This is a genomic window from Bacillus taeanensis (assembly GCF_003318295.1).
GTDB lineage: Bacteria > Bacillota > Bacilli > Bacillales > UBA6769 > Maribacillus > Maribacillus taeanensis.
Genome location: NZ_QOCW01000025.1, coordinates 1 through 57671, shown reverse-complemented (window position 1 = coordinate 57671; position 57671 = coordinate 1). Strand labels below are relative to the sequence as shown.

Annotated in this window: 45 protein-coding genes and 10 pseudogenes (1 of these 55 running past the window's edge); 34 read left to right on the top strand and 21 right to left on the bottom strand. The window is 37.2% G+C overall.

The window, feature by feature from the left end; genetic code table 11:
* The 9 genes and pseudogenes from DS031_RS18690 to iolB all read left to right on the top strand — a co-directional run.
* Nucleotides 1-308: the final stretch of a uracil/xanthine transporter gene (locus DS031_RS18690; protein ID WP_113807578.1), read on the top strand. 1003 nt of this gene lie to the left of the window's left edge; 308 of the gene's 1311 nt are visible here — the last part of the coding sequence; its start codon lies beyond the left edge, outside the window; it ends in the stop codon at nt 306-308.
* A gap of 80 nt (nt 309-388) precedes the next feature.
* Nucleotides 389-1567 (top strand): amidase, encoded by a 1179-nt coding sequence (locus tag DS031_RS18685; protein WP_113807577.1) that lies wholly within the window; start codon nt 389-391, stop codon nt 1565-1567.
* 50 nt (nt 1568-1617) lie between these two features.
* The gene (locus DS031_RS18680; protein WP_113807576.1) at nt 1618-2484 is read left to right on the top strand and encodes a fumarylacetoacetate hydrolase family protein; all 867 of its coding nucleotides are present in this window, start codon (nt 1618-1620) and stop codon (nt 2482-2484) included.
* 322 nt (nt 2485-2806) lie between these two features.
* Nucleotides 2807-4186, top strand: a complete 1380-nt coding sequence (locus DS031_RS18675; RefSeq protein ID WP_113807575.1) for an NCS1 family transporter — start codon at nt 2807-2809, stop codon at nt 4184-4186.
* 152 nt (nt 4187-4338) lie between these two features.
* Entirely contained in the window at nt 4339-5715 is a 1377-nt protein-coding gene (locus tag DS031_RS18670) for an allantoinase (RefSeq protein ID WP_113807574.1), read from the top strand.
* A gap of 91 nt (nt 5716-5806) precedes the next feature.
* Nucleotides 5807-6052, top strand: a pseudogene (locus DS031_RS18665) (recombinase family protein); the annotation flags it as partial.
* Between the two features lie 83 nt (nt 6053-6135).
* A pseudogene (locus DS031_RS18660) lies at nt 6136-7173 on the top strand (transposase); the annotation flags it as partial.
* Nucleotides 7174-7187: 14 nt separating this feature from the next.
* Nucleotides 7188-8149, top strand: a pseudogene (locus DS031_RS18655) (aldehyde dehydrogenase family protein); the annotation flags it as partial.
* A 437-nt stretch (nt 8150-8586) separates the two neighbouring features.
* Nucleotides 8587-9395 (top strand): annotated as a pseudogene (iolB, locus tag DS031_RS18650) (5-deoxy-glucuronate isomerase).
* Between the two features lie 720 nt (nt 9396-10115).
* On the opposite strand, the gene DS031_RS18640 reads toward iolB, so the two are convergent.
* Nucleotides 10116-11210, bottom strand: coding sequence for a GerAB/ArcD/ProY family transporter (locus DS031_RS18640; protein WP_113807572.1), 1095 nt, complete (start codon nt 11208-11210; stop codon nt 10116-10118).
* 1871 nt (nt 11211-13081) lie between these two features.
* On the opposite strand from DS031_RS18640, the gene DS031_RS23860 reads away from it, so the two are divergent.
* The 4 genes and pseudogenes from DS031_RS23860 to phaP all read left to right on the top strand — a co-directional run bounded on the left by DS031_RS23860 (nt 13082) and on the right by phaP (nt 16169).
* Entirely contained in the window at nt 13082-13225 is a 144-nt protein-coding gene (locus DS031_RS23860) for a hypothetical protein (RefSeq protein ID WP_181833244.1), read from the top strand.
* A 1033-nt stretch (nt 13226-14258) separates the two neighbouring features.
* Nucleotides 14259-14555, top strand: coding sequence for a JAB domain-containing protein (locus DS031_RS18620; RefSeq protein ID WP_113807568.1), 297 nt, complete (start codon nt 14259-14261; stop codon nt 14553-14555).
* Between the two features lie 534 nt (nt 14556-15089).
* Nucleotides 15090-15515: pseudogene (gene phaQ, locus DS031_RS24745) on the top strand (poly-beta-hydroxybutyrate-responsive repressor).
* Nucleotides 15516-15599: 84 nt separating this feature from the next.
* Nucleotides 15600-16169: a polyhydroxyalkanoic acid inclusion protein PhaP gene (gene phaP, locus DS031_RS18605; RefSeq protein ID WP_113807566.1), complete on the top strand. Its 570-nt coding sequence runs from the start codon at nt 15600-15602 to the stop codon at nt 16167-16169.
* Nucleotides 16170-16363: 194 nt separating this feature from the next.
* On the opposite strand, the gene DS031_RS18600 is transcribed toward phaP, so the two are convergent.
* On the bottom strand, nt 16364-16516 hold the full coding sequence (locus tag DS031_RS18600; RefSeq protein WP_181833243.1) for an aspartyl-phosphate phosphatase Spo0E family protein: 153 nt from the start codon (nt 16514-16516) through the stop codon (nt 16364-16366).
* 230 nt (nt 16517-16746) lie between these two features.
* Between DS031_RS18600 and DS031_RS18595 the strand changes: the two genes are divergently transcribed.
* The gene (locus tag DS031_RS18595) at nt 16747-17151 is read left to right on the top strand and encodes a hypothetical protein (protein WP_181833242.1); all 405 of its coding nucleotides are present in this window, start codon (nt 16747-16749) and stop codon (nt 17149-17151) included.
* Nucleotides 17152-17350: 199 nt separating this feature from the next.
* Here the strand turns inward: DS031_RS18595 and DS031_RS18590 are convergent, their stop codons facing one another.
* From DS031_RS18590 to DS031_RS18580, 3 genes are all read right to left on the bottom strand, one after another.
* A complete protein-coding gene (locus tag DS031_RS18590) occupies nt 17351-17902 on the bottom strand; it encodes a CBO0543 family protein (RefSeq protein WP_113807563.1) in 552 nt (183 codons plus the stop codon).
* Between the two features lie 568 nt (nt 17903-18470).
* Nucleotides 18471-18671: a hypothetical protein gene (locus DS031_RS18585; protein WP_113807562.1), complete on the bottom strand. Its 201-nt coding sequence runs from the start codon at nt 18669-18671 to the stop codon at nt 18471-18473.
* A gap of 154 nt (nt 18672-18825) precedes the next feature.
* Nucleotides 18826-19119 carry an HPr family phosphocarrier protein gene (locus DS031_RS18580; RefSeq protein WP_181833241.1) on the bottom strand — a complete coding sequence of 98 codons (294 nt, stop codon included), beginning with the start codon at nt 19117-19119 and terminating at the stop codon, nt 18826-18828.
* A gap of 528 nt (nt 19120-19647) precedes the next feature.
* On the opposite strand from DS031_RS18580, the pseudogene DS031_RS18575 reads away from it, so the two are divergent.
* From DS031_RS18575 to DS031_RS18560, 4 genes and pseudogenes are all read left to right on the top strand, one after another.
* A pseudogene (locus tag DS031_RS18575) lies at nt 19648-20091 on the top strand (recombinase family protein); the annotation flags it as partial.
* A gap of 782 nt (nt 20092-20873) precedes the next feature.
* Nucleotides 20874-22523: a spore germination protein gene (locus DS031_RS18570; protein ID WP_113807560.1), complete on the top strand. Its 1650-nt coding sequence runs from the start codon at nt 20874-20876 to the stop codon at nt 22521-22523.
* Nucleotides 22513-23721, top strand: coding sequence for a Ger(x)C family spore germination protein (locus DS031_RS18565; RefSeq protein ID WP_181833240.1), 1209 nt, complete (start codon nt 22513-22515; stop codon nt 23719-23721). The genes DS031_RS18570 and DS031_RS18565 overlap by 11 nt, the downstream gene beginning before the upstream one ends.
* A 148-nt stretch (nt 23722-23869) precedes the next feature.
* Entirely contained in the window at nt 23870-24166 is a 297-nt protein-coding gene (locus DS031_RS18560; protein WP_281269145.1) for a GerAB/ArcD/ProY family transporter, read from the top strand.
* Here DS031_RS18560 and DS031_RS24740 read toward each other — a convergent pair.
* Complete coding sequence (locus DS031_RS24740) at nt 24145-24282, bottom strand: ATP-dependent DNA ligase (RefSeq protein WP_113807557.1); 138 nt, start codon at nt 24280-24282, stop codon at nt 24145-24147. The genes DS031_RS18560 and DS031_RS24740 overlap by 22 nt on opposite strands.
* A gap of 198 nt (nt 24283-24480) precedes the next feature.
* Between DS031_RS24740 and DS031_RS18550 the strand changes: the two genes are divergently transcribed.
* The 3 genes and pseudogenes from DS031_RS18550 to DS031_RS24735 form a co-directional block, all read left to right on the top strand.
* Nucleotides 24481-24627: a hypothetical protein gene (locus DS031_RS18550; RefSeq protein ID WP_181833239.1), complete on the top strand. Its 147-nt coding sequence runs from the start codon at nt 24481-24483 to the stop codon at nt 24625-24627.
* Between the two features lie 135 nt (nt 24628-24762).
* On the top strand, nt 24763-25569 hold the full coding sequence (locus tag DS031_RS18545) for a YitT family protein (RefSeq protein ID WP_113807555.1): 807 nt from the start codon (nt 24763-24765) through the stop codon (nt 25567-25569).
* Between the two features lie 95 nt (nt 25570-25664).
* Nucleotides 25665-25985, top strand: a pseudogene (locus DS031_RS24735) (branched-chain amino acid transport system II carrier protein); the annotation flags it as partial.
* Between the two features lie 650 nt (nt 25986-26635).
* On the opposite strand, the gene DS031_RS18535 reads toward DS031_RS24735, so the two are convergent.
* The 3 genes from DS031_RS18535 to DS031_RS18525 all read right to left on the bottom strand — a co-directional run bounded on the left by DS031_RS18535 (nt 26636) and on the right by DS031_RS18525 (nt 28176).
* Nucleotides 26636-26947, bottom strand: a complete 312-nt coding sequence (locus DS031_RS18535) for a PepSY domain-containing protein (protein WP_113807553.1) — start codon at nt 26945-26947, stop codon at nt 26636-26638.
* A 227-nt stretch (nt 26948-27174) separates the two neighbouring features.
* On the bottom strand, nt 27175-27741 hold the full coding sequence (locus DS031_RS18530) for a DUF4256 domain-containing protein (protein ID WP_113807552.1): 567 nt from the start codon (nt 27739-27741) through the stop codon (nt 27175-27177).
* A 153-nt stretch (nt 27742-27894) separates the two neighbouring features.
* On the bottom strand, nt 27895-28176 hold the full coding sequence (locus DS031_RS18525; protein WP_113807551.1) for a hypothetical protein: 282 nt from the start codon (nt 28174-28176) through the stop codon (nt 27895-27897).
* Between the two features lie 106 nt (nt 28177-28282).
* On the opposite strand from DS031_RS18525, the gene DS031_RS18520 reads away from it, so the two are divergent.
* From DS031_RS18520 to ptsP, 12 genes are all read left to right on the top strand, one after another.
* Entirely contained in the window at nt 28283-29527 is a 1245-nt protein-coding gene (locus DS031_RS18520) for an ABC transporter substrate-binding protein (RefSeq protein WP_113807550.1), read from the top strand.
* Nucleotides 29528-29535: 8 nt separating this feature from the next.
* Nucleotides 29536-31287 carry a sensor histidine kinase gene (locus DS031_RS18515; protein ID WP_113807549.1) on the top strand — a complete coding sequence of 584 codons (1752 nt, stop codon included), beginning with the start codon at nt 29536-29538 and terminating at the stop codon, nt 31285-31287.
* Between the two features lies 1 nt (nt 31288).
* On the top strand, nt 31289-32461 hold the full coding sequence (locus DS031_RS18510) for a response regulator (RefSeq protein WP_181833238.1): 1173 nt from the start codon (nt 31289-31291) through the stop codon (nt 32459-32461).
* A 310-nt stretch (nt 32462-32771) separates the two neighbouring features.
* Nucleotides 32772-34151, top strand: a complete 1380-nt coding sequence (locus DS031_RS18505; RefSeq protein ID WP_113807547.1) for an ABC transporter substrate-binding protein — start codon at nt 32772-32774, stop codon at nt 34149-34151.
* A gap of 65 nt (nt 34152-34216) precedes the next feature.
* Nucleotides 34217-35161 carry a carbohydrate ABC transporter permease gene (locus tag DS031_RS18500; RefSeq protein WP_113807546.1) on the top strand — a complete coding sequence of 315 codons (945 nt, stop codon included), beginning with the start codon at nt 34217-34219 and terminating at the stop codon, nt 35159-35161.
* Nucleotides 35158-35991 carry a carbohydrate ABC transporter permease gene (locus DS031_RS18495; protein ID WP_113807545.1) on the top strand — a complete coding sequence of 278 codons (834 nt, stop codon included), beginning with the start codon at nt 35158-35160 and terminating at the stop codon, nt 35989-35991. The genes DS031_RS18500 and DS031_RS18495 overlap by 4 nt, the downstream gene beginning before the upstream one ends.
* A 12-nt stretch (nt 35992-36003) precedes the next feature.
* On the top strand, nt 36004-37449 hold the full coding sequence (locus tag DS031_RS18490) for a glycoside hydrolase family 32 protein (protein ID WP_113807544.1): 1446 nt from the start codon (nt 36004-36006) through the stop codon (nt 37447-37449).
* Nucleotides 37450-37742: 293 nt separating this feature from the next.
* Nucleotides 37743-38681, top strand: a complete 939-nt coding sequence (locus tag DS031_RS18485; protein WP_181833237.1) for a sugar ABC transporter substrate-binding protein — start codon at nt 37743-37745, stop codon at nt 38679-38681.
* 190 nt (nt 38682-38871) lie between these two features.
* Nucleotides 38872-40659, top strand: coding sequence for a PTS mannitol transporter subunit IIBC (locus tag DS031_RS18480; protein WP_113807542.1), 1788 nt, complete (start codon nt 38872-38874; stop codon nt 40657-40659).
* A 50-nt stretch (nt 40660-40709) separates the two neighbouring features.
* Nucleotides 40710-41144, top strand: coding sequence for a PTS mannitol transporter subunit IIA (locus tag DS031_RS18475; RefSeq protein WP_113807541.1), 435 nt, complete (start codon nt 40710-40712; stop codon nt 41142-41144).
* Nucleotide 41145: 1 nt separating this feature from the next.
* The gene (locus tag DS031_RS18470) at nt 41146-42309 is read left to right on the top strand and encodes a mannitol-1-phosphate 5-dehydrogenase (RefSeq protein ID WP_113807540.1); all 1164 of its coding nucleotides are present in this window, start codon (nt 41146-41148) and stop codon (nt 42307-42309) included.
* A 72-nt stretch (nt 42310-42381) separates the two neighbouring features.
* Nucleotides 42382-44124 carry a phosphoenolpyruvate--protein phosphotransferase gene (ptsP, locus tag DS031_RS18465; protein ID WP_113807539.1) on the top strand — a complete coding sequence of 581 codons (1743 nt, stop codon included), beginning with the start codon at nt 42382-42384 and terminating at the stop codon, nt 44122-44124.
* Between the two features lie 385 nt (nt 44125-44509).
* Here the strand turns inward: ptsP and DS031_RS18460 are convergent.
* The 11 genes and pseudogenes from DS031_RS18460 to DS031_RS18415 form a co-directional block, all read right to left on the bottom strand.
* Nucleotides 44510-44668 (bottom strand): annotated as a pseudogene (locus DS031_RS18460) (NAD-dependent malic enzyme); the annotation flags it as partial.
* A 20-nt stretch (nt 44669-44688) separates the two neighbouring features.
* Nucleotides 44689-46125, bottom strand: a complete 1437-nt coding sequence (gene aspA / locus DS031_RS18455) for an aspartate ammonia-lyase (protein WP_113807537.1) — start codon at nt 46123-46125, stop codon at nt 44689-44691.
* Between the two features lie 29 nt (nt 46126-46154).
* Nucleotides 46155-47171, bottom strand: coding sequence for an asparaginase (locus DS031_RS18450; protein WP_113807536.1), 1017 nt, complete (start codon nt 47169-47171; stop codon nt 46155-46157).
* A 146-nt stretch (nt 47172-47317) separates the two neighbouring features.
* Nucleotides 47318-48736 (bottom strand): Na+/H+ antiporter NhaC, encoded by a 1419-nt coding sequence (gene nhaC / locus DS031_RS18445; RefSeq protein WP_113807535.1) that lies wholly within the window; start codon nt 48734-48736, stop codon nt 47318-47320.
* A gap of 674 nt (nt 48737-49410) precedes the next feature.
* Complete coding sequence (locus tag DS031_RS18440) at nt 49411-49758, bottom strand: helix-turn-helix domain-containing protein (RefSeq protein ID WP_113807534.1); 348 nt, start codon at nt 49756-49758, stop codon at nt 49411-49413.
* A 34-nt stretch (nt 49759-49792) separates the two neighbouring features.
* The gene (locus tag DS031_RS18435) at nt 49793-50062 is read right to left on the bottom strand and encodes a hypothetical protein (RefSeq protein ID WP_113807533.1); all 270 of its coding nucleotides are present in this window, start codon (nt 50060-50062) and stop codon (nt 49793-49795) included.
* 104 nt (nt 50063-50166) lie between these two features.
* A pseudogene (locus tag DS031_RS18430) lies at nt 50167-51090 on the bottom strand (response regulator).
* 4 nt (nt 51091-51094) lie between these two features.
* Nucleotides 51095-51253, bottom strand: a complete 159-nt coding sequence (locus tag DS031_RS23855; protein WP_181833236.1) for a hypothetical protein — start codon at nt 51251-51253, stop codon at nt 51095-51097.
* Between the two features lie 1262 nt (nt 51254-52515).
* Entirely contained in the window at nt 52516-53691 is a 1176-nt protein-coding gene (locus tag DS031_RS18425) for a Ger(x)C family spore germination protein (protein WP_113807532.1), read from the bottom strand.
* Nucleotides 53675-54778 (bottom strand): spore germination protein, encoded by a 1104-nt coding sequence (locus tag DS031_RS18420; protein WP_113807531.1) that lies wholly within the window; start codon nt 54776-54778, stop codon nt 53675-53677. The genes DS031_RS18425 and DS031_RS18420 overlap by 17 nt, the downstream gene beginning before the upstream one ends.
* A 27-nt stretch (nt 54779-54805) precedes the next feature.
* On the bottom strand, nt 54806-56362 hold the full coding sequence (locus DS031_RS18415) for a spore germination protein (protein WP_113807530.1): 1557 nt from the start codon (nt 56360-56362) through the stop codon (nt 54806-54808).
* A 370-nt stretch (nt 56363-56732) separates the two neighbouring features.
* Here DS031_RS18415 and DS031_RS24285 point away from each other — a divergent pair.
* Nucleotides 56733-56968, top strand: a pseudogene (locus tag DS031_RS24285) (transposase); the annotation flags it as partial.
* Nucleotides 56969-57327: 359 nt separating this feature from the next.
* Here the strand turns inward: DS031_RS24285 and DS031_RS18410 are convergent.
* The coding region (locus DS031_RS18410) for a sensor histidine kinase (RefSeq protein ID WP_142675798.1) at nt 57328-57671 on the bottom strand (344 nt) is incomplete at its 5' end.

Genomic DNA, 57671 nt, shown 5'->3' with positions numbered 1-57671 from the left:
TTAGTCGTTTGATGGCTAACCTTCCGTTAAGCATTGGGAGTGCCGTATTGCTTGTTGCGTACTTACGGTTGTTGCAGTCTTCTCTTCAATATTTTGCTCAAATTGAGTTAACGACAGCGAATGTGTATCGTTTAGCCGTTCCTTTATTTGTTGGCATCATTGTGATGACCTTTCCTTTGTCGTATTTCGAAACTGTTCCGAGTATCTTGCGCCCGTTAGTCAGTAATGGGCTGTTAGTTGGCATTTTAGGTTCTCTTTTAGTCGAAAACATTCGTTTTAAAGAGGCAACTGAAAAGGAACAAAAGTAAATAAAGGAATTTTTCCAACAAGGAAAGTAAGTAACGATCTGTTAATCATAAAAAAGGTTAGTTGTTTGGAGGGTGCTATGATGAATGACAAGTGGAACGCATTCGTGGATCAGAATGTCATACTCGAACCTGCTGGATCAGGTTGGTTACATTCGTTCGCGTTTGCAGTGAAAGATGTGTTTATGATTGAAGGATATACGAGTGGAGCAGGGAACCCTGATTGGCTTCGAACGCATGGCCCGGCGGAACAACACGCGCCGGTTATTGATCGCCTTCTTCAGCATGGAGCGACATTAAAGGGAACGGCACATACCGATGAGCTCATGTACAGTTTGAACGGTGAGAATTTTCATTATGGTACACCTGTGAACCCGCAGGGGCCTGATCGCATTCCGGGAGGATCATCAAGTGGATCAGCGGTTGCGGTTTCTTCTGGCATGGTCGATTTTGCGTTAGGCACAGATACAGGAGGCTCTGTTCGAATTCCTTCTTCGTATTGTGGCATCTATGGATTTCGTCCGACACACGGTGCTGTTCCGATTGAAGGGGTGATTCCGTTAGCAAAAAGCTTTGATACCGTTGGTTGGATGACGAGAGATCCGAAGTTGTTGCTCGAAGTGGGTCGTCTTCTCATTAATGATCAACATACAGAAGGGCGTTTTGCTCGTCTGTTTTTAGGAAACGACGCATGGGAGTTGTTGGATGACGAGCACAAAGAAGCGCTGTTGACTTTTGTTCCTGAATTAGAAGAGTTGACAAAACATAGTGAGTGGATCGAAATTTCAAAAGAAGGATTAGCGGAATGGTCCAGTACGTTTCGCATCCTCCAAGGATTAGAAATTTGGAGCGAACATGGCGACTGGATCCAAAAAGAGAATCCGACGTTTGGACCTGGTATCGCTGAACGTTTTCGATGGACAAGTACATTGAAAGTGAGTGAAAACGGACAGGCGTATGAACGAAGGGAAAACATCCGTCACTCACTGTCAACACTTTTAGGAGAGGAAGGTTTATTGGTGGTCCCAACTGCTCCTGGAGCGGCGCCGTTATTAAACTTACATGGTGAAAAAGCGGATCAATACCGAGCGAAAACGATGCAACTCTCTTGTATTGCTGGTTTAGCGGGTTTACCTCAAATCACGCTTCCTTTAGCAGAAGTCAATGGACTTCCTATTGGCTTATCGCTTATCGCAAATCGTGGCCAAGATCTGAAGCTATTGAGTTGGGCAAATGAGTTTGTAGCAAAAATGAAGTCTTAAAAGCAGGTAAAATAGACCGTTTGTTAACGATAACGATAAGGAGAATGTATATGAAACTAGCAACAGTGAAAATAAAAGGTGAAGAAATTGCTGTTGTCATTTCGGATGATAAGATGATTTCGATTCAAACGATTAACGAGAAAGCGAACAAAAATTGGAGCACGGACCTTTTTAGTATTTTACAAAACGATGAGTTAGCTGAACTCACCCATTGGTATCAAGAAGAGGGGGAGAGCAGCTTAGCAAAATTTCCTTATATTCCAGAACACGAAGCAACCTACGCGCCTCTTTACCGTAATCCGGGAAAAATCTGGGGAGTTGGCATGAACTATATGGAAAAAGCACTAGAATTGTCTGGAAAACCTCCGGAAGAAGAACCGGTTATTTTTATGAAACCAGACACGAGTTTAATTGGTTCTGGGGAATCTATTTTGCTTCCTCCTCAGTCTAGTCAAGTCACAACAGAAGCGGAATTTGCCATTGTGATTGGAAAAACATGCAAAAATGTGAAAGAAGAGGATGCCTTAGGTGTTGTAGCTGGTTTTACGACGACGTTAGATACGACGGCGAAAGATATCCATGCGAAAAACCCACGTTATTTACAGCGTTCAAAAAGCTTTGATACCTTTTTCAGCTTTGGTCCACACTTCATAACGGTTGATGAGTTTTCTGACTTAAAGGATCTGGAGGTCGAAACGGTGTTAAACGGTGAAGTTCATCATCGCAATGTAATTGCCAATATGATGTATCAACCAGAGTGGATTGTTTCCTTCTTTTCACACATCATGACGTTACATCCAGGGGATGTTATTATGACTGGTACACCTGGATCTGTCGTGATTCGTGAGGGAGACGTTGTAGCGTGTCAGATTCGCGGCTTTAAATCGTTGCAAAACCCTGCAGCAATCAAAAATTAAGATTTTTCTTTATAAAGAACGATTAAAAGCAGTTGAGTTCAATTTATGAATCCAACTGCTTTTTTCGTTTTGTTTCGTCCTCTTTTTTGATGATGCCGTATGCTGATGTTAACTAAAGTGACATTGTTGATTCTCTCGTTTAAATTTTTTGGTTAAAAAGTACAAAGAAAAAAATGAAAATTCACAATTCTTCTAATGAATTCTGAAAGCAGATCATATAAAATATAAGTTATAAAAACAAATGTAATGTTTAATTACATATAATGTTACATTAACTAACATTAGATTCGGAAAAAACTTTTCACGATCAAAGGAGGATACTATGGAAAAGAATTATGATCTGGAACCGATTTTAAATGAAAAGAATCGTATTTTAGGGCCGAAAGCCTATGTGGCAATGTGGTGGGGAGATTCTGTTATGGTAGGGTCTTTTATGTTAGGATCGAGCTTAATTCCACCCTTTGGTAAACTGAATTTAACACAAGCGTTTGCTGCATTGATTTTGGCTAACATCCTTGCCGCCTTGTTGTTTGTTTTAAACGGCCGAGTCGGATGGAAGCATGGGATTCCGATGGTTGTTCAGCTCCGTTCTTCATTCGGACCGGTTGGAGCGAAAATCCCTTCCTTGATGCGTGCAGTACCAGCGCTCTTTTGGTATGGAGTTCAAACTTGGCTTGGGGCTATGGCATTAAACCAGATTTTCACTGACATTATCGGTTATAACAATGTGTGGGTATGGTTTTTCGCGTTCCAAGCGTTGCAAATCTATTTATCTGCTAAAGGGATCAAGTCGATTAAATGGATTGAAGTTGTTGGTTCTGTTGTCATTTTGCTTGGTGTTGTTTATTTAATTTTCTTATTTTTATCGACATTCGGTTTCGAAGTACAAAAAACAACTGCAATTGATGGTTCATGGGGAATTCCATTCTGGCTTGCGATGGCTGTCTTAATCGGTCAGTTCTCTGCTTTGTTATTGAATGTTTCAGATTATACAAGGTATTTTCCACGTAAAGCGTCAGCTGGAACGTTTGTTGGATCACACATTGTAGGGATTGTTCCTCCGATGATTTTGCTTCCGTTTGTTGGGATTCTTGGGGCAGCGGCAGTAGGCATTTGGAATCCGGTTGACATTATTTCAGGACACATTTCAAGTTTGTTTGCAAGTATTGTTATTTTATTGTTTATTGCTATCGCTCAAATCACGACAAATCTAGTTGCGAACATTATGCCGCCAGTCCTTGTGGCGATGGATATTTTTAAAATCTCTTGGGAAAAAGCGTGTGTCATTGTCGGTATTTTAGGCGTATTTACATGTCCTTGGTGGATTATGACGGATTCGACGTTCTTAACGTTTATCTCGATTGTTTCAGCCTTTTTAGGTCCAATTTTCGCCGTAATGGTAGCTGACTTCTACCTCGTTCATAAAGGGAACTATAACGTCGCTAAACTATATGATGTGAAAAAATTGTTTGCAGCATTTAAAGGGTGGAATCCAGCCGCATTGATTGCGATTGCAGTTGGAACAGGCTTTTCATTCATCAACGTTGATTTATCTTGGCTCCTTGGCATTATCCCAGCCGGCATTGTGTATACCGTACTTATGAAATCATGGATCATGAAACATGAAAAGTATGTCAGTGAAGGAGTAGAACAAAGCTTCCGAGAGACAGTGGATTTCGAAAAAGAGGAAGATGTTATTTAAAGAGAAACAATCGATAAACGGAAAAGATGAAAGGTGCTTAAGAGTAGGATTTAAAAATAGCAATAAAAGCTTATTAGATTATAAGATTAATACAATGGTACAGAGGTTAAATTTAACCGAAACCTAGGTCTGAAATTAAAGGAGAGACTCCCATGGAACAGTTAGATGTCATTATTAAAAATGGAAAAGTAGTGCTTCCAACAGGTGTATCCGAAACGGACATTGGGATCAAGGATGGAAAAATTGTCGTTCTTAAAAAGGGAATCACAACTAAAGCAAAAACGACATGGGATGCTGAAAATCAATATATTTTTCCAGGAATGATTGATGTGCATGTTCATTTTAGCGAACCGGGAAGAGAGCATTGGGAAGGATTTCATACAGGTTCAATGATGATGGCAGCAGGAGGCTGCACAACGTATTTCGATATGCCGTTAAACGGGATTCCTTCAACTGTTAACCAAGAGGCTCTTGATCAGAAAGCGAAGCTAGGAAATGAAAAATCATTTGTTGACTTTAGCTTATGGGGAGGTCTCGTACCTGGAAATGAAATCGATTTAGAAGCTCTTGCTAATTCGGGTGTGATCGGATTTAAAGCGTTTCTTTCAACAACAGGAAACAAAGAGTTCGAAGCAGTAGATGATATAACGTTGTTAAATGGCATGAAAATCATTGCTAAACTCAACAAAGTGTTAGCCCTTCATTCAGAAAGTGCCGCAATCACAAACTGGTTAAAAGAAGAGAAAGAAAAAGCAGGGAAATTTAGCGCAGACGATTATTTGAAAACACGTCCGATTATGGCTGAAGTGGAAGCGGTGCAACGTGCGATTTATTATGCAGAGCTCACAGGATGCCCACTTCATTTTGTACACATCAGCTCAGCAGAAGCAATGGAAAAAATCGCACAGGCTAAACAAAAAGGTATGAACATAACAGTTGAAACGTGCCCTCACTACTTATTGTTTACCCATGACCATTTAAGAGAATTAGGTACAGTTGCGAAATGCGCGCCACCTTTACGTGAAAAAGAAGAGCAGCAAAAACTCATTTCGTTATTAATTGAGGATCAATTTGATATGATTTCCTCTGATCATTCGCCATGCCCTTACGACTTAAAAGATCCTACCGTTTATAACCTGTTTCAAGCATGGGGCGGCATTAGCGGCGGACAGTTCTCATTGCTGTCAATGGTTGAACTTGCCGTAAAGCACAACATTCCGTTCGAAACGGTCGCAAAATGGACAGCATCAGTACCAGCTGAACGATTTGGACTTTCTGATCGAAAAGGTAAAATTGTTGAAGGAGCAGACGCCGATTTAGCAATTGTTACGTTAGAACAATCGTACACTGTTTCCGAAGAAAACTATTATGCCAAACATAAGCAAACCTTGTATATGGGCCACACGTTCCCATGCCAAGTCGTTGGGACGTTCATTAGAGGAGACGTTGTCGTGAAAGACGGAAAAATCGTAGCCGATCAGCCTGAGGGTAGTTGGGTGAAGCCAGAAGGGTACACAGTTGTTAACTAAGATGATTGATTATGTAAGAACGTCAAAAAAAACATTCTTCAAGATGAACTGAAGGATATTTTTTTGACGTTCTAATAAAAAATCAGTCCTATTAAAAGAAGGGGATATCGTTTACGTTACGGACCTTACTCGTATCCCAAGAAGTACAAAAGATTTATTCGAGCTGATTGAATACATAAAAGGAAAAGGAGCCAACCTCAATTCCCTAAAAGATAATTGGCTGGATCTTTCCGAAGAAAACCCTTATAGTCAGTTTCTGATTACAGTGATGTCCGGTGTTAACCAGTTAGAAAGAGACCTAATCCGAATGAGGCAGCGAGAAGGCATTGAATTGGCAAATTAGATAGTTTGTAAGTTAAAACCTTCTATATAAGTTGAATTTAATTTTTACAGTTGATCATCCTGATGGAATTATTCACGATACTTTATATCCAAAATAAATTTATTCATAAAGATCATTTGCGAAAAGCTAATGCGGAGGTTACGAATCAAATCATTTACCACCGCATGAAAGAAGTCTGGGGAGAATCCACTACTGCCTGCGCTTCCGATTCAAAACATTTTGGATCGTGGGATCAAAATCTTCTTACCGAATGGCATCCTCGTTATAAAAAACATGGAGTCATGATCTATTGGCATACAGATCGCAAGTCAGCATGTATCTACTCTCAGCTCAAAACCTGCCTCTCCTCTGAGGTTGCAGCTATGATGGAGGGAGTGCTTCGTCACTGTACAGACATGGAAATAGACCGAAATTATGTAGATACGCATGGACAAAGTGTGATCGCTTTTGCTTTTTGCCATTTGCTTGATTTTAAGCTGATGCCACGCTTCAAAAATATCGGCTTACAAAGATTGTATCGTCCTGAAGCCGGAATGAATGAGGAATACCCTCATTTGCAACCCGTCTTAAGTCGGCCCATTAACTGGGATCTCATCCGTCAACAGTATGAGCAAATTATTAAGTTCGCAACTGCTTTGCGATTAGGAACCGCATCAGCAGAAGCCATTTTAAAGCGATTTACGAGGAATACGCAGCACCCGACTTACCAAGCTTTATGTGAGTTAGGAAAAGCGATTAAAACCGTTTTCTTATGTGATTATTTACATTTCGAGGAAGTTCGTAGAGAAATCCATGAAGGACTAAATACCGTTGAACATTGGAATTCCGTTAACAACTACATTTTTTATGGAAAAAATAGTGAAATTCGTTTCAATTCTCAAGAAGACCAAGAAGTGTCTGCATTATCACTCCAATTACTTCAAAACTGCTTAGTTTATATGAATACTTTAATGGTTCAAGAGATTCTCTATAATAACAATCAGTATTGGCTCAAGAATATGACTCCTGAAGATTTTAGGGGATTAACTCCTTTATTTTATAACCATGTGAATCCATATGGAACATTTAAATTAGATATGAATAAGAGGATTCCAATCAATCTAAAAGTCTCATAAGCAAGCATTCATTACCAAAAACCATTGCTTGTGGTAATACCTTTGTTCTTAAATCTTCTGAACGAACACTGATATTGGCTAACCGTCTTGTTGAATTGTTCAAAGAAGCAGGATTAACAGATGGAGTTTTAAACGTTGTGCATGGCGCCCATGATGTCGTAAACGGACTGTTAGAGAATCCGGACATAACGGCTATCTCTTTTGTAGGCTCACAGCCTGTTGCGGAATATATTTATAAAACAGCAGCTGCTCATGGTAAACGTGTACAAGCATTAGCCGGTGCTAAAAACCATTCAATCGTGATGCCGGATGCCGATTTAGATTTAGCCGTCCAACAGATTATTGGTGCTGCCTATGGTTCTGCCGGGGAAAGATGTATGGCTGCTTCTGTCGTTGTTACGGTTGGAGATGTTGCTGATCGTTTTATTGAAAAATTAATGAAAGAAGCAGATAACATTAAAATAGGGAACGGTCTTGAAGAAGGGGTATTTCTAGGTCCTGTTATTCGTGATTCTAATAAAGAGAAAACCGAACAATATATCGAGATTGGTGAAAGTGAAGGGGCAAAATTATTAAGAGATGGCCGAAAAGATCCATCAGCTAATGAAAAAAGGTATTTTGTAGGTCCGGCGATCTTTGATAATGTAACAACCGAGATGAAAATTTGGAAAGAAGAAATTTTTGCACCTGTTTTATCAATTGTTCGCTTAAATACGTTAGAAGAGGCGATTGAATTAACGAATAAGTCCGACTTTGCAAACGGTGCTTGTATTTATACAAAAGATGGACGCAATGTGCGTCAGTTCCGTGATTATATTGATGCAGGAATGTTAGGGGTAAACCTTGGTGTTCCAGCTCCTATGGCTTTCTTCCCATTCTCTGGATGGAAAAAGTCCTTCTACGGAGATCTTCATGTCAATGGACCAGATGGAATTGAATTCTATACAAGAAAAAAATGGTTACAGCTCGTTGGTAGCCAGTTAAAAGGTTCTGTTCGAAAATAATTTAATAATAAAATAGAACCTATATTATCTGCGACAGTGCGAGTTATGATGATATTCCGAACAACTTACGTATGAATTGAACTTCATTTTGTTCAGACTTTATCTCTTTTTACCGTATAGCATAGCTGCTACACCACTCAGTGCGTAGGAGCTGTACGAAATGATTTCAATCATTTGTTTAAACCGCAGATCAAGACCAATTTTTCCGAATATATGCAAGAGTAGAATATGAAAGAGGCAATAAAATTGCTTACCTCATACCTCTCTAAATATTTCGGGAAAATTGGACATTTATTGGGATATACAGGCTGTATCTACTTTAGTAAACGTTTAGAAAGATATTCAGGCAAGCACCCTTCTCAGCTGAAGGTTCAATATCTCTAAGACGATGAAAAAAGGAGTGTCCAAGATGTCCGATTTAATCATTCCCAGCCGTTCGGAACCTGATCATGAAGGTAATGTTCTAATAATTACACCTGAATCAGCCAGATGGAAATATATTGGTTTTTAAGTGTATTCCTTGAAAACAGGACAAGTATTAATTAAAGACACAATGGATCAAGAAGTATGCATTGTTCTTTTAAGTGGAAAAGCAAATGTGAGTACGAAAAACGAAAGGTGGGAAGATATCGGGAAAAGGATGTCTGTATTTGAAAAAATCCCTCCATACTCTATATATGTTCCATTTGAAGACCAATATAAGGTAGAGGCCATAACGGACCTTGAAATCGCTGTCTGTTTAGCTCCCGGAAAGGGAACGTACCCAGCTCGATTAATTGCTCCTGAAGATGTTGCTGTTGAAATGAGAGGAGCAGGAAATATAGAAAGGAAAATTCATAACATTCTTCCAGAACAAAAACCAGCAGACAGCTTATTGGTGGTTGAAGTCTTTACACCGGAAGGGAACTGGTCCAGTTATCCTCCGCACAAACATGATCAAGACAATTTGCCTCATGAATCCTATTTAGAAGAGACGTATTATCACAAAGTCAATCCAGGACATGGGTTCGCAGTACAAAGAGTGTACACGGATGACCGTTCCTTAGATGAGACGCTGACCTTTAAAAACGGTGATGTGGTACTGGTTCCGCACCACCGGGGTATGAAGTCTACTATTTGAACGTGATAGCAGGATCGGTGCGTACTTGGAAATTTCATAATGATCCTGATCACCAATGGGTGATGGACAACAAAGTTGGAAGTGAAGTAAGTAGGTAAAGAAGGGATCTTTGGGAGAAAGGTCCTTTTTTGTTGTAAAAATAAAAAATGTGGCATTTGCGGGAGTGATAGTTTATGTAGACAATACCCAACTGGGGGAGGGGAGAGCTAAGCTGTTTTTTTGCATACAAAAACCGATTCTCTTTTTATTTTTAAGAATCGATTGGTGGATCACTTTGATATTCAATATAGATTTTCAATTAAAACCATCCTTACTTTTGAAGCATTTTTTATAACGTAAAATTCTCTTATTGCGTTTTTATTTTACTTTCTCTCCCATACTTTTATAAGTTCTCTTCCGTAGGATTCCATTGATTTCCCATAAGTTTCTACAGCAGTTGCTAGTAATTTAGAAAATTTCTTCATTTGAAATTTCCCCTTTCCAATTAGTATAGGTCTATTATCGTACATGAAGGTCTGTTTTGACAAAGTCGTTGAAAACGGGAACATTTGCTGTGAAAACGACAACATATCCATTGGAAGCGTATATCATAGGATTTTTTCTCATTATTTCTCTGTTTTTCTCTATCTTTTATAGATTTTCATTTTATTTAGACTTTTTCTAAACGACTCTTTGAAAGTAAATGAAACAAAGCAGGTGTTATGTTATATGGAAAAGCCCTTGAAGTTCATAGAATTCACGGGCTTTTTGATTTCTTCTAAGCAGCCATTTTGTTAAACTGAGAAGATTATTCAAAGATACTATCAACTAATAAGGGTCTAGTTAGACTTCTTCTTGAAATGATTACGAATCAAGGAGACAAGCAGCATTAGCAAAGGAATAACCATATGAAGAGGAATAGCAATGTAATGAGTAAAAATACCTTCTTCATAATGTTCTATTGTATCAGGGGCCATTAATGACCAAAAGATGAGAATCACTCCCGTTAGTAAAAGGATTTGTTGATGATTTTTTAACTTGAATAACTCGACCATTCCGATTACGGTACCATATAAATAGATCGATGCTTTGAAAAACACCGTTATTAGCATGGTTAAGACAACAATGGCATCAAGACGCTGCAAGAATTCCGCAATATTTACCATACCCATCGTAGATAACAAGGGGAAGGTTGATCGCTCAAATCGGTCAATTCCAAGAACAGCAATATTTAAACTTGCTGTCCAACTTAAGACGACACTAGATAAAATCAAGACAGACAACCACACTTTTTTAACTAATTTAGGTCGGTTTAAGTAAGGAAGAAGCATCGTAAAAACAAGCAATTCAGCAAAAGGGAAAACAAGAAGATTCGGAAAAGCTGTCGTTAAAATTGGTTTCCATCCATCTTCCAGAAACGGCCACAAATTATCAAGACTAACATTACCTGAAAGAAGGATCAAAAGATTTCCTGTTCCCCCAAGAAAGAACAGGATGACAATAAATACTTCTGCTGTTCTCCCTACTACTTCAATTCCTAAATAAAGAACATAACACATGATAAGAACAAATAAGGAATTAATTGCGAATAAGGGGGTTTGTGGTAATGTCGATGAAAGAAGCAGATCACCAAACTCACGCACATTTCTAGCAGAAATATACAAAAAGAACAGGATGTATAACAATCCAATGATCCATCCCAAGTATTTACCAAATGCTTTTCTAGCATACCCAATAAGTGATAGATTGGGATAGTGACGAAATAAAAAGTAGTAAATGAAAAATAAGACGATTCCCCCGCACATTGCTAAAAGAATGGCAAGCCAGGCGTCCTTTCTGGCCTCTGCTCCATAACTTATGACTACTGCAGTTCCCATCTCAAATATGAACATCATGACAAATAGTTGAATAGCACTAATTTTTGCTTTCTCCATAGTAAGAACAGAAGACCTCCTTTTTTCCTGTACTATGATTGGTCTTCTCATTTATTTTTTATATGATTTTGTCCGTATACCTACTTGATAGATAAACATCTAAACTTCTAATCTAGATTCTATTATCTCCTAAATTTCAAATTTTAACCCTTTTAAATTTAAAACAATCACAGCTTTTCCGTTGTATCCCTTAATAGACTTTAATATTGCAATCACTCCCTTTTCTTAAGCGACCTCCTTTTATGGCTGAATTAACCCGTTTACTTCGTCGATCTTAGTATGTAAAATAATACTAAGATCCCTTTGTAAAGGGGGCGTGCCGGGACCGTTCCAGGGTCACTCGCCAAAGTATCTCCCTGGTAGTGGTCTATCTATTATAAACAAGTGTCCTAGTCAAAGGATTTTGTTTATAAACTTATTAAAAATGTCCTTATGTAATAAGTTCACATAATTGCCATTGTGAGAACACAGCCTTGTAACCTTGTTAAAAGTTAATTATTTACTAAATCTAAATTTTACACATTTTTGGCTAATACTTACTTTTTTTGGAAATGAAATTCATTTTTACCGTGACTTATGATCCTATTTCACCTATCACTAATCCTATAGTAATTACATCAGATGTGGATGTCCATTATAACCCTGATAGCTTACGGTAGAATTCAGATTAAAAGTGTCCAATCTTGATCGCTTCCGATTATCAATGGTACTACGTTGGCGCTAGATTTATAATAAGTTGCAGATGAGTTTAACAAAAGTTCTACTTTGCTAAACTCATCAATTCCATCAAAAAGCAGCCAAACACTTATTAAACCAAGGATTTGGCTTTTTAATATTCCGAAATATAATTTTAAATTTAACATTTTGAACCTGATTGTTTTGTTTAGTTTGACATATTGAATGATGAATAACAAACAGCCTCCACTTTACATGGAGGCTGTTTGTCCGATAAAAGGAGAATTTTAAAATTGTTTGATGGATCTCCAATTAGTCCTTAGATACAGTGAAGGGATTTACGCTATAGTATTCGAGACAAATTCTTTGTTAATTGAGTGTGACATAAGGCTTAAATATCATATGATGTTGCAGCCTTAATCGTCGCTAGTCTATCCATTTATGGTTTCAGTAATTGCTTTTTTTATTTTCAAAACAAACAGGGAATTTCCCTCTCAAAGCTCCCCCTTGTTTGTATACTCTTATTGGTGTAGCTAAACTTGCAGCATAAGAAATAACTTTGACTATTTAGTGACCATTTAATCATAAAATATAATAAAGAGATTGTATAGGTTATTTACCGAAAATAAACAAAATCTTAACCTTCTTTACAATTGCAAAACGGATTGGCTTGAACAGCTGGATTTATCCAATTTTTTTGCCAAAAAAGAAGCCTACCTTTTTATGATAGGCTCTAAACAAGGAGTAGAGAAATTTAATACTTAAAGGAAAATTTTTCATGGCTTATTTTGATTGTAGCATGCTTTAATTCGACAAATGTTGATGTTGTCATGTTTTTTATCATCTTTTTTACAGTTGAGTTTAGTAGAGATCGATTTGAGTGGAAGTTTTTATGAAGGAGAAGAGTAAATTTCAAACTTATAACATAATGTCAAAACAATCCCATATTCTAACTAGTATCTTCTGAATTTTGCTATGCTAAAGGTGAACAGAGGCAGTATCTCACTGTTCGATAACCCCTTATTAAAATATCTGGATGCCGCGCTATAATGGCGTGGTATTTTTTTGTTTTGAGTCTCATTTATTGTAGAGAATTTTATGGTTTTTTCACAGTTCCCTTGGGTAGTTAAGTGAAGTTGACAAGGCATGAAGGAGGCGCTAGACTAGGATCTCTACTTTAATACATGGAAGGATGGATGATTGTTCTTCGAGGCTGCGAATTTGATCGTTCAGGTTGGGATGTTGGTTGTGGCTATTCTTGCGTATCTACAAAGCAGGAAAAAGTAAGAGAAGAGTTTTCGGTCCAATCATCTGGTGAATCATCCAGTAATAGCGTGTGATTAATGACTGAAGGCATGCTTAAGCATGTGCTTTTTGTGCTTTATGCCCATTTAAACATTTTTTTACGCCTTTGTAATCACATTGTTAGCGTGCGCGACATACTTTTTGTTTGCAGATAAAAGGATACTAAGTAATTTTATAATAGATTTCTCTTTAAATTCATTGTTTTTGTATGGCTGCACAACTGACTGATCGAAAAGCAAAGGATTTTCGTCATTCATATAGGTGTCGCTTCGGCACTAAACGCCCCGATAACCACGGTCTGTACGGCTCACGTTAGACTACATTCCGTAGGTTCCTGTGTCGTTTATCTAAAGGCCGTACCGAACGAGCCGAAAAGCGTAGATGAGCTGAAAGCAATGGAAACTTTCCTCCTGATGTCGGAAAGCGTGTCGCCTGCTTTGCTCGGCTCCAAAGGATTGCAGTTTCTATTCGGATTGCAATGGGGCATCGAACCCCATGCAATCCGACTGCATCAAAGCTCGCGCTTAGGATGCAGTACGCTCTTTTTCAGCCCGATGTAGTTTCATGGTCGTGCTGCAGGCTGATAAAATTCGCTTAATTAGTACTCCAGCCAAGATATTTCTTTCCTTTGTTCTCTTCATTCTAATTTTCAGCTCATCACTCGGGAAGGGCGTGCGCAAGCTCGAAAGAAATGGGGAAAGCCAAGTAGGCTAAGCCAGCGTAACCTTGCACATAACGCAAGCTAACGCTGACTAAGTCATTGGGCTTCCCTCCATTTCTAACGGCAAAGCGCAAAAAACCGGCGCTTTGCCTACTCGCCGCTTGCGAGTGCGCTTCTTCGTGAGCGCACCCTTCCCCTTCGTTTTCGCTGAAAATTCCTTTCTTGTCAAACAATGAAAGGAGATGTTTCCACTATGGAAATGGAAAAAATCTATGAAATTCAGCGAATTAAGCAGGTGATTCAGGAGTTTGAGGGAGGAGAGGAGCATGTGATCCGTACGCCGCAGGACGCAGCGAACATCGCCTCTCAGTTTATTGGAGAAGACGACAGGGAAATTTTTTTTCGTTATGCGTCTGAATATAAAAAATCGCGTTGTTGCTGTTCATCGCTGTCATGTTGGTTCGTTGGATGCAAGTATCGTGCATGCGAGAGAAGTGTTTAAGTCTGCAATATTGAACAACAGCGCTTCGATCATCTGTGCACACCAGCATCCATCACAAGTGACGGCTCCATCTAGTGCTGATATAGAAGTGACAAAACGGCTGTATGAGGCTGGTGAGATTATCGGGATTCAGGTTCTTGATCATGTTATTGTGAATGCAAGTGCTGATTATACAAGTTTGAAAGAAAAAGGGTACTTATAAGCTTCAAGGAAGGAGATCACCTTCTTCCTTATTTTTTATTTTTATCGATGTTTTTGTTAAAAGGAACATCGAATTCCTTTTAACAAACAAAACCTCTTCATCCTTCAAAGGCATCGAGCCCTTTAAGGATGACTGCATCACAGCGATTGCTTTGATGCAGTGGGCTGTTTGGGAGCTTGCTGTACTTTTGATTAAAATGAAGTAAGCTAAAAATCTTGGTTTGAAGAATGATTGAATAGGTGTGTTAAAAAATTTTCTGTTTTTTAACGAATAGCTATCTATCTTCAACTTCATTTATGGACAACGTATTGAGTTTTCCTTTTTTAAATATTTGGTGAAAGCGTGCGAAAAAATTCTTTCGTACAAATGAGTGAGCATCCATACAGCCATGTTTCGATATCGAATCTTTAGGGGTAATTTATATAATCGAGTTAGATTCCCAAGAAATGGTTGACAATAGTGATATATAGGTGTAAATTACACATAAGAGGTGTTTTACAAATAACAGATATTTTAAGTGAGTGGGTGATCGAATTGATAACCAATGATCCTAATACATCTACGAATTCGAAACCAAAGAATGAAAAAGTGGTCACCGGGACACCAAAAAATTTAATGGTACCTGTTTTGCTCCTCAGCCTTCGAGGTTGGAATCTACATGGTTACAAATTGATTCAATAATTAACACAATTTGGTTTCGCTTCAATTGACCAAGGAAATATTTATCGTACCTTACGTCAGCTGGAGAAGGACAACATGGTAAAGTCAGAATGGGACACTTCAGAGGGAGGAACTGCTAAACGAATCTATTCTTTAACTGAAGCAGGGGAAAAGTATTTAGACACGTGGGCAAATTCTTTAGAACAATATCAATCTATGTTAGGTCACTTCTTTTCCATGTATACGGATATGATGATGCCAAGCAGTTTTGAACGAAAAGATGACGATAATGAGAGATGAAAATGTGCAATGGAATAGAGTGATCCTGCAGCATGGCTGTTATCACAATACATTAGTATTAAAATTATTTAGGAGGTTTTTTAAATGGCTGTAAAAACTACGACTGCAAAAATTGAAAGCAAAGACAATGGAGTGTTACACTCAGTGGACGCAATGTGGGATAGCTGGAAAAATGGATTAAGCATGGTTTATGCTTCTCAAACTGAGCTTGAAAATCAAACACTTCAATTGTTAGAGCGTCAGCAAGAAGCTTGGGCAAAAGCAAACGGCAACATTGATAAAATGGAAGAAGAAATGAAGAAATCCATTACTGAAATTCGTGAAAACGTAAATCAAAACATTCAAAACGTAAGCGGTAAAGAAGCTGGTAAGTCATTTGAAGAATTTAATAATCGTGTGGATGAAATTTCTAGCCGTATGCAGCACTTATTGTCAATACCTAATCAAGAAAATCTAACAGTATTAAATCAATTTCAAGATCAAGTTTATTCAACACTTAAGCAAGTCATTGAACAGCAGCAAAAAACACGTGAAGAAACAAAAACAGCATTAGAAGATTTCTTCTCACAAGCAAAATCAGCACAAAAAGAATTAATTGAAAAGTTTGAGGAAAACACAAAGAATACTATCAAACTATTTTCTTTTAATCAATAATGTTTAAAAAACCTTTCACAGCATATGTGAAAGGTTTTTTAAACAGATTAAGATGCTGGATTATTAAGTGTTATTTATGTAGAAGGATTATGAACATGATGTATGTTGGAAAGGGAAGCAGTCGGAAGGAAATGTTTCTTTACAATGTTAACGTTGTAAACTTTAAGGAGGTCAATTATCTAGTACGTCTCCTGTTAGTGAGAATCATTTTTTTGTTGTGCTTCTAATATAAGAGAATCTAATTCTTGACTAAGCTGTATCACTTCTTTATCTGTGAAATCCCCTTTTTCCAGGGCTTTTGCGATCATTTTAGATCGTGCTTTTTCAATTGCTTTCATTCGTTCCATGTACATTCCTCGCGATACTTATTTATACATATAAAGTCTATTGTACATGACATGTTTTGTGAGATGTTGTCGGAATGTGGTGGTAAATTGAGGGATTTTTTAAAGGAGTGTCCGTTAACAAAGTTAACAGGGGTGATTAAGATAAAAAGGCAACGAAACGTATCGTTGATAAGTTTCCTATACTGGAAGATAAATTAGAGGCTTATCAAAAGAGGGGTTCGATCGAAGGTTTGATGAAGCCTTTAAATGATGTGGAAGCAACTTTTTCAAAATTGGCTAGGTTTTTTGAGAATACTGAAGAGGAGGATTTTCATTTAGGCTGGCTTTATCGCGATCTGGATGATGATTGGTTGGAATTTGCATTAGAATTAATTGCGTTTTATTCTAGAGAAGATACATATTTAATTAAGAATCCTTCTTTTTCTCTGGTTCGAGAAGGGAATGATTACTTGAACCAGACACAGTTTGCCGGTTATTTAGCTGAAAATGGATTGAAGTATGATCGAGTGAAGCTGAATGTTTATTTAAAGCGTGGAAAGGTTCCGAAACCTGATATCGAGCTTGCAGGAACGTCTTATTGGGCAATATCTACTGTTGAACGTTTTTGTGAACAAGAAAAAAATAAACCCACTTAAGATAAGTAGTTCCGTTTTGGTGGAGAAATATTGTAAATAGTAGACTAATTAACAGACCGATTCGCCTAGCGAGTTGGTCTTTTCTAATCATTGATATAACAACGGTTGTCGAATTTTAACATATAAAATAACAACATCATGAACTAGCTAAATAACAGAGTGATTTAAGCACAAAAAACAGCAGAAGAATATTCCACTGCTATTTTTGATATTTCAAAAGGTTATTCATTATCCATTTCAATATAATTGCAATTCCCATATAAATGGTTAAGGACAAAAAGGAATTCCATTGAATATATTGATAAATGTTTAACAAACGAAATACATTTTCAGTCACAAATGCTAAGAATATTCCTGCTATCACCATAGCGACAATAAATGATTTCCAAGTTGAAAAAAATTGATAAAGCAACATATAACTAACTGGTAATATGATATAAGTTGATGATGTAAAGAATGATGGTGATAAAGGGGTTAAGCTGGTTGGGTATGCAGTTAAAACATATTGAATTAGAATAACGTCTAACATCGTGGAAAATGCTATAACTAGACCACCTACTGTTAATAATTCAAACAAACGTGTTCTATCTAATACTTTATAAGCCACATATATAAACAAAATATTTAAAACTAAAAGCACCCACCAATTGAAGGAAAACAAATCGTGGTTTATCCAATACTCCCAATAAGTATCTCGAAGTGTTTCTCTAATGTTTATAATTTCATTCCAAGAAGGATGTTGATTATTCAAATTTTAACCCCCAATTCATTATTATGAGTAAGTAATAATTATGTTGTACTTATGAACAATAATTATACAAAATGCTATAAAAGGGATTTACTTTACTTTTTCTCCACAGTATCGAAACTACTTACATTTAAGAACGTTTCCTTTTAAAAAAATTAATATCTTAGACAATGAGAAGATTATCATCTTATTTTAGTTAAGAAGCAAGGGTTTATCCTCGTCTTTTTTATGTTCAAATTTTTTTAGGATTTTTAGAAATGGAAGCTTAAGAAGTTCAAAAGCTTTCATTGGGGTCACCACAAGGGTCTGCTCATAGGCTGATAAGGCCGCAAAAAATGCTGCCTCACATCCCATGGCATCTCGCTTCCCCCTAAAATTCTCGATAACCACGGACTGTACGGCTGATCTACACTCCGTAGGTTCCTGTGAATTTCTTAACGGGTGAACGATCCCGGGAAAGAGGTTGGAAGCTATATCGGATAAGGATATGAAAAGCAGCAGTCGTTATCATTGTATGGCTGCTGTTTTTGACTTTTGATAAACAAATTTCATATTATAGTTTACTGTAGATTTAAGAGTTCTTTGAGAGTTCCTCCACCGTAATCTTTTTTTTCACTATCCATTTCAAAAAGTTCTTCTCTTTCATTGTTAACGGCCGGTTTAAGAAATCTTGAAATTCACAAAATAACGTATTGTAGCGTTTCATTTCTTCTTTGTTCATGTGAACGAGTTCAATCTTTTTTGTAGGTATTGCTGTTTTTGCATGAGACATTCGCACTGGATCTCCTTTAGATACGGCTATTTGAACCAAAAATAGGATGAATTGATTTTCAGTACAGGCTTTTTCATTATCAAGGACAATTTGGCCATTATTACTCGAAGCGATGAAGCTTGAATGAGAAAAGTAGGGCAACATCTATTGTAGCTTAATCATATTTAGAAGTTAATAAGGTTTTCTTAGCAAAAACAGCAAAGAAAGTATCGTTATTTTTAAACGAACACTCCATACATATGTTTTTTAATGTTTCTAAAGCTCTTTCTGAATTGTCCCCTTCCGCATACAAACTGATTTTTCCTTCTAGTCCATTTAATGGTGAAGCACTAAGTATACTTTTCGTATTAATAGATTTTTTATCTTGAATAATTAAAATAGAACGATCAAATTGGTTTGCTTTTGAAACAAGTTTTAATCTTTTTTTGTCATCAAAAGGTTTAGGCAATATCCAAGATATCATTCATTTCATTTTTAATCCCGGCTTTTCGCTGAATTTTAAAGAGTACTACATTATGTTCCTATATATTTTGTTAATGCAATAATGAGCATATATTTCTCTTCTGAAGGCTCATGTTGAAATTCGCTTATCAACTGTCGAATTCTCTTAGTTAACTGTTCTTGATCAATCGGTGAATCTATTTTAATTAAATGATTCATTATTTAGATCCAACCTTTCTCACAGTCTTTATTATGGTATTATTCATTATTTTATCATTTTTTTAACTTTTATATGGATATAGATATTCGTATTCATTTTGTTCTAACCTCATTGAAACAAAAAAGTATTAAAATCTTTTGATATAAAAGCTTGTTAATACTTTTAAATCTTAATTTATGTTTACATCCTTTTTTAGAGATGGAAGAATAGCAGTTGCTTTTTTTAGGTGGATCTGAATAGTTCTGGATGTAAGTAATTAAGAAACCCATCTGATATTCTCATGTGAAGCTGTTTTTTAAAAGTTGGATGTGGAAAGTTACGGAGCTTACTCGTATCACAAGAAGTACGAAAGATTTATTCGAGCTAATTGAGTACATAAAAGAAAAAGGAGCTAACCTCCATTCTTTAAAAGACAATTGGCTGGATCTTTCATAAGAACATCCTTATAGCCAGTTTCTGATTACCGTGATGGCCGGTGTGAATCAGTTAGAAAGAGACTTAATTCGAATGAGGCAGCGAGAGGGAATTAAATTGGCTAAAAAGGAAGGAAAATATTAAGGGCGATTAAGAAAGTATCATGGCAAACATGCCGGAGTGAATCATGCAGTCAAACTTTATAAGGAGGGAGGCACGACGGTGAAACAAATATGTAAGATCACAATTGTATCTAGACTAGCTTTATATAGAAGGCCAATAAAGAGGAAGGTACTTTGTAATGCATCACTATCAGGAAGGGGGCCGCACAACAAAAAAGGATAGAAGAATATTCTCATAACATCGTGCATAGCCCCTCACAAGCCATGCAGTCGCATTCATAACACCAATGAAAAGATGATGACAGTCACAGATAAGTAGAACAGTGAAGTAAAGCATAATGTGGTGGGAATAACGTCACACAGCATACTGCTGTATTGTGATGTTCATTGTAGCGAAATCAGCTAGGACATACAACATACCCACCTCACTGCAAGATATACGCAAGGTGTGTTACAGAATAAACACTTTTAGAAAGGTAAGATGTTATTAGTATATGCAAAAGATGAAGATGGTACAAAGTTACAAGGATCTTAAACCTTCATTTCCCGCAACAATTACAAAAAAGAACCGCTGCATCATTCACCCTTTCAGTAATGCGGAGGTATATGACAGTTGTATACAGCGATTTAATAAAGAGTAGTATGTCCAAAGATCTGTTTTTAATGGAGGTCTAACTATCGCAACCCATTTATTTGATTTATAAACACAAAAAATCGCTGACGAAAAAGCGGTTTTTTTGTGTTATTTATCAGGTGAAACCATAGGTTAATTGGATAATTGATGTATGAAAACATGATGAATCAGTTCCTGCATATTACGATCCAGTCTCCAAACAGCCAATGTATATCTGGGACGAACAAACTCTAATGCTGCTTCGTCACTATGCCATAGAGACCATGAAATAGGTATAAAAACAAGTGAGAAGGATAGGATGGATAACTAGATATTACATGCTAAAAGCATGGTTAGAAGATGCCCTCATAGAGGTGGAGTGGTATAGGAAAATGAGCATGATTTGGAAACGTCTACAAAAAAACTTTAAAAAAAAGCAGAATGTCCAATATACCGAAGAACTTGATTTACCACAGTCATCCCAACAGCTCGATCAGAACTTGCAAACAAACATCAGAAATATGAAAGATACTTTAGGTAACAGCAGTGATTTAATTATTCGTGAATTCAAGATTGGACAGAATCCTGTTTATAACGCTGCATTAATTTGTATGGATGGTTTAATTGATGCCGATTTTATTAACGATTTTTTGATGAAAACGTTAATGAATAAACTCGAAAACAGTGAAAAAAGCGATGCAAAATCACCACAAGATTTATTAATAAAAATAAAAGAAAAAGTATTAACGGTTGCTGAGGTTAAGAATGCACAAGGTTGGAACAAGTTACTATTATCACTATTGTCTGGAGAAACCGTCCTGCTCATTGATGGATGTGATGATACACTTGTTTGCTCAACAAAAGGTGGAGAATTAAGAAGTATCTTAGAACCGGTTTCAGAGTTATCCATTCGCGGTCCACGAGATAGTTTCACGGAATCCATTCGTACAAATACAGCAATGGTGCGCCGGCGAATTAAAAGTCCAAACTTATGGGTTGAAACCATGCAGATCGGTGAAATCACTCAAACAGATGTTGGAATGATGTACGTCAAAGGCATTGTGAATGACAAGCTTGTTCAGGAAGTGAAAGAACGATTAGAACGAATTGAGATTGATGAAGTACTTGCTTCAAATACCATTGAAGAATATATCATTGATGCCACGGTTTCCCCTTGGCCAACGATCTTTGTAACAGAACGTCCCGATGTTGTGGCAGGAAATTTAATGGAAGGCCGTATTGTGATTTTCGTTGATGGCACGCCATTTCCGTTACTGGTACCGGCAACATGGAATCAATTTTTCCAGTCAGCTGAAGATTACTATCTTCGTTGGAATATTGCTTCCTTCATACGGTTTATTCGTGTAGTATCGCTCTTACTTGCAATGCTTGGCCCATCGATTTATATTGCATTTCTTTCCTTTCATCAGGAATTAATTCCATCGCCTTTATTAGTTAGTTTGGCTGCGCAGAGACAGGGGATCCCATTCCCCGTGTTTATCGAAGCCTTATTAATGGAGTTTACATTTGAAATATTGCGTGAGGCGGGGGTTCGGATGCCGCGCCCCGTTGGTTCAGCTGTGTCAATCGTTGGGGCACTTGTTTTAGGAGATGCTGCTGTTCAGGCAGGGATTGTATCAGCAGGAATGGTCATTGTGGTATCCGCAACAGCCATTGGAAGCTTCACCATTCCTCATCATTCGATGGTCGATGCTGTTCGGATCATCCGGTTTGCCTTAATGGCTTTAGCAGCTTCCTTTGGCATATATGGGATCGGGTTAGGTGTCATTATGTTAGTTGCCCATACGTGCAGCTTACGTTCTTTTGGCATTCCTTATTTAGCACCATTTGCACCACTCATTCTATCGGATCAAGGTGATACCATTCTGCGCCTGCCAAAACCGTGGTTAGCAAAGCGTCCTAGACTCGTTGATCAAAATAAAATTGGCAGATCGAATAACACGCCAAAACCTAAGCCACCGGAGAAAGGAAGTAACACCATTAAAAAAGATCATTCAAAGAGGAATGCTGATGAAACCTAAACATTTTCTAAGCCTCTTCATCTTGTTTATTCTATTATTACTTACGGGATGCTGGGATCGAACTGAACTGCAGGATCTGGATATTGTTGCAGCCATTGGAATTGATAAAGGAGAAGATGATGTTGACAATCGTTATCGTGTGACTGTACAGGTTATCAATGAAGGAGAAGTGGGTGGTGGTGCTGGCCAAACTCCTGGGCGATCTGCTCCTGTTGCAATATTCAGTAATACAGGCAGCACCGTCTCGGAAGCATTACGAAAAATTTCGCCCAAAACAGCGAACGAACTCTATTTTCCTCACATACAAGTAATGGTTATTGGAGAGGAGTTAGCAGAAGAGGGGGTTAAAGATCTTTTTGATTTTATTGATCGAGATCCTCAGTTCCGCATGCTGTTCCCTATTTTAATCGCAAGAGAAAATACAGCAGAAAATGTTCTAAAAGTGAGCACGCCTTTAGAAAGCATTCCAGCTGCAAAAATTATTGGTGCCTTAGAATTCACACGAAGAATTTGGGGGGAATATGCAAGTACCCGTGCTGACCAAGTGATTGATAGTATCAATAAACATGCAGCCGCAATTATTGGCATTCGCATTAACGGTGATCCTGAAAAGGGAAACGAATTATTCAATATAAGAAAAATTGATCCTGATACAACATTAGAAATTACAGGCATTGCTGTACTAAAAGACGGAAAACTTGAAACATGGTTGGATGAAGACGCAGCACGGGGTGTCACTTGGATTAAAAATGAATTTACAAGAAGTATCCTTAACCTCGATTGTAAAGATATAAAAAATGGAATTGCTGTTGAAATGGTACGCTCTAAAACAAAGTTAAAAGCAGAATTTAAAGAGGGTAAACCGATTATTCATATTGATACGAGGGAAGAAGGACATATCTCTGAGGTTCATTGCGGGATTGATCTTGATAAACCTGAAACCATTAATAAGCTTGAAAAGGAGTTAGAAAAAGAAACAAAAGAAGAAATCATGATGGCAGTCAAAGCAGCACAAGAAGAAAAAAGTGATATTTTTCGATTCGGTGAAGTAGTGAATCGTGCAGATCCAAAAGAATGGGATAAAATCGAGAAAAAATGGGAGGAAGAAATTTTTCCCGAGCTTGAAGTAAAAGTAGATGTTCGTGCGTTTATTCGCCGTACAGGTATGCGGACAAAATCGTATTTAAGCAGTGAATAGGCATCCTCGAAGAAAGAGGCGATGATATACAGATGGAAAAAGCAAAGGTTAGTCCAATCCAATTATTTGCCTTAATCTTTTTATTTGAACTTGGTAGCGCCATCGTTGTCGCAATCGGAACTAGCGCAAAAAAGATGCATGACTTGCGATTCTATTCGGTTTAGCAGGTGGAATCCTATTGTTCTTTATGTATCGCTATTTGTATTTGCAGTATCCTGAAAAACCACTTACCAGCTATATTACAGAAGTTTTTGGTAAATACCTAGGTTGGATGATTGGACTTTGCTATATTGTCTATTTTCTTAATATTTCCATGCGGGTTTTACGTGACTTCGGTGACTTGCTGCTTGTGTCCACTCTTCCAAAAACACCACTTTTACCAATTAATGCGTTTATGATTCTTGCGGTTAGTTATATCTTGTTTCACGTCATTGAAGTAATATAAACATGTTCATGCTGATAATTAATGATTTTTATCCAATTATTTGAACGTGTGCCAGGACGATATTTTGAATCTTCCTTTTTCAAAACAATCCCTTCAAGTTCCTGTTCCTTAACCAAATTAAAGTATTCTCTTCCGACCTTCTAAGCGCTGTACATAAACAACCGTATGATCTGCTGGTAAGATTCTTTCCAGCAGAATTCTGTAGTTTTGATAAAAAGGCAATACTAAAATAGACGCAACAAGTTGCTAAAACAGCAGGATTGACGGACATAACCGTAAACAAAGCATTCTCAAGAAGCAACGAGATCGTAAAAGTGGATTATCAACCGTCCCCTCTTACAAGGGGGTATGGAGTTGATGATATTGGGTTTGTGTACAGCCCGGTATGGTATTCGAACACGGCTAATGCTGAAGTAGCTTCTAAATGGACCATTCTTTCGTTTCTAAAGGAAAGTGTGTGAAAAGGGGTTAAAACCATTTATAGGAGATATTTCTAACCACCTATTTTTATATCGAAAATTAGGTTGGTCCGCCGATATTGTTCGTCCCTTTTATGTTGCTTTTTTACAGATTTTTTTAAAGGAGTTCATATTTCTATGAAAAATTTAATTGTCATCGCAGGTTCGCTGATTGTTGCATTTGCTTTTAATTTCTTTCTGGTTCCCTATGAGATTTTAAGTAGTGGAATTAGTGGTATTGCTATTTTGCTTGGATTAATCACACCTTTTAATACTGGATTATTGAATCTAGTCCTTAACTTACCGTTAGTCATTTTAGGCTACTACAAACTTGGAAAAACTATCACGATCAATACATTGATTTGTGTCGTTTCACTTTCAGCCTTCTTATACTTGTTGCCAGTTGTTGAAGTGACCGACAATATATTGCTATCGACAGTTTTTGGTGGGGTCATTTGCGGTATCGGAGTAGGTCTTATCTTAAAGTATTCTGGAACATCTGGCGGTTTGGATATTATTGCGATTATAATTTCTCAAACCAGTAATGTCAGTGTTGGCCTTCTTCTCACCGGTATGAATGGCATAATTGTTTTTATTTCTGGAGCTGTCTTCAACTGGGATATCGCATTATACACTCTTTTATCTATCTATTTGACGGGTAAAATGATTGATACGATCTTTACTAATCACGTCAAATTAACGATGCAGATTATCACTTCAAAGGGAGATTTAATTCGAGAGGATCTACTGAATTCAATCTATCGTGGCATTACAATCTCAGAAGGATATGGGGGCTACACACAAGAGAAGAAGCAAATTTTAATGATGGTCGTTACACGCTACGAAACGATGCAAATTAAAAAAATTGTCCGTAACCATGATGGAAAAGCATTTATTAATATATTTGAAACTGTTGAAGTCGATGGTGAATTCGCTAAAAATTAGGAGGATTTAATATGAGTAAAAAAATGGTTATTTCAGAGTTTAGGCTCTTTTCTCTATTCTTTGATGCTGGAAATTAAACCTTCTTCCCAGCTTATCTTGGTATGGAATCCGGCAATTACTTTGTTTCCGCTATTGCTGGGTTTATATTAACCGCAGAATTCTTGACCTTTTTGGCAATAATTTCTGTTACACTATCCAATAATGGACTTTTATCTATTGGGCAGCGTGTTCATCCTATCTTTGATCTTGCCTTTATCATAGTTATTTATACGTCCATTGGTGCATTTTATGGCATACCCCGTGCATCGAATGTAGCGTATGAATTAGGCGTTATGAAAGTGTTTAGTGTCGAATGCCGGCTACCTTTATCCATGTATGTAAGACCAACGTATCTACGACCTGCATCTTTAGCTTAAGAAGCCCTTTTTCTGCTGGAAGGAAGTAGTAGACGGGCAGAACCGCCCCTTGTCTGTTGTGAAACGCACAAGTTGCCTACGGTGGCAGTTTTCTGTCGGGAGACACGAAACGGAAAGACCACTATCCTGAAAAGGGATGTTTGGTTCCAAGCACAAAGGAAGTGTTGATGACACTTGTTCCAGCTGGGACGGTTTTTGGACTTGTGAACTTCAAACAGGAAACCCCTTCCTCAAGCGCAAAGCGGTAGGGAGGGGAGGTTCATGCTAAAGGAAGCGAATCTTCAATATAGTAAATGCAAACGCCGAGTATACAAGTTTGAAAGAACAAGGATACTTATAAGTTTCAGGGAAGGAGATGATCTCCTTCCTCGTTTTAATTTTTTATCGATGCTTTTATTAGAAGGTACATCGAGTACCTTCTAATAAACAAAACCTCTTCAGCCTTCAAGGGCATCGAGCCATTGGAGGCTGACTGCATCACAGTGATTGCTGTGATGCAGTGGGTTATTTTTGGCTTGCTGCGCTTCTGATTGAAACACAGCAAGAATGATTTGTTTATTTACAATAACGTTGTAAAAAAGACTTCCAGTTGTGCTGTTAGAACACCTAGTTAACTGAATAACAAACTATCATTTTCGCTTATAAACTATTTATTGCTTTTCTTGATCACATTGGTTTATAGGAACTGCAGTAGTTGTTATACCATTAACTGCTCCTGAAATTTCGTGTATTTGTAGTGCTCCTTCCTCACATTTATCGGGTTTTCGGTAATACACCCAATATTGTTCAACTTTTGGTTTATGTTCAACTTTGATAATTTCTAATGTTTCTGGTTTTACATGTTCTTTAGCTATTGTTATTGCTTGTTCTTCTGAAATTTTCCCAATAAATGAAATCACAACTTTGCCAACAGGTAAAAGTAAAAAGATACATGCAAATGTTAGAATAAACTTCCTCCTCATTTAAGTTGCTCAAATTTCTTAATTTTGAACTATTACCATCTTCAACAATGCTGTCAGATTGCTTAATACCAATTATTTCAAAACAAGGCATTCTACTCAATCTTTTTTTTCGCAAAAAATGACGCTTACCTTATTACAGATAAGCGCCTCGATTGTTGAAGAATGAAATTAATCCTTTTCCCTAGGTAATCCGTTCTAAAATTCAAATTTAGCTGTCTGTGCAAAATTTATACCTTTAGCGAGCCACGAAATCCCCTGGCAGCATAGTAGGATTCTGCTCCATTGTGATACACAAAGACGTGACCGAAGCGACAATCGCAAAAAAGTGCACCGCCGAGTTCTCTAATATCAGTGGGTGTTTGCACCCAATTTGACGTTTTCATATCGAAATTTTCAAGTTTCTGCAACATTCGATATTGTGCTTCAGTCAAAAGTTCTATGCCCATGGAAGTTGCCATATCAATAGCGTTATTTTCAGGTTTATGTTTTTTTCTTGACTCTAACGCTTCACAGTCGTAACAAACACTTCTGCGACCTTTAGGACTTTCCACTGAACAATCAAAAAAAATGTATTCGTCCTTCTTTTTATCATGACCAACAACATCCGGTTCACCACCAGTTCTTTCCATTTCATTGAGCGACCACAGTTTTTCAGGATTAGCTTCCAGCTTTGCTTGGACTTTATCCCATTCAAGATCTTTATGGCGGTTCATGTTTTTCTCAAAACGGGCTTTCAATGCTCTGAGTAATTCTTCACGTTGTTCTAGTGACAACTTCTTATTTTTCTTTGTCATATTCGTTTCACCCTTATTGTTTTTACTCATAATGGTTGGTTTAAAGACTAACCTGCTTTGTTACGTTAATATCTTCAACAAAAAGAGCACTCTTCCTTCTTGAAGAAAAGCATCTGTTAGCGAAACAACGATAAATGTGACTTAAAGAAGGTTTTATTTCCCCTTATTTTTACGGTGTTCATAAGGGTTTTTTTTTTCGTGATTTCTACCTTTTTGAGAATGAGGCATTGGTTCAGGTGATGGCGGTGGTTCCTTTGATAAAGGTAATGGCTCCATTACTATTGGTTCTCCATCAGGCAACGGCAATAAGCCATTTTTAAAGATACCATCTTTACTATTGTTTTTTTCAAAGTTATCATTTTCAGCTTTACCTATGGGTTGCACAATTCCAAAACTTAAAATAAATACTAAGAAAAAAGAAAAAAGTGCTTTCAAGATATCCCTCCTTAATAAACATTGCTTAGCGGAACAGCGAGATTTATAGTATAAATAAAGAAAAATATAAAATACGGATTATTTAGATATCATATTGGAGGGGTATATGAAGCGATTTCTTTCTCTCAGTCCTATCCTTATCATTTTCTTGTTAGCCGGTTGTATGGAAAGTGAACTCGATCAATCTCTCATAAAAGAAGAGAAGATTGAGCTTGAGTTTTTTTCACCGAAACCTGAAACAGAAGTGATTTTTAATGAACTTATTCAAGAATTTGAAGAACTACATCCGAACGTAACGATTAAGCAGGAAATCGTACCTGAACCGATGACAGTGTTAAAAGCAAGAATTGCACGAGGCGATATTCCGGATCTGTTTATTACGTATCCGATCGAACAAGATTACAAAGTAAGAGCTGAAAAAGGGTATTTACTTGATTTATCAAATGAACCTTTCATTAAGGACATTCAGCCAACGATCCAAAATCGCTACCTTGTAGACGGAAAGATGTACGGTGCTGCTTTAACGCAAAATGCGGTCGGTGTTTTATATAATAAGGATCATTTCGAAGAGTTAAATTTATCGGTTCCGAACAGTTGGAATTCGTTTGTTCAAGTGTTGGAAGAACTAAAGTCTAATGGAAAAACAGCTTTAATTATGCCAAACAAAGATATAAACCAGGCGAGTATTTTTAATTTAAACTTAGTCGCAAATGAATTTGAACCTAGTTATTGGAAAAAGGATGAGTTTTCAATTGTAGATAGTAGTCATTGGAGAGAGATATCGGAAAAAATTCTTACTGTTCTTTTGTATGTGCAGCCAAACTCTTTTGAAGACAGCTATTATGATGCCAATAAAAAATTTGCAAACGGTGAAGCTTCTATGTACATTATGGGAACATGGGCGCTTACGATGATTGAAAAGTCCAATCCTTATTTAAATTATGGCATCTTTCCATTTCCAGCATCAAATCAAAAGGATCATCACGTATTAGGGGGAGTTGATATTGGCTTTGCGGTTTCGGCTGATACAAAATATCCTGAAGAAGCGAAAGTGTTTTTAGCATTTTTAATAAAAAAGGAAAATGCCCAACGAATTTCTGATTTCGAAGGTTCGATTAGTGCTGTTAAAGGAGTTACAAACACCCATAAAGAAGGTCATTTAATAAGGGCAAAAATCGCAAGCGGACAAGTATTAAACTGGCCGAATCATTACTGGGCAGGAGGAACTGCCGCAGAATCCGAGTTTCGAAAATATACGGCTCAGTTTTACGATGATCAAAATATTGATGTTTATCTTGAAAATCTAGAAAAAATGTTTAATCGCTATGCAGATGCTAACGAAAAGAATTAGGTGCCAATATGATTAAATTTCAACATAAGTTAATTATCGCTTTTCTCTGCTTTGTGTTAATTCCTATTATTATTCTCGGTGTTGTTTCTTACACAATTTCATCTAATACGTTACAAAAAAATATTAGTGAGCAGATGATCCAAACGTTAAAGGCAGTTGACCGAAATTTGTTAGCCGCTGTTTCTGAAGTGAATTCCTTTTCTGATTATGTGGTTTCATCAAGTGCCGTTCAGGACTATTTAAATACAAAAAATACGTCCTCGATTTATGAATTTTACAGCGAGCAGCAGGAAATTGCCGGAAAGATGTATGGAACTTCACAGATTGATAATCTTGTGCTTTATAGGCTTAACGGGAATGTGATTACGTATAATGATGAGAAGGTTACGAGCTTAGAGACGCTTCGTTCAAGCTTGTTTTTGGATCAGGTTTTACAGGAAAAAGGCCGTCCGATTTGGTTAGCGCCCTATGAAAACCAAAATCTGTTTTTTAGTCAGGAATATATGCTAACGCAGGCAAGAGTCGTAAAAGATCTTAACACACTTGATAATTTAGGGTATTTCATCTTACAAGTGAAACTGGATTTATTTGATCCGATTTTTAAAGATATTTATGGAGGTCCGAGCGATGAAGTGATTGTAAATAAAGAAGGGATCGTGCTTTATTCATTAAACCGAAATTTCATTGGTAAAACGCTGGACATTGAAAATTTTTCTGAATTTCAAAAGAATAAAAGCGGTTATCTCACTGCTGAATGGAACGATGAAAAAAGTTTGATAACGTACATGCCGTCCAGTTTTGAAACGGGAACAAACTCAGAGCTTTTCCTCGTATCGATAAAACCGTGGAAAACAATTGCCAGTGACATCGTTACTATCCGTAACACGATGTTAGTTGTTGTAGGATTTACGGTGTTAACGGCCGGCTTATTTAACTTGTTGTATTTAAAAAGAATTTCCCGTTTTATTCATGAACTGTTAACACGTATGAAACAAGTTGAAAGCGGCAGATTAAGCAAACGAATGGGAAGGTTCAAATTTAAAGAATTACAAAACATTTCGCACAGCTTTAATAATATGATCGAAAAACTGCAGCAATTGATGAGCGACATTGAAACAGAACAGGAACGAAAGCGGGAGGCCCAGTTTAAAGTGCTGCAGCAGCAAATCAATCCTCATTTTTTATACAATACGCTTGAATCGATTAATGCGCTCGCCGCTTTAAACGGGCAAAGAGAAATTAGTAAAATGACGATTAACCTCGGTAAGCTCCTGCGTATCAGTATTAATGGTGGTTATGAAGTAAAAGTAAAAGATGAGATTCGTCATGTAATCAGTTATCTTGAAATACAGAAAATAAGATTTGATAATCGTTTTGCTTTTGAAGTCGATGTAGAGGAAGAACTGAATGATTATCCGGTTCTTAAACTGATTCTGCAACCGCTCGTAGAAAATATTCTTCTTCATGCGTTTTCAAATAGCGATGAGGAAGGAGGACTTATTAAGATTAGAGGGACGATTTCAAACGGTCAAGGCGAGTTTTGGATTGAAGACAACGGTACAGGTATTGATGAAACTGTCTTAATGGAATTAAATCAGTGGAAATTTAAAAAAAATACTGAAAAGAGTAATGGTCACGGTGTACGCAATGTGGATGAGCGGATCAGACTTTTTTATGGCGAAAAATATGGGCTGCTTATTTGTTCGACGAAACATGAAGGCACGTGTATTAAAATTTCATTTCCAATTAAAGGTGATTAAAATGGGATATAAAGTAGTAATTGCGGATGACGAAAAAATCATTTTAAAAAATCTTACGAGAATCATTGATTGGCACGGATTAAATTGTGAAATCATTGGAACCGCTCAAAATGGACAAGAAGTTATGGAGATCCTTGAAAATGAACAAGCCGACCTTCTCTTAACAGATATTTCAATGCCGGAAATGAGCGGAATTGAACTGTTAAAAACATTAAATAAGCTTGACAGTAAGCCGGTAGTTATTTTAATAAGCGGTTATGATGACTTTGAATATGCAAAAGAAGGACTTAAAAATAACGCGTTCGACTATATTTTAAAACCGATTGATTATGATGAGTTGGAAGAGTGCGTTAAAAGGGCGCTTCACAAATTAAAAGAGCAAAAAGTAAGTGCGTATGAGCAAGAGAAATATGGAATTTATGAGCTGATTACGTTAGGAAAAGCAGACGATTCAATTAACAACAAAAGAGCCATTTATTTCTCAATGATTGTAAAAAACTATAAGGAAGACATCGAAGCGGTTTTTACAAAAAATAAAGACTTCCTATCTAAATGGAATCCAAACTTCTTTGTTTACAAACTGTCAGATAAAGAAGTCATTGTAGTCGTTGAAATGGCAAATCACTTCATCAATGAAGCAGCAGATATTACCGAAGCATTTTCACAGCAGCTCCTTGATGGGGGCTCTAATCAATGTATTATCTCAATTGGTAAAGTTGTGGAGCAGTTATTTGATATAAAGCAGTCGGTTGATGCTGCCAAGGAATTATTAAAATATGAAAATTATATAAGCGGCAATGTTCTGACTGAAGAGCGTTTAAAGGAAGAATATAAACCAAGTCAATCAGCGGCAGAAATGATGGAAGAGGCGATTGAGTATATCCGCAATAACTTTCAAACCGATCTTGGCGTCGAACAGGCAGCCGAAAAAGTGGGGTTAAGTGTAAGTTATTTCAGTCTGCTTTTTAAACAAAAAACAGGTCTTACCTTTCTTGATTATTTAACAAATGTCAGAATGGAATATGCCTGTCTTTTCCTGAAAAATACTGATCTTAAAACATATGAAATTGCCGAGAAAGTCGGCTATATCGATCAGCGCTACTTCAGCCAAGTATTTAAAAGGAAAATGAATCAAACACCGAGTCAATATCGAAAATCGGTAAAAAATAAGTAAGTCTCTCACTGTTAGGTGATGAGGCTTTTTTGTTATCCAGCTGCAGCACCTATCCCCTCGAGTCAAATGTTCTTATGCCGTAAAGGGAAAGAGCCCCTTTTCGTCATAAGAACATTTGACTCGAGGGGATGATCAAGGCGCCTCCGCTTTTATTCCATAATAAGAATTTAAACATTTTTTAGAGAAATGCCGCATTTTGAAAGCGCTGTAAATATCTTATCATTAACTTATGAAAGCGCTGTATGGGTTCGTAACTCAATAATGAAAGCGTTTGATAAGATTTTTAAAAAAACAAGGGGGAGAAAGTAGTATGAAAAAATTAATGTTATTCGTTTCAATTCTGTCTTTAGTTTTCTCGTTAGCTGCCTGCAGTTCAGATGAAACGAGCAGCAGTGAAAAGATTGTAATTTGGACGCAGGCATCAGCGGATCATCCGGAAGGAAAAATGTTTGCGGATCGCGTGAAAAGCTACAATGAAGCAAATCCAGACAAACCGCAGGTAGAAATTCAAAACATTACACGAGCAGGCGCTGGTTCAGGATACATTGATAAATTAAACGCAGCGATTACGGCAAATGACATGCCTGATATTTTTACACTTGATGGTCCGGATATTGGTGCGTATGTAGATGCTGGTCTTCTTGGTGAATTAGATGGCTATATGAGCGAAGGATTTAAAGAAGGGTTCACGCAGTCAATCATTGATCAAGGAACAGTTGATGGAAAGTTTTACGGAATGGGTTATTCAGATTCAGGGGTAGCCGTGATGTATAACGAAGATATGATTAATGCTTTACCAGAAGATTTAAAAGCGTTAGTTCCGGCGGTTGATGAAGATTGGACGTGGGATCAATTCGTCGAGTTATCTAGAAAAATTGATGAGTTTGCGAAAACAACAAATGATCCTGCCTTTGAAAACTATGAAGTCGCTGTAAGTTTATTATTAACAGATATTACTGCAGGTGCTTATGAGTTAGGAACATATTATTTCACACCGCTTCTTTGGGGTAATGATGCAAACATTGTAGGTGAAGACGGCGTAACTGTCGATGGTGTGTTAAACAGTGAGAAGAGTGTGGAAGCATTAACGAAATATGCACAATTATTTGAAGAACCGGCACTTGCAAGCGCAACAGAGTCGGAAAAAACGTTCCATACAGGAAAATCGGCTTTATCTGTAAGCGGTTTCTGGTATGTGAGTGAACTTGTTAATAATTATCCAAACTTAAAGTTTAAGACGGTTCGTTATCCGAAAATGAGCGAAAATTATGATGGATTATACACACCATCCGGAAGCTGGGCGTTTGTTCGTAATGGACAAATTGAAGACGAAGAACGCGTGAAGCAAATTGTAGAAGTGATGGAATGGTTAAACAACGACGAGGCGTCAAAAGAGTATTATCATATGAATGGATCAATTCCGACAAGAATTAATTCAATTGATGTTATTGATACAAATACAGATAACCCATATCACAATGATGCGTGGACGGTATTAAAATATCAAGTTGAAGAAACGAATAAATCTCGTCCGGTCTCCCCTGGCTATCCGTATTTATCAGAAACGTTTGCAAAAGATGTTATTTTAAAAATTGCTCAAAACAAAGCAACGGATTCAGAGACGATCAAGCAGTATGTAGATGATGCGGCGAAGAAAATTGAATTAGAGTTTGAAAAGTATAAAAAATAATTTAAAGAATTAAGAGGCGGGGTTTTGACCTCACCTCTTAATCTCTAAATAAAGGATGTGAAACGATGAAAAATGTAAATTTAGGCCGCTTTGTTCAAGTGAGAAATTTAACAGAGCACTACCGAAACAGCGAGCATTACAAAAAAGGTGAAGTGGCATCAGCTTATGGGTTTTTAATGCCAGCGATGATACTTGCGGTTCTGTTTATTGTTCTTCCGATTGTTTTAGCGTTTACGTACGGATTTACCGATTATTATTTATTAAAGCCGGATGAAAAACAATTTACCGGTCTTGAAAATTTTAAACGAATGCTGACAGATGAAGTATTAATTCAAACCTTTTATAACACAATCAAATTTACGGTTCTTGTTGTTCCTTTACAGCTATCAATGGCACTTGGTTTAGCACTGATCGCAAATAAAAAATTAAAAGGAATCGGCTTTTTCCGTACCGCTTATTTTTCACCGGCGGTTTTATCATTAGTTGTTATTTCAATCCTTTGGACAGTTATGTTAAACCCAACATCCGGACTAATTAATGAAATTCTTATGAATCTCGGTCTTTCAAAGCAGCCGTTTCTTTCAAGTCCAACGCAAGCGATGTACACAATTGTAGTAATCTCGGCATGGTCAGGCTGCGGCTATCAAATGATGATTTTCTTAGCAGGATTACAAAGCATTGATTCTAGTTTATATGAAGCGGCAGACATTGACGGTGCAAATACATTCCAAAAGTTTTTATTTATTACGATTCCTTCCTTAAAGCCAATCTTAATGTTTTTAGTGATTACAACGACGATTCAAGCATTCAAATTGATTGTTCAGCCGATGGTTATGACAGGAGGCGGTCCTGATTATTCAACAATGACGGTTCTGCAATATATTTATGAATATGGCTTCCGTCACCGTAATATTGGTTATGCAAGTGCAATTACATTAGTATTTACGTTGTTCTTAATAGTTGTATCGCTTATAGTTAAAAAGCTATTTAGAGAGGAGAAAGCAGCATGAAGATTGTAAAGAAAATATCCTTTTACTTACTCGCTTCCATCATCGCTCTGCAGTTTCTTATTCCTCTTGCTTGGATGATTCTTTCATCTTTTAAAACAGATGATGTAATTTATAAAGATATCGGTACGATTTTTGCAATTATTCCAAGATTTGAAGACTTATCGTTTAAGTCTTATACAGAATTACTAGGCTTTTATAATATATTTGACAATGTGTTAAACAGTTTAATTTACGCGTCAGTAACGGTGATTATTGGTTTAACGATCAACTCGCTGGCAGGCTATGCGCTTGCAAGATTTAAGTTTCCGTTTAAAGATTCGATTCTTATTTTTGTTATCGCGTTAATGATCGTTCCAATTGAAGCGACAATTCTTCCTTTATTTTTAGTTGTCAATGAAATGGGCTTAATTAATACAGTTCCGGGCTATTTACTTCCGTTTATCGTAAATGTAATGAACATCTTTTTGTTCAGACAGCACTTTCTATCATTTCCTGGTGAGTTAATTGAAGCGGGGAAAATTGATGGACTAAGTGAAATCGGCTGTTTCTTCCGAATCGTTGTGCCATCAAGCTTAAATATGTATATTACAGTAGGAATTTTAACATTCTTAGCTTCTTGGAATGATTTCTTATGGCCGGTTATGGCGCTGTCTAAGGCAGAGTTAATGCCAGTTCAAGTAGCGTTAAATGCTGTTTTCAGTGATACGTACAATATTTTTACAAGTCATATTATGGCTGCATTAACAATTGTCACGATTCCGATTGTGATCTTATATATTATTTTCCAAAAATACATTGTCAGCGGCTCTGTGCAAAGCGGAATTAAATAAGAGAGGTGTATTATGAATCGATTACAAAAAGCAAACGACTATATTCAAAACAATAAAGCGAAAACAACGAACCGACCTTATTTTCACTTTTCGCCTGGAATAGGCTGGATGAATGATCCGAACGGTTTTTCGTTTTACAAAGGGAAGTATCATCTTTTTTATCAATATTACCCGTACGATATCGTCTGGAATGATATGCACTGGGGCCATGCGGTGACAGAAGACTTCGTTACGTGGGAGTACCTTCCTGTCGCGCTCGCAAACGACAAAGCTTACGATGCAAACGGGTGCTTTTCGGGAAGTGCGATTGAAAAAGACGGAAATCTTTATTTAATGTATACCGGCCACATTGATCCGAATCTCGGTTTTGATCGCGATGAGAGGGAAGTTGCCGAGCGTCAATGTATTGCTTTTTCTGAAGATGGCGTTACCTTTAAGAAGTATGAACAAAATCCGGTGATTGGTGAAAAACAGTTACCTGAAGGCTATCTGATCTGCGATTTTCGCGATCCAAAGGTGCTTGAAGTAGATGGTGTTTACTATTGTGTGCTGGCAGTTCGAAACGCAGAAAGACGTGGCGAGATTATTATGTTTCAATCAACGAATCTATTAGACTGGACGTTTCATTCGTCGATTTACGAAGCGAAATTTGAAGACAATCTTCTGTTAGAGTGTCCTGATTTAATCCGCATTGACGACAAAGATGTGCTTTTGTTTTCTGAAATGCCGTGCGATCCTGAATATCAAGAAGTTGTTCAAAATACTACCGCTTATGTAATTGGTGAAATGGACTTTAAAAAAGGAATCTTTACACCAGAGAAAAAGGGACTGTTAGATTACGGTCAAACGTTCTATGCGCCGCAGTCTACGGAAGGAAAAGATCATGAGCGCCTGTTAATCGGCTGGATGCACCGCTGGCATCAAACAACACCGCCAAAAGAATACGGCTTTAACGGCATGATGTCGCTGCCAAGAAAGTTAACGATCCAAAACGGTAAATTAATGCAGCAGGCAGCCATTAACCACGAATTTTATTTTAAACAAACAGTCAGTCTTGAAAATAAAGTTTTACAAAATGCAGCGTTCGACATTGAGGGTGAAGGAACAGGATATTTAAAGCTTAATTTTTCGCCTTCAAGAGGTAAAAACTTTACGATTGAGCTTCACAAAAGTGCTGAATCATCAACGCGTATTCATGTAGACGCGGAAAACAACCGTATTTTCTATGAATCTGATTACGGCAATCAAGGCATTATCACAATTAACGATTGCTTTCGAGATGACGAGAATACGCTTGAATTTTATGTTGATCTCCATTCTGTAGAATTATTTATTAACGGCGGGGAAAAGGTTGCTACTTTTACTGCTTATGATCAAGGTAAAGGGAAGACAGTCTCCATTTCAGCGGAAGATAAGATTGAATTAACACACATTTATTTTGAGGAGTTTTGCTTATAATTTACAGTCAAGGTTGATTTGGAAAAGTTTTAATCCTTTTATAACAAGGCGCATCACTTGTATAAAAAGTGGTGCGCTTTTTTGTTGTATAAAAAAGATTTTAAAAATATGTCAACAACTCTGACGACTAAATTGAATTTTTATTTGATTGAATCAGTGCAAACACTTCATTAAGATAAAATTAGAGTAAAAACAATTAAATATTGTCAACATCTTGTTAGAATTGATGTAAAAAACTCTGGTAACAGCACATGAACTTTGTTTAATGAAAAATCAGCGAAGGGGGTTGTATGGTGAAGCGAGTCTATCTTTTGGTCTTTGTTTTTTCTGTTCTGTTAATAGGTTTTATATTGAAATCATCTTTGAGCGAGAAACCTAAAGTAGTTGTTGTTTTAAAAGAATTAAACAACAATCAATATTGGGACATTGTGAAAGCAGGCGCAGAAAAAGGCTTTCAAGATTTTGGGGTGGATGGAAAAGTGCTTGCTCCTAGTAACGAGTACAAATTAGATGAACAGAATCAGCTGTTAAACACCATTCTTAACGAAAGTCCGGATGTATTAATTGTTTCCCCAATTGACACCTCTATCGCTGCTGCATTAAAGAAATTTCATAGTAATAATATTCCTGTATTGCTGGTGGATACAGATATTTCTTGGCAGCAGAAAACAGCTTATATTGGTACCGATAATTTAGATTTAGGCAGTAAAGGAGGGGCTTTATTGGCTTCAGGTCTTCAACCTGGCGATAAAGTGGCTTTGCTTACAGGAGATGTCAGCAATCCGGTAATAAGTGATCGAACAATAGGCGCTAAAACTAGTTTAGAAGCTGCGGGGGTTGAAATAGCTGTACATAAAACAGTACCTAATGATACAAAGCAGGCAAAAAGCATAATGGAGGCAATTTTACAGGATCATTCTGATATTAAAGGGGTTTATGCCACAACTGATATTCTTGCTATCAGTGCGGTTGAGGTTATTGAGGAAAATCAACTTGATATTTTAGTGATTGGATCGGATGGAATTGCGGAAATGGTTCAGTTAATAGAAGAAGGAACGTTATCAGAAACAATAGCACAGAACCCTTATGATATGGGGTATTTAAGCGTGCAAACTGCCTTGAAATTAGTGCAGGGAGAAAATGTGGAGCGAAATATTGGCAGTGGTGTAGATATTATTACGAAAGATAATGCAGAAGATCGACTGGATTTTACGAGAGAGCTGTTGAGATAGTATATGGAAAAAATATCAACATTTTAAAAGTGTCAACAACTATATTGACGAAATCGCACTTTCCTTTCATTGAGTTGTTGCTGTTACCGCTTTAATATAAGGGTGTAGAAATTATTATTTAAAAAGTGTCAACAAGAGATCTTAAAATAGGTGATCTTGTTTTTAATAAGCAGTAAAGGGGGAAATATCGATGACACAAACTAGTAACGTTGAATTTAAAGTGAAATTGCAGCGTTTCGGCAGTTATTTAAGCGGTATGATTATGCCGAATATCGGGGCATTTATAGCATGGGGAATTATTACAGCACTCTTCATTCCAGCTGGATGGTTTCCAAACGAAAGTCTTGCTAAGTTAGTTGATCCGATGGTTATGTATTTACTGCCGCTTTTAATTGGGTTTACAGGCGGTAAAATGCTTTATGATGTACGAGGCGGAGTTGTAGGTGCTACAGCAACGATGGGTGTTATTGTTGGCGCAGACATTCCGATGTTTTTAGGAGCAATGATTATGGGACCGCTCGGCGGATATGCGATCAAAAAGTTTGATGGAGCGATTCATGGTAAAGTTCGTCAAGGCTTTGAAATGCTTGTAAATAACTTTTCAGCCGGAGTTATTGCGGGGGTTTTAACACTTCTCGCATCCCTAGCAATTGGTCCGGTCGTACTTGGGTTAAACAAGGCACTTGGAGCAGGTGTAGGAGTAATTGTTGATGCAGGACTGCTGCCAATTGCCAGCATTTTCATTGAACCAGCGAAAATACTCTTTTTAAACAATGCGATTAATCACGGGATTTTAAGTCCATTAGGAATTGAGCAGGCAGCTGCTGCCGGAAAGTCGATTTTATTCTTATTAGAAGGAAATCCTGGTCCGGGCTTAGGAATTTTACTTGCGTACATGTTCTTTGGTAAAGGGATGGCAAAACAGTCATCATCAGGTGCAGCAGTGATTCATTTCTTTGGTGGCGTTCAGGAGATTTATTTTCCTTATATTTTAATGAAGCCGCTTCTTCTTTTAGCAGCAATTGCCGGTGGTATGAGTGGTGTGTTTACATTTAGTTTATTAAATGCAGGATTGGTAGCGCCGCTTTCACCAGGAAGTATTTTTGCGGTGATTGCAATGACACCAAGAGGCGGATACTTTGCAGTGCTTGCCGGTGTAGTTGTATCAGCTGCAGTATCATTTGCAGTAGCTTCTGTAATTTTAAAAGCAAGCAAAACAGAAGAGGAAGATTTATCAGAAGCAGCCGAAAAAATGCAGCAAATGAAAGGTAAGAAAAGCAGTGCAGCGTCAGCTCTTGCAGCAAAGTCAGAAGAAAAAGCACAAGAGAACAAAGAAAAAGTCGTTCGTGCAAATGTAAATAAAATTATTTTCGCATGTGATGCGGGAATGGGTTCAAGCGCAATGGGCGCATCAATTTTACGCAGCAAAGTACAAAAAGCTGGTTTAGATATTGAGGTAGCGAACACGTCGATTAACAATCTGCCAAATGATGCGGATATCGTGATTACGCATAAAGACTTAACAGACCGTGCGAAAGCAAAGCTGCCAAATGTCGAGCATATTTCTGTTGATAACTTCTTAAGCAGTCCGAAATACGACGATCTTATTGGTGAATTACAAGAAAACGGTGAGACAGAAGAACAAGTAATCTCAGAAGAACCTACACAAGAAATTAAAAAAGAAGAGGTCAATAAAATTATTTTCGCATGTGATGCGGGAATGGGTTCAAGTGCAATGGGCGCATCGATTTTACGCGACAAAGTTAAAAAAGCAGGTTTGAATATTGAGGTAGCCAATACATCAATTAATAATCTGCCAAATGATGCGGATATTGTTATTACGCATAAAAACTTAACAGACCGCGCAAAAGCAAAGCTGCCAAATGCGGAACATATTTCAGTAGATAATTTCCTGGCAAGTCCAAAATATGAGGAATTAATCGAGCGCTTAAAGCAAGCGATGTTAGTCAGAAGTTAAAAAAGTAATTTGATTAATAAAAACTAAATGAAATAAGGAGAGGTTAACAAATGGCACAACAAATTTTATCAGCAGACAATGTGTTATTAAATGTACATGCAGCAGCGAAGGAAGAAGCAATTAAGATCGCAGGGAATCTTTTAGTAGAACAAGGTTACGTAGAAGCATCATACATTGATAAAATGATGGAACGTGAAGAGCTAACCTCAACATATATGGGTAACTTTGTGGCGATTCCACACGGTACAGAAGATGCGAAGAAATCTGTAAAAACTTCAGGTCTTTCCATTGTCCAAATTCCAGACGGTGTTGATTTTGGCGGCGGAATTGTAAAGCTTGTCATTGGGATTGCAGGGAAAGACGGTGAGCATTTAGAGATTCTTTCTAAAATTGCGCTTGTATGCGCAGATGAAGACAAAGTAAATCAAATTATTAACGCAACATCCAAAAGTGAACTTCTCTCTTTCTTTGAAGAGGTGAATTAAGATGTTAGCTGTTCATTTTGGAGCAGGCAACATTGGCCGCGGCTTTATCGGAAGCTTGTTAAGTCAATCCGGTTATCAGGTTTATTTTGTCGATATTAACAGTGAGTTAATTGATGCATTAAACGAGAAAAAAGCTTATCGCGTTGTGCTTGCCGATGAATCAAAAGAAGAGCTTTATATTGAAGGCGTGCAGGGCATTAACAGCCAAACGGATCCTGAAAAAGTAGTTGAAATGATCGCAAAAGCAGATCTTGTGACAACAGCGGTTGGTCCAAATATCTTAAAGTTCATTGCGGACCTTATTGCAGATGGTTTACGTAAACACGCTAATGAAACAGAGAAGCCGTTAAATGTGATTGCCTGTGAAAACGCAATTGGCGGCAGCACGATGCTTAAGAACAGTGTTTATGAAAAACTATCTGATGAAGAGAAGTCAGCATTTGATAAACAGTTTGGCTTCCCTGATTCAGCGGTTGACCGCATTGTCCCAAATCAAAAAAATGAAGACAAATTAATGGTGTCAGTTGAGCCTTTTTATGAGTGGGTAGTTGATCAGTCAAAAATTATCGGTGAAAAACCGCCAGTTGAAGGTGTAACATATGTTGATGATTTAACACCTTATATTGAGCGCAAACTTTTCACAGTTAATACAGGTCATGCTGTTACTGCCTATTTAGGTTATCAATTTGGTGTGAAAACAATTAAAGAAGCGATGGATACAGCTGAGATTCGTGAAAGTGTTGAAAAAGCACTTCATGAAACAGGCTCGCTTCTCGTAGAAAAATATGATTTTAAATTAGAAGATCATACAGCGTATATTCATAAAATTTTAAAACGCTTTGAAAACCCATATATTTCTGATGAAGTAACACGTGTTGGCCGCGCGCCGATTCGTAAGCTTGGCGAAAATGATCGTTTAGTCGGTCCAGCTGTTCAAATTGTTGAGATGTTAAAGGAAGAACCAACATATCTAGCATCTGCCATTGCAGCAGCTCTTCTTTATAACTTTGAAGGAGATCCTGAAGCGGTTCAAGTACAAGAAACTATTGCATCTGAAGGTGTGTTAGGAGCACTTCAAAAATACAGCAGCTTAACGGAAGATCGTCCGCTGACAGCTCTTATTATCAAGCAGTATGAAGAAATAAAAAGTAACGTACAAGCTTAATGGAAGCAAAGTGAACGAATAGGGATCTGATCCCTGTTCATTCACTTTACATAATGAAAGGGGAAAACGATTATGACACAAGTGATTAAAGGAATTGCCGCTTCATCTGGAATTGCGATTGCAAAAGCATTTGTTCTTGAAAACCCTGAACTTGAAATTGATACAAAAACGATTCAAAATGCCGATCAAGAAATTGAGCGCTTAGATGAAGCTTTAAACCAATCCAGAAAAGAATTGGAAGCGATTAAAGAGCATACTGAAAAAGAACTTGGTGCAGATAAAGCAGAAATCTTTGCGGCGCACCTTTTAGTTCTTCAAGACCCTGAACTTGTTGATAAAGTCAAAAGTAAAATTAAAAATGAAAGCGCTAATGCAGAAAGTGCACTAAACGACGTGGCCAACATGTTTATTACGATGTTTGAACAAATGGATAACGAATATATGAAAGAACGAGCTGCTGATATTCGTGACGTATCAAAGCGCGTGCTTGCTCACCTTCTAGGTGTAACATTCGCATCTCCAGCTTCCATTACAGAAGAAGTGATTATTATTGCAGAAGACTTAACACCATCTGACACAGCACAGTTAAACCGCAAATATGTTAAAGGATTTGCGACAGACATCGGAGGACGTACGTCTCACTCTGCGATTATGTCCCGCTCAATGGAAATTCCAGCGGTTGTTGGAACAAAAACAGTAACTGAAGCGATTAAAGCCGATACATTACTTATTATTGACGGATTAGACGGCGATGTGATTGTTAATCCGTCAGAAGAAGAAATCGCCCAGTATACGAAAAAGAAAGAACAATTTGAAGCGCAAAAAGCAGAATGGGCGAAGCTTGTAAACGAGCCGTCTTTGACAAAAGATGAACACCATGTTGAACTTGCGGCTAATATCGGTACTCCAGATGATGTAAAAGGCGTACTTGAAAATGGCGCGGAAGGCGTTGGCTTATATCGTACGGAATTTTTATACATGGGACGTAATGAACTGCCAACAGAAGACGAGCAGTTTGAAGCATATAAAACCGTGCTTGAAAAAATGGAAGGCAAGCCGGTTGTGATCCGGACATTAGATATTGGCGGTGACAAAGAGCTTCCATATTTAAACCTTCCAAAAGAAATGAACCCATTTTTAGGATTCCGTGCAATTCGTCTTTGTTTAGAAGAGCAGGATATTTTCCGCACACAGCTGCGTGCACTGCTTCGCGCCAGCACATTTGGAAATTTAAAAGTGATGTTCCCGATGATTGCCACACTTGATGAGTTTAGACAAGCAAAAGCGATCCTTCTTGAAGAAAAGGACAAGCTAGTTTCTGAAGGTGTCAAAGTATCTGATAACATCGAAGTCGGCATGATGGTTGAAATTCCATCAACAGCTGTAATGGCCGATCTGTTTGCGAAAGAAGTTGATTTCTTCAGCATCGGAACAAACGATTTAATTCAATACACGATGGCAAGCGACCGTATGAATGAAAAAGTTTCATATCTTTACCAGCCGTACAACCCGGCAATTTTACGACTTGTCAATATGGTTGTAAAAGCCGCACATAAAGAAGGCAAATGGGCTGGCATGTGCGGTGAAATGGCTGGTGATTCGATCGCAATTCCACTTTTACTAGGAATTGGTCTTGATGAGTTCAGTATGAGTGCAACATCGATTCTTGCTGCACGCAGTCAAATTTCAACTCTATCAAAAGCAGAGATTGAAGCAGTGATTGACACGATTTTAACGATGTCAACGGCTGAGGAAGTAGAGGCATTTGTGAAAGAGACATTCATCAAATCTCAAAATCACGTTTTGGCAAAGTAGAAAAAAAAGATGGCTTCTTCTCAAAATGATTTAGATTAGTTGTTGTTTAGTCCTATTTCGTTTCCAAAACTAATTAAGTAAACAAGAATCAAAATTTTCACCTGCATAAAAAGATGTTTTTATGCAGGTTTTTTCTGAAGCAGAGCGTTGAAAATTTTGATAAATCACTACTGTCCAAAGAATGAGAGGAAAATAGCTTTGAGTTCATTGGGTTTTCGCACATCTTTTAATGTTAGTTTATAGTTTCGTAACGTATCAATTGTCCAGCCATAATCATTTTTAATTTGTAGTTGTTTCCTTTTAACTGCTCCTTTGATTTTTACTTTATTAGGAGCAGTATTGACGCTTTTATATGCAACTTAAAAGTGGTGAAAAATTAACCGAAGTTTCGGTCTTTATAGATCTCTTTACAAGGTGCTGCCACACCAGGGGAATAGGCAAGGCTTAAGTCTTTTGCGTTTTGGACAGGTACCTTTGCATTTACTTCTAGCTTTCCTTGTTTGGCTTTATGCATGGCAAGTGCTTCATCACGTAATGATTTCATATTTCTCTCCATCCTTTCCGTTATAAAACGATCTCTTTTTCTTTTAAATGAGCCCCAGCAATTCCTGGATGTGTCATTTCATAGCTATCTAAAATAATATTGAGTTCTTCATTTGAAAGTATATTGGATGCAAGACACAGTTCACGTACTGATTTCCCTGATGTGATTGCTTCACGTGCAAGTTGTGCTGATTGTTCATAGCCAATATGTGGATTGAGAGCCGTAATCACCCCAACACTTTTTTCAACGTTTTCTTTTAAAAGCTGTTCATTTGCCTCAATACCAGCTACACAGTAATCGGTAAAAACTTGGAAGCCGTTTGTCATCATATGAATCGATTGAAGCAGGTTAAAGACAAGAACAGGTTCCATAACATTGAGCTCAAACTGTCCTGCTTCAGAGGCGAGGCTTATAGTCTGGTCATTTCCCATCACATGAAAGGCAATTTGGTTAATGACTTCAGCCATAACAGGATTCACCTTTCCAGGCATAATCGATGAACCAGGTTGACGGGAAGGTAAGTGAATTTCATTAAGACCAGTACGGGGGCCAGATGCCATAAAGCGCAGATCATTTGAGATTTTCGACATGTTCACCATACTAATTTTTAAAGCCGATGATACTTCCGTGTAGGCGTCTGTATTTTGTGTGGCATCGACAAGGTGTTCCGCTCCTGTTAATGGCAGTCCGCTAAACTCTGAAAGATAACCGACGACAGCTTCAATATATTTTGGATCAGCGTTTAATCCGGTACCAACCGCAGTTGCCCCCATATTCACCTCATATAAATGCTCACGTGTACGTTCAATTCGTTTAATGTCGCGCAAAATCATGCGGTGGTAGCTCTCAAATTCTTGACCAAGTCGAATGGGTACGGCATCCTGTAGATGTGTCCGGCCCATTTTAATAATGTGATCAAAACTTCGTGCCTTTTCACTGAAGACAGATGCCATATAACGCATCACATCAAGGAGTTTCTTTAACATATTTAAGGCAGCCATATGAATCGTAGTTGGAAATACATCATTTGTAGACTGTGCCATATTGATGTGACTGTTTGGACTTAAATAAGCATAGTTACCCTTTTCTTTTCCTAAAAGTTCAAGAGCTCGATTTGCGATCACTTCATTGGCGTTCATATTTAGTGATGTTCCGGCACCACCTTGAATGGGATCCACGATAAACTGGTCGTGAAGCTTACCAGAAAGGATTTCATCGGCTGCTTCTATAATTGCATGACCAAAATAGGGTGAGAGATGTCCTGTCGCCATATTGGCTCGTGCAGCTGCTTTTTTTACGATTGCAATGGCATAAATAAGTGATTCATGAACACGATATCCGGTAATTGGGAAGTTTTCAACTGCGCGTAATGTTTGGATTCCATAGTAGGCATCGTAGGGTACTTCTTTTTCCCCTAAAAAGTCCTTTTCAATTCGGTATGGCGGTTTACCATTCATACAAATTCCTCCTCGTAATGAATAAAAGATTAATAGATTGCAAGTCTTCTGTTCTTTTGAATGCTTGAACTAGTAAACATATCATTACTTTCCATAAGTTGTTTAATTTCTTTTAAATTTTTTGTTTTTCCTAATGCAATCATTAATTTAGGGACAAGTGCTTCCGTATTAAAATCTTTTCCAAGGATAACCTTGTTTTCATCGAGCTTTTTTCCTGTTTCATATAGACTTAAATGAATGCCCTCTTCAAGACACTGTGTGGTAATTACGACAGCGATTCCTAATTCAATGAGCTTATTAATTTCAGCTGCAATATTTTTTTTCAAAAATGGTATACCACCACTTCCAAATGCTTCAATAATTACTCCATTATAATGGTTTTTAATATAATGGAAGATTATTGGATCTATACCAGGATAAAGTTTTAAAATAAAAATGTTTGAACAAAGCTCTGTATTTAGTTGAAGTGGTTTATTGTTTCGTTTTGGCTGTGTTCCCAAATAATGCACGCTATCGTCTTCAATAAAAGCAATATAAGGAGCGTTAATGCTTTCAAAGGCATCGTAGCTTTTGGTGCGCATTTTTACTGCGTTTTTCCCATTAATAATTCGACCATCAAAAACAACATAAACACCGCTCACATCTTCACAAGCCATTTTATAGGCTTGCAATAAATTTTTCCGTGCATCAGTTTTACTGTAATGAATTGGTACTTGTGAGCCTGTTAGAATAACGGGCTTACCAAGGTTAGTTATCATGTATGATAATGCTGCAGCAGTGTAGGCCATAGTATCCGTACCGTGTGTAATAATAAAACTGTCGTAAGCATCATAGTTTTTCTGAATCGCTTCCGCAAGTTGTATCCAATGTTCAGGCAGTATATTACTGCTGTCTAAGTTTAATAGTTGTTTGCTTTCAATCTTGAAGTTTTTATCAATTGGTAGATAGTTTATTAATTCTTCAGATGTTAGTTCAGGTGTTAAACCCTGACCCTTTTCAACAGAGACAATCGTTCCTCCGGTGGCAAGCAATAATATATTTTTCATTCTATCTCCTCCATACTTGTTCATATATGTATTAAAAGTATTGGATTGTTCCCTTACTACCAGCATAACGGACGCGCTTCATTCCATATAAAGCAACTAAAGATGTCTAACTAGTTAGGGGGTTAATCAGGTATGGCCTTTAATTGTTAATTAGCGTTTTCATGAATAGCTTGTTCCACAGCTTGTTCAGGTTTAGCCTGCCATATGAATTTTCCTGTAAACCCATAAATTAAGGCAATTGCGAGTGAAACAAAGCTTAACCACATAAATGGTACATATGATAGTGTTGCTACTCCGAGAATACCAGCCATGAAAATACCGTTATCAGACCAGGGGATCATTCCAGAAGTTAATGTTCCACCAACTTCGGTATTACGTGATAATACTCTGCGATCAATGTTTAATTTGTCATAGCTTGTTTCCATAATTTTAGGCGTTAAAATAAGTGATACATACATAGCGCAGCCGAAAACATTTGCTAAGAAAGCTACAAGTAAGGTGGAAAATGTAACATTACCTGCTGAATTTAATTTGTGCTCAAACTGTGCAACAATCACTTTTAATACACCTAATTTTTCTAATAATCCACCAAATCCAAGTCCGAAAATTATGACAACAATTGAACCAAGCATTCCTTGAATGCCACCGCGATTTAGAAGGTTATCAATAAATTCGATGCCAGATTGGATGAAAAAACCGTTATAGGCTGTGCTGATCGCATCAGCAAAGTTCATACCTTGGAAAAGTGAAGCCCATATTGCACCAAGCAGAGCACCTATCGCAATTGTCGGCATTGAAGGCTGTTTCATAACAAGAAGCAGAATAACAACGATTGCAGGAATCATCATCCAAATCTGAATGTCAAACTGTTCAAGAAGTGCTGTTTTAATAAATTCAACACGTTCTAAGTCAACATTTTTCCCACTGTAGAGAAATCCAGCACCTGTAAAGAGAATCCCGGTAATGATAAATGCCGGAACATCTAGATACAACATTGATTTTACGTGTGAAATGACATTTACTTTTGACATCGATGCAGCAAGAACCGTACTGTCGGATAATGGTGACAATTTATCACCAAAATAAGCACCAGAAAGAACTGCTCCAGCTACCATTGGAAGGGGAATACCGAGGCCTTCTCCAATTCCCATCATGGCAATTCCTGCTGTTCCAACTGTTCCCCAAGAAGTCCCGGTTGCTAAAGATGTAATGGAACAAATAATAAGTGTTGCTAACAAGAAAATGCTTGGATGAATAAATTCTAATCCATAGTAGATGAGCGTGGGTACAATACCGCCGGCGATCCAAGTTCCAATAAGAGCGCCAACCGCGGTTAAGATCAATACAGCTTCAAGTCCATTTGAAATTCCTCTCATAATTCCTTCTTGAAGTGTATGATAACGATAACCTAAACGCAGGCCGAGTAAAATTACAAGAAACCAAGAGATAAATAAAGCGAGCTGAATCGGTAAGTTAAAAAATGCTGTAAAGGAAAAGACAACTGCAAGAAATAATAACAATACAACAACTACTTCCGTTAGTGATGGTAACCGTACATTTTTCAATTCAAATCCCCCTTAAAATTAGTAAAGCGCTTTCAAATGAGTGAGTTTAGAAGGGTTTTTACGCTTAAATGATTCATTTTGTGCGCGATATGCGACATCTTGAATAATTTGTTCTCGTATAGCGACCCTTTAGGGTTATTATAACAACTATTTTCAAAAAAACAATAATTTATTTGCGCGTTTTGCGAATTTTATAAATTATATGTTTTCATTTCGCGTACGAAAAGTTATTTGGGATATAGCAATTTGTAATGAACAGGATGTAAATACATAAAATAACGTTTTATACAGAAAAATATTTTACGAACGACTTTTTGGTAGAATAAGAGAAAAAAAGAATCAAAGATAGAGCAAATATGACATATTAACCAGTTTTAGAATGTTAATTGAATGGTAGGGTTCAGAGCATTCACTTCTTGTAGAAAAATGAGGTTAAAATACGAGGCAGAGAAACACTTTCTGACGAAATTAATTTTTATTTTACGTATGATGTGATGTAGGTGAGAATCACTTAAATGCAGATAAGGGTGCCTTAAGACAGTCCTTTTTTGTAAAGAATGTATCACTTAGCAGCGAGGAAGTAAGTTCGACGTGGAATCCAAGTTTAAGTCTCAAGTATAAGGGCGACTATGTCTCTGCTCTCGCCTTAAGGCTCAGCAGTCGATGAATTTTCTTTATTTTTGTAAAAGCTGTCGTTTTGCACGAACAAATGCAATAAAATCAATAAGTTCATCTTCAGAAATTTTTTTGTTGTCTATGTTTATACTAATTGTCGAATGAGAGTTCTTATCTGTAAGTTCAATTTTCTTGTTTGATAAGGTAGGAGGATCTACTCTATCTAACAAGTAATCGGTTGATGTGCCGAATAAATCTGCAAGTTTAATTAATGATTCAAGTGATGGTTGGCGGTAACCGGATTCATAACCTGCATAAGTACTTTTAGCAATTCCTAAAAGATCTGCTGTTTTCTGAAGAGACCACTCTTTGTTCTTTCTTAATTGTGCGAGCTGTTCTAAAAACATTACAATATCTCCTTAACTATTCTCCTATTTATCGTTAATCTCCATGGACATGAGTGACCTTAAAAGAAAATTTCGACGGTACAAGGATGTGCTTTTGATAATTCGTCTCGTATTCTTTCACAGCTTTCTTTTCATTCATAAACGGATTAGACCCATCATAGACAACCATTATATCCGTTATTTTTTCATTGTTAGCTGTAATTTCCCAAATGAAACCAATTCGTTCTCCTAATTCTTCTTCAAAATAAGCAACAATTACTCTTACATTCTTTTTTGGGGAAGGAAATCCTTCTTTGGGATTCATCGTTGTAATGTCATTTATATGGGCAATTCATCGGAATCTTAATCGTGAAAGGAATTTTTAGGGAACGGCAGATGCTATTGTTACAGATAACTTCTAAAATCAAATTACATGATTCGTTTGGCTTCAAAATAGAGAACTTGAATAAATTTTTTCATATTAATTCGAGCAGATGAAGGAGGTACCGGTGATTCGCTAGTTAATTCATTCATCTTTTTGCGTACTGTTGTAAAATCAAAAAAGAGGGAAGCGTAATTTTCAAATTTTGGATTTGAAAAATCAGTAAGTCCAAGAGATGCTAAATGCTCTAATGACTAGTAAATAGCTCTTCGAACACGTTGTTTAGAAGCTTTTCTCTCTTTTATTAATTCTATCTCTGTCGCTGTTTTTCCATATTTCTTTTCTGCCAAATGATCAAAAGTTTCTTTAAGGGAAGGGAATCCGTTATCAAAGCTGTGTTCTTTCTCATAATTAAATAAAATATGTAATATATCTAACAAGTCTTTACTACCTTTTTCACCAGCGATACCTAATTCAGATAAAAGGAACCGTCCAGAAGTTACGATATTGTTCTCCTTAAATGAATTTTCCCTTTGAACACTTTGGGAATCAAAGTGAAGTACATTATTTAATGATTTGTGAATGTCTTGTAGCGATTTTTCTAAGCGAGTATGTTCGATAACTTTCCGTATAACGGCTAATACTTCGACTTTATTAATTGGTTTCGTAATATAATGATCAATTCCGAGCAAATAGGCTTCACCAATTAATTCTTTTGACTCCACTTGAGAAATCATAATAATTTTCCCTTTAAATGTTGGTTTTATATAACGAATGGTCTCAATTCCGTCTCGAATTGGCATTAATAGATCAATCAATAAAATATCTACTTGTTTCAAAGTCAGTGTTTCTCCATCTAACAGTGAACCATCTTCGGATTCTCCCACTACTTCTCCAAGGTCCCCATCTTCAATAATTTGAGCTAGCATAAAGCGAACTGCCATATCATCATCTGTTATATAAAAACGCATCCAATCATTCTTTCTCAATCAAATGATTAACCGGTAATCGAATAGTGGAAACTGATTCTATTCCCTTTGAACCGCTTTGGATAGTAACTTCTCCATTAAGCTTTTCAACCGTTTCTTGTACGTATGTTAGTCCTATACCTGTTACTGGTTCCAAGATGATCATATTTAGTCATGAACCCAGGTTTGGAAATTAACTCTATGTGCCTGTCTGAAATACTAGGTCTATCATCATAAATATAGATCTCTATCCATTCAATGCTGTTTGTCTGTACAAATTGTAATGATTCTTGCATCTTGAATGACTTCTACAGCATTTGTAACTAAATTATTGATACTAGAAAGAATCATGTAAATATGGTAAGAAGGATGAGAGCTTTTAATCGCGTATAAAAATTGAATATTTTATTTCTAATAAACAAGTATTTTTCTTATTTGTCTTTCTCTTTCTCTAGACTGTGCTTCATACAGTTTTAACATGTTGAATAAATTTACAACAATAAAGCTGTGAGAAAGGACGATAATGAACATTTCGTTCAATGCTTCTAATGTAATGGTTACTCCCAAAACAAAATATTGTATAAATAACTCAACAAAATCAAATAATCTTTCAATTATGATGCCGGTAAAGTTCTATTATCAAAAGACTTTTATGAAAACGATTAACTTTTGTCAAATAAAAAAGACAAGCGTAAGTGAAGGAAAAGAAAAACGTCGGATAGTGGGATTGAAAGGAAGTAATCCAGTCAAAACTCTTCTGATAATGATACTATAAACATCATTAGAATAACAATATAGATGTTTTTTTCATTAAAGGATTGGTGTTCAAGAATGTCACTTCCCAATTTTATATAAAAAACAGTATACATTTTCAGCTCTCCTAACGCAATGTCTCTTTACTTTATATATAAAAATAAATTTGTTAGAAAATAGTTAAGGTTTTTGTGTTTTTTCGTTATATTCTGTAGTTCGGATTATAAGATTAGGAATTCATTGTTAAACGACAAGAATAGGAATTCTTTTAAAAAGGATATATTTCAAGAGATTATAAATGGTGATCATCAACTTAATAGTTATTGTTTTGCTTGGCGGGATTGCTTTTGCAGCATTAAATGATTACATAAAGTAAAAGAAAGCAGGCAAAGACCTCGTCTTCTGCGTTTCTAACATTTTTGGTTTTAAAAATGTAGAATGTTGGGGGAGGGATGAAGAGCCATTTTTAAAAAAGAATGAACACGTACAGAGAAGTTTATAAAAGCCACAGCACTATAAATTGGATTCTAGGTTTAACCTGAAGATTCTAGATTGAAAAAATCATAGGTTTAATCTATAACCCGAATTATAGAAAAATGAAAAAGTCCATAATTCGGGTTTTTGTGTGTCCTAAAAAGTAGATTTATGTTTAAAATCGACAGATGAATTAGAAACTTACACCCCATCATCCTGAATGGTTAAATTTATGTTGTATTTAATCGGAACCTCACTAAATGTTTGGTCCCAATCTTTTTTGATTTCTCCCCATATTTTAGGATGTTCAATTCTCAATCGATTTCCGAAGCCGGCAACGTCTACTTCGTATTCCTTCTGCATTTTTTCTACTACATTCTCTACCAAACGTTTTACTTCTTTTTCGACGGCTTTTTCTGCGTTCTTTAGAATTTCATTTTCAAAAAGTTTTCCTGAAACTATCCAATTTTCAGATAGACGTCCCTCTGATTCGATGTTCACATCAAAGGAGATGTTGTTTCCATTAATACGGGGTTGAATAAAGCTTTTCATAGACGCTATTTCGTATACGATTGGCTGACCTGTCTCTTGACCAAAGGTTTCCACTATACCACCTTTACCGTTTCCGGTTATCCAAGTTAATCCTTCCAATTCCTCTTTACTAAAAAAACCAATTAGTTTTTTTGTTTTTCCTTTAATTATGGCAGCCCCCTCAAATTTCACTTCTCCATTTCTTGAGCTGATATTTTGTAAAAGAAAACTGGATTCTGATTGCATTATGCCTGTTAATTTAGCAAGCGACATAGGAGGCATAGTCTTTGTCGATTGTTGATTCTCTGAAATTTCGATCAAATGAAATGACGGAATAACCGACGTTTCATTTGATTCCAACGCCTTGCTTGCCTTTCCCTTGGCAATGAACACAAGACAGCTGTCTCTAGTGTCTCTATCCCGAATAAGCGGATCAAGCAGCTGTTGTAAGCTAACCTCTTTGATAAGGTCCTCTCCAATAACCATCAATTTTTGATGTTGACCGAACACAATTCCTTCTCTTCTTAAGGAAATCTCCTCACTCGCTGACTTGATAGAAAACTCCGTGTCCGAAACATTAATATAAGGTTTTTGTTGTGACTCTCCTCCTTGTTTACCTGTGCCCATTGCTTGTGGATTAACTAATTGCATGGTTAATGTTATGGGGGTGTTTTCTTGATATTCACCTTTATCTGTTAATTCTTCGCCTTTATCCAATGCTGTACCTACGACTAAGCTTAAACTTTCAATCTCTTTACTACTCCAGCATCCTGTTGTAAGAGATAAGAAAAAAAGAATTGACAGCAAAACCAAGAGGAATCGTACATTGTTAAGGATTTGCTTCATACTTTTTCTCCTTCAATCTCGACATAATAAGAAGAAGTAGGGGCATTAAACCAAATAAAAACAATGCTCCATAACCAATCATATCTCCCATTTTAAATAGATCATTTATATTTTTGGGAATCATGGAAACGATGTAAATCACAGGAAGTATGCCAAATATGAATGGATTAATGTCCTTTTTGAAGAGTTGAGCCAGTCCAAAAGTAACAGCATAGTAGGTGATGGTAAAGGTAGCAAATAGCTGCATAATCCATATCACAAGTAAAAAAGACTCAAACCTTTCAAATATTAGACCAGGGACTTCAAAACTTCGTATGAGATCAATTGTTGGCCATGTTTTCATTACCACTCCATCGATAGATAAAGCTCCGATAACCATCACGACTGTCATCACGTAAAAGATAAGGGGAATGGTAATTCCAACTAGAACGGCTTTTATGGCTTTGTTTGGCTGGTTCATGAATGCCAAAAGGAACAGCATGATTTCAGCACCTGTGTACGAAAGAGTCGTTGTCTTTATTCCCTTTAGTACCGGTATAACTCCCAACCCTAATACCGGGCGTAGATTATCCACCTCAAATATTTTGAGACTCATCAAGGCCACTAGAAAAAAAATAATGACCGTAATAGGGAATATCATTTCAAACAGACGTGCGATTGGATTGATACCGCCCATGATCAGATAGAGACCTATCCACATAAATGGCATGATGATGGCCCAAGTAGGAGTACCTTCTAGCAAAAACATCCTTGTTATTTCAGCTGTTGTGCGGATTTGGAACCCAGAAGTTATAATGAAATAACAGATAATGAATAGACTAAGAAAACTTCCCAACCATTTTCCTACAATTTTTTGGCTGTATTGATAAAAGGTTTTTTCAGGAAACCGTTGGCTTAATTTCACCATGATCACTCCTGCCATCATTGCGATCAGCCCGCCTAAAATAACGGCTATCCAGACATCTGGTGTTTTTACTTTTTCTACAGATGTTCGAGGCAGGGTGAGAATTCCCGTCCCAAGTATAAAATTGGTGATGATAACAGTTGTTTGGGAAGTTGTAATTCGTTCTTTTGGACTAGCCGTCATTAGTAGTCTACCTCCTTTCGTAGTGAGCTATCCTTTGCGTACGGGATCCTTCGTATGCAGCATCTTCGGACGTCGTTTCATGGTCTGGAGAGGCATACGAACCATAAAGTCTTTCCAGTCACTTAATCGATAAGGTATAGGTGGACTGACATAAGGTACGCCAAAACTCTTCAGTTTCACTAAATGACTAGAAAGAAAGAGGAAAAATAGAATAAGCCCGTACAATCCAAACACCGCAGCACAAAACATGGCCGCAAAGCGAAGGGTGCGAAGCGGAATACCCGCACTATATTGAGGAATGGCAAACGAGGAAATGGCAGTTACCGCCACTACGATTACCATAATTGGGCTCACAAGACCTGCTTGTACGGCAGCTTCCCCAATAATTAACCCACCGACAATCCCCATCGCAGGGCCAATCGGTTTGGGCAGGCGCAGCCCGGCTTCTCGTAAAATTTCGATGGATATTTCCATAAACAGTGCTTCTATAAGCGAAGGAAATGGAACGCCTTCCCGCGTTCCTATGATGGAAATGGCTAGTTTAGTTGGAATTAATCCCGGGTGAAACGAGACAAAGGCAATATACAATGCAGGTCCCAGTAACGAAATAATAGCTGCTCCATAGCGCAACAGGCGGATGAGCGTGCCAGGGATCCAACGTTCATAATAATCTTCGGGAGATTGCAGCATCATGCTAAATGTAACCGGAACGATCAAGGCAAACGGCGTCCCATCCAATAAGATTGCGACTCGGCCTTCCATTACAGCGCTGATAACGCGGTCAGGTCGCTCCGTACTCTGTACTTGTGGAAAAGGACTGAGATAATTATCTTCGATGAGTTGCTCTATATAGCCTGATTCTGGTATATTATCAATATTAATTTTATTAATTCTTTTCTTAACCTCTTCGACCAAATCAGGATTAGCAATCTCTTTGACATAGGCGATGACGAGCTCTTTTTTTGCACGTTTTCCTACTTGAAAATTGATGATTGACAAGTTGTGATTTTGACCTTGTTGTCGCAAAAGGGCGGTATTATCGCTTAAAGTTTCCGTAAAACCTATTCGTGGACCTCTCACTAATGCTTCTGAAACAGGCTCTTCAATATTGCGCGATTTCCCTTTTGCTGTACCAAGAATTAGCACATTTGGTGATCCATCAATCAACAGTGCTGTCGAACCTGTCAATACTTTTGACACCACATTTTTTAAGTCATGTACTTCTGTTAAATCACTAATGGATAGGACATGATTTTTAATAAACTGTTTTGAAATGGTACCTTTCACAGATAGTTCCTGTTTATATTCATTAGAAAAAGCTAACATCAGTGACTTCATAATATGTTTGTCAATGAGCTCTTTATCTGACAGTCCGTCAACAAAAATGATTGTCGCTTGAATATTTGTACATCCTATGTTAAATTCCCGAAAGCGTACATCTGAGTTATGGCCGATTTCTTGCTTAATAAGTTCTAGGTCCAAGGGAAAATTACCCGTAAAGTGATCTGTTGAATCTTGAGACGGCTCATATTTTTGTTTTGTGCTCTTTTGACTTTGTCTGTTCTTTGATTTCCACCCTCTCATTTTCTTCTCTCTCCCTCTGATGTACAGATCCAATTAAAAAGCTTCGAGATCATATATGGAATGAAACATACCATAAAAGCTTGAATATAAACTTCCCAATCTGGAAGATAAGAAACGATCGTTTTCCACATTTTCTTCACCCTGTCTACACACCCCTACTAAAAATAGGAGAAAAATTCTATAAAAATGTTGTTATTTATGTTTAAATAAAAAATTTATAAATTGTTTAAAGATGGAATGATTAACATCCGTTCCATTCGATGTTGGACATTATAAGATTCAGGTTCTTGTCCAAAGTTTCGATTACCAATCGTAATTTCATTTCTTAAATGTCATTATCACCTTATATTCCGAAATTTAAAACAACATGTTTGCAGTGTTTTATCAAGGGTCACGAGGCAGCAGTCATACAGTGGGAGCTAAAATTCAATTGGAATACGATTTAATAAGTGGACAATCTCTATATGTTCACACAGGACAGGGAAAAGAGAATGATAAAGCTTTTGGTTCTACTTCTTTAGAATCCTTAGAAGAAAGGAGTTGTACATACGGGATTTGGGTTATTTTGGTTTAGATGATTTATATACAATGGACGCGAAAGCAGCAAGAATTGATCGAAACGAGTCTGAAACGACAGTTCTCACTGGCGGGGGATAAGCGGCGATATGGAGGAAAAGGTGGTGTGGAAATTGGAGAAGCCTTGGACACCCGATGAAGAAATCTCATCAAGGAGGCCGTCCCTATAACCGTGGGCGAGAAATGGGACTGGCAGGTGTCAAGGGGACAGAATGGATCGTAGTACTGGAGAGCCGTGTGCAGCAAAACACGTGGGGAGGGAAGGATCCGAGCATTTAAACATGTCGTATGACAAAAGGAGATAAGGGTGCCATGACCAAAACACACATCCACTTGCAGGAACTAAGGAAGCGAATCTATCCACGTGCGAAGAAAAACGTTATTGCCAATCATCCTTTCTCAACCAAATGATCAATCGGTAATCGAATAGTAAAAACTGATCCGGTTCCCTCTGAGCCCCTTTGGATAGTAACTTCTCCATTAAGCTTTTCAACTGTTTCTTTTACGTATGTTAGTCCTATACCTGTCGATGGTTTACCAAGATGATCATATTTAGTCGTGAATCCAGGTTTGAAAATTAATTCTCTGTACTTGTCCGAAATACCAGGTCCGTCATCATAAATATAGAATTCTACCCATTCATGCTGTTTATCTATACAAATTGTAATGGTTCCCGTATCTTGAATGGCTTCTACAGCATTTGCAACTAAATTATTGATAATAGAAAGAATCG

Bases quoted from the DNA above. Each gene is read 5' to 3' on its own strand.
- DS031_RS18535 (WP_113807553.1), bottom strand. From the start codon at position 26,947: ATGAGGAGGAAGTTTATTCTAACATTTGCATGTATCTTTTTACTTTTA.
- DS031_RS18435 (WP_113807533.1), bottom strand. From the start codon at position 50,062: ATGAATCCCAAAGAAGGATTTCCTTCCCCAAAAAAGAATGTAAGAGTA.
- DS031_RS18480 (WP_113807542.1), top strand. From the start codon at position 38,872: ATGACACAAACTAGTAACGTTGAATTTAAAGTGAAATTGCAGCGTTTC.
- DS031_RS18500 (WP_113807546.1), top strand. From the start codon at position 34,217: ATGAAAAATGTAAATTTAGGCCGCTTTGTTCAAGTGAGAAATTTAACA.
- DS031_RS18420 (WP_113807531.1), bottom strand. From the start codon at position 54,778: ATGACGGCTAGTCCAAAAGAACGAATTACAACTTCCCAAACAACTGTT.
- DS031_RS18640 (WP_113807572.1), bottom strand. From the start codon at position 11,210: ATGGAGAAAGCAAAAATTAGTGCTATTCAACTATTTGTCATGATGTTC.
- DS031_RS18680 (WP_113807576.1), top strand. From the start codon at position 1,618: ATGAAACTAGCAACAGTGAAAATAAAAGGTGAAGAAATTGCTGTTGTC.
- DS031_RS18490 (WP_113807544.1), top strand. From the start codon at position 36,004: ATGAATCGATTACAAAAAGCAAACGACTATATTCAAAACAATAAAGCG.
- phaP (WP_113807566.1), top strand. From the start codon at position 15,600: ATGGCTGTAAAAACTACGACTGCAAAAATTGAAAGCAAAGACAATGGA.
- DS031_RS18440 (WP_113807534.1), bottom strand. From the start codon at position 49,758: ATGTTTTTAGAACAGCTCGCACAATTAAGAAAGAACAAAGAGTGGTCT.
- DS031_RS18530 (WP_113807552.1), bottom strand. From the start codon at position 27,741: ATGACAAAGAAAAATAAGAAGTTGTCACTAGAACAACGTGAAGAATTA.
- DS031_RS18685 (WP_113807577.1), top strand. From the start codon at position 389: ATGAATGACAAGTGGAACGCATTCGTGGATCAGAATGTCATACTCGAA.
- DS031_RS23855 (WP_181833236.1), bottom strand. From the start codon at position 51,253: ATGATCATCTTGGAACCAGTAACAGGTATAGGACTAACATACGTACAA.
- DS031_RS23860 (WP_181833244.1), top strand. From the start codon at position 13,082: ATGATTGTTCTTCGAGGCTGCGAATTTGATCGTTCAGGTTGGGATGTT.
- DS031_RS18545 (WP_113807555.1), top strand. From the start codon at position 24,763: ATGAAAAATTTAATTGTCATCGCAGGTTCGCTGATTGTTGCATTTGCT.
- DS031_RS18675 (WP_113807575.1), top strand. From the start codon at position 2,807: ATGGAAAAGAATTATGATCTGGAACCGATTTTAAATGAAAAGAATCGT.
- DS031_RS18450 (WP_113807536.1), bottom strand. From the start codon at position 47,171: ATGAAAAATATATTATTGCTTGCCACCGGAGGAACGATTGTCTCTGTT.
- DS031_RS18515 (WP_113807549.1), top strand. From the start codon at position 29,536: ATGATTAAATTTCAACATAAGTTAATTATCGCTTTTCTCTGCTTTGTG.
- DS031_RS18475 (WP_113807541.1), top strand. From the start codon at position 40,710: ATGGCACAACAAATTTTATCAGCAGACAATGTGTTATTAAATGTACAT.
- DS031_RS18585 (WP_113807562.1), bottom strand. From the start codon at position 18,671: ATGTCTCATGCAAAAACAGCAATACCTACAAAAAAGATTGAACTCGTT.
- DS031_RS18495 (WP_113807545.1), top strand. From the start codon at position 35,158: ATGAAGATTGTAAAGAAAATATCCTTTTACTTACTCGCTTCCATCATC.
- DS031_RS18415 (WP_113807530.1), bottom strand. From the start codon at position 56,362: ATGAGAGGGTGGAAATCAAAGAACAGACAAAGTCAAAAGAGCACAAAA.
- aspA (WP_113807537.1), bottom strand. From the start codon at position 46,125: ATGAATGGTAAACCGCCATACCGAATTGAAAAGGACTTTTTAGGGGAA.
- DS031_RS18570 (WP_113807560.1), top strand. From the start codon at position 20,874: ATGAGCATGATTTGGAAACGTCTACAAAAAAACTTTAAAAAAAAGCAG.
- DS031_RS18470 (WP_113807540.1), top strand. From the start codon at position 41,146: ATGTTAGCTGTTCATTTTGGAGCAGGCAACATTGGCCGCGGCTTTATC.
- ptsP (WP_113807539.1), top strand. From the start codon at position 42,382: ATGACACAAGTGATTAAAGGAATTGCCGCTTCATCTGGAATTGCGATT.
- DS031_RS18510 (WP_181833238.1), top strand. From the start codon at position 31,289: ATGGGATATAAAGTAGTAATTGCGGATGACGAAAAAATCATTTTAAAA.
- DS031_RS18565 (WP_181833240.1), top strand. From the start codon at position 22,513: ATGAAACCTAAACATTTTCTAAGCCTCTTCATCTTGTTTATTCTATTA.
- DS031_RS18520 (WP_113807550.1), top strand. From the start codon at position 28,283: ATGAAGCGATTTCTTTCTCTCAGTCCTATCCTTATCATTTTCTTGTTA.
- DS031_RS18670 (WP_113807574.1), top strand. From the start codon at position 4,339: ATGGAACAGTTAGATGTCATTATTAAAAATGGAAAAGTAGTGCTTCCA.
- DS031_RS18505 (WP_113807547.1), top strand. From the start codon at position 32,772: ATGAAAAAATTAATGTTATTCGTTTCAATTCTGTCTTTAGTTTTCTCG.
- DS031_RS18620 (WP_113807568.1), top strand. From the start codon at position 14,259: ATGCGTCTGAATATAAAAAATCGCGTTGTTGCTGTTCATCGCTGTCAT.
- DS031_RS18425 (WP_113807532.1), bottom strand. From the start codon at position 53,691: ATGAAGCAAATCCTTAACAATGTACGATTCCTCTTGGTTTTGCTGTCA.
- DS031_RS18600 (WP_181833243.1), bottom strand. From the start codon at position 16,516: ATGGAACGAATGAAAGCAATTGAAAAAGCACGATCTAAAATGATCGCA.